This window comes from Bradyrhizobium sp. IAR9 (assembly GCF_013408065.1).
Lineage (GTDB): Bacteria > Pseudomonadota > Alphaproteobacteria > Rhizobiales > Xanthobacteraceae > Bradyrhizobium.
In genome coordinates this window covers 280705-336820 of record NZ_JACBZW010000008.1, presented here as the reverse complement: position 1 = coordinate 336820, position 56116 = coordinate 280705, and the positions used below count along the sequence as shown (strand labels likewise).

Annotated in this window: 56 protein-coding genes (1 of these 56 cut by a window edge); 38 read left to right on the top strand and 18 right to left on the bottom strand. The window is 62.0% G+C overall.

Going from position 1 to position 56116, the window contains the following annotated elements:
• Positions 1-664: 664 nt before the first annotated feature.
• Positions 665-1006, bottom strand: coding sequence for an H-NS family nucleoid-associated regulatory protein (locus GGD67_RS22845; RefSeq protein ID WP_179735990.1), 342 nt, complete (start codon positions 1004-1006; stop codon positions 665-667).
• A 485-nt stretch (positions 1007-1491) separates the two neighbouring features.
• On the opposite strand from GGD67_RS22845, the gene GGD67_RS22840 reads away from it, so the two are divergent.
• The 16 genes from GGD67_RS22840 (at position 1492) to GGD67_RS22765 (ending at position 16551) form a co-directional block, all read left to right on the top strand.
• Positions 1492-2208 carry a hypothetical protein gene (locus tag GGD67_RS22840; RefSeq protein WP_179735988.1) on the top strand — a complete coding sequence of 239 codons (717 nt, stop codon included), beginning with the start codon at positions 1492-1494 and terminating at the stop codon, positions 2206-2208.
• 1453 nt (positions 2209-3661) lie between these two features.
• Positions 3662-3877: a VCBS domain-containing protein gene (locus tag GGD67_RS39100; protein WP_210286585.1), complete on the top strand. Its 216-nt coding sequence runs from the start codon at positions 3662-3664 to the stop codon at positions 3875-3877.
• 296 nt (positions 3878-4173) lie between these two features.
• Positions 4174-4488, top strand: coding sequence for a hypothetical protein (locus GGD67_RS22830; RefSeq protein WP_244550615.1), 315 nt, complete (start codon positions 4174-4176; stop codon positions 4486-4488).
• A 99-nt stretch (positions 4489-4587) separates the two neighbouring features.
• The gene (locus GGD67_RS22825; protein ID WP_179735986.1) at positions 4588-5094 is read left to right on the top strand and encodes a prepilin peptidase; all 507 of its coding nucleotides are present in this window, start codon (positions 4588-4590) and stop codon (positions 5092-5094) included.
• Between the two features lies 1 nt (position 5095).
• Entirely contained in the window at positions 5096-6061 is a 966-nt protein-coding gene (gene cpaB / locus GGD67_RS22820; RefSeq protein ID WP_018318135.1) for a Flp pilus assembly protein CpaB, read from the top strand.
• Complete coding sequence (locus GGD67_RS22815; RefSeq protein WP_179735984.1) at positions 6061-7266, top strand: pilus assembly protein CpaE; 1206 nt, start codon at positions 6061-6063, stop codon at positions 7264-7266. The genes cpaB and GGD67_RS22815 overlap by 1 nt, the downstream gene beginning before the upstream one ends.
• Positions 7263-8681: a CpaF family protein gene (locus tag GGD67_RS22810; RefSeq protein WP_091962875.1), complete on the top strand. Its 1419-nt coding sequence runs from the start codon at positions 7263-7265 to the stop codon at positions 8679-8681. Before GGD67_RS22815 ends, GGD67_RS22810 begins: the two co-directional genes overlap by 4 nt.
• Positions 8678-9610 carry a type II secretion system F family protein gene (locus GGD67_RS22805; protein ID WP_179735982.1) on the top strand — a complete coding sequence of 311 codons (933 nt, stop codon included), beginning with the start codon at positions 8678-8680 and terminating at the stop codon, positions 9608-9610. The genes GGD67_RS22810 and GGD67_RS22805 overlap by 4 nt, the downstream gene beginning before the upstream one ends.
• Positions 9607-10515, top strand: coding sequence for a type II secretion system F family protein (locus GGD67_RS22800; protein WP_179735980.1), 909 nt, complete (start codon positions 9607-9609; stop codon positions 10513-10515). Before GGD67_RS22805 ends, GGD67_RS22800 begins: the two co-directional genes overlap by 4 nt.
• 2 nt (positions 10516-10517) lie before the next feature.
• Positions 10518-11165 carry an isoprenylcysteine carboxylmethyltransferase family protein gene (locus GGD67_RS22795; protein ID WP_179735978.1) on the top strand — a complete coding sequence of 216 codons (648 nt, stop codon included), beginning with the start codon at positions 10518-10520 and terminating at the stop codon, positions 11163-11165.
• Between the two features lie 50 nt (positions 11166-11215).
• Complete coding sequence (locus GGD67_RS22790; protein ID WP_049814884.1) at positions 11216-11647, top strand: hypothetical protein; 432 nt, start codon at positions 11216-11218, stop codon at positions 11645-11647.
• An 8-nt stretch (positions 11648-11655) separates the two neighbouring features.
• Positions 11656-12993 carry a pilus assembly protein TadG-related protein gene (locus GGD67_RS22785; protein WP_179735976.1) on the top strand — a complete coding sequence of 446 codons (1338 nt, stop codon included), beginning with the start codon at positions 11656-11658 and terminating at the stop codon, positions 12991-12993.
• The gene (locus GGD67_RS22780; RefSeq protein WP_018318128.1) at positions 12990-13409 is read left to right on the top strand and encodes a TadE family protein; all 420 of its coding nucleotides are present in this window, start codon (positions 12990-12992) and stop codon (positions 13407-13409) included. Before GGD67_RS22785 ends, GGD67_RS22780 begins: the two co-directional genes overlap by 4 nt.
• A gap of 433 nt (positions 13410-13842) precedes the next feature.
• Positions 13843-15522 (top strand): type II and III secretion system protein family protein, encoded by a 1680-nt coding sequence (locus GGD67_RS22775; RefSeq protein ID WP_018318127.1) that lies wholly within the window; start codon positions 13843-13845, stop codon positions 15520-15522.
• 12 nt (positions 15523-15534) lie between these two features.
• Positions 15535-15933, top strand: a complete 399-nt coding sequence (locus GGD67_RS22770; RefSeq protein ID WP_092253229.1) for a hypothetical protein — start codon at positions 15535-15537, stop codon at positions 15931-15933.
• 168 nt (positions 15934-16101) lie between these two features.
• Positions 16102-16551, top strand: a complete 450-nt coding sequence (locus GGD67_RS22765; protein WP_246919628.1) for a tetratricopeptide repeat protein — start codon at positions 16102-16104, stop codon at positions 16549-16551.
• A gap of 37 nt (positions 16552-16588) precedes the next feature.
• Here GGD67_RS22765 and GGD67_RS22760 read toward each other — a convergent pair whose 3' ends face one another.
• Complete coding sequence (locus GGD67_RS22760; RefSeq protein WP_179735974.1) at positions 16589-17359, bottom strand: hypothetical protein; 771 nt, start codon at positions 17357-17359, stop codon at positions 16589-16591.
• A 480-nt stretch (positions 17360-17839) separates the two neighbouring features.
• On the opposite strand from GGD67_RS22760, the gene GGD67_RS22755 reads away from it, so the two are divergent.
• The 4 genes from GGD67_RS22755 (at position 17840) to GGD67_RS22740 (ending at position 21791) form a co-directional block, all read left to right on the top strand.
• Positions 17840-18484: a response regulator transcription factor gene (locus tag GGD67_RS22755; RefSeq protein ID WP_312009988.1), complete on the top strand. Its 645-nt coding sequence runs from the start codon at positions 17840-17842 to the stop codon at positions 18482-18484.
• 57 nt (positions 18485-18541) lie between these two features.
• Positions 18542-20311: an ATP-binding protein gene (locus GGD67_RS22750; RefSeq protein ID WP_179735972.1), complete on the top strand. Its 1770-nt coding sequence runs from the start codon at positions 18542-18544 to the stop codon at positions 20309-20311.
• Positions 20312-20567: 256 nt separating this feature from the next.
• Entirely contained in the window at positions 20568-20969 is a 402-nt protein-coding gene (locus tag GGD67_RS22745) for a hypothetical protein (protein WP_092253223.1), read from the top strand.
• A 90-nt stretch (positions 20970-21059) separates the two neighbouring features.
• A complete protein-coding gene (locus tag GGD67_RS22740) occupies positions 21060-21791 on the top strand; it encodes a sulfite exporter TauE/SafE family protein (RefSeq protein ID WP_179735970.1) in 732 nt (243 codons plus the stop codon).
• A gap of 215 nt (positions 21792-22006) precedes the next feature.
• Here GGD67_RS22740 and GGD67_RS22735 read toward each other — a convergent pair whose 3' ends face one another.
• The 3 genes from GGD67_RS22735 to GGD67_RS22725 all read right to left on the bottom strand — a co-directional run bounded on the left by GGD67_RS22735 (position 22007) and on the right by GGD67_RS22725 (position 23899).
• Positions 22007-22459 (bottom strand): VOC family protein, encoded by a 453-nt coding sequence (locus GGD67_RS22735; RefSeq protein WP_018318119.1) that lies wholly within the window; start codon positions 22457-22459, stop codon positions 22007-22009.
• A gap of 39 nt (positions 22460-22498) precedes the next feature.
• On the bottom strand, positions 22499-22708 hold the full coding sequence (locus tag GGD67_RS22730) for a hypothetical protein (protein ID WP_179735968.1): 210 nt from the start codon (positions 22706-22708) through the stop codon (positions 22499-22501).
• Between the two features lie 261 nt (positions 22709-22969).
• The gene (locus GGD67_RS22725; protein ID WP_018318117.1) at positions 22970-23899 is read right to left on the bottom strand and encodes a LysR substrate-binding domain-containing protein; all 930 of its coding nucleotides are present in this window, start codon (positions 23897-23899) and stop codon (positions 22970-22972) included.
• Positions 23900-24099: 200 nt separating this feature from the next.
• On the opposite strand from GGD67_RS22725, the gene GGD67_RS22720 reads away from it, so the two are divergent.
• From GGD67_RS22720 to GGD67_RS22695, 6 genes are all read left to right on the top strand, one after another.
• Entirely contained in the window at positions 24100-25800 is a 1701-nt protein-coding gene (locus tag GGD67_RS22720) for an acyl-CoA dehydrogenase family protein (RefSeq protein WP_179735966.1), read from the top strand.
• A gap of 5 nt (positions 25801-25805) precedes the next feature.
• Positions 25806-26591, top strand: coding sequence for a 2-keto-4-pentenoate hydratase (locus GGD67_RS22715; RefSeq protein ID WP_179735964.1), 786 nt, complete (start codon positions 25806-25808; stop codon positions 26589-26591).
• A 275-nt stretch (positions 26592-26866) separates the two neighbouring features.
• A complete protein-coding gene (locus GGD67_RS22710) occupies positions 26867-27706 on the top strand; it encodes a tripartite tricarboxylate transporter substrate binding protein (protein ID WP_246784488.1) in 840 nt (279 codons plus the stop codon).
• Between the two features lie 149 nt (positions 27707-27855).
• Positions 27856-28803 carry a tripartite tricarboxylate transporter substrate binding protein gene (locus GGD67_RS22705; protein ID WP_246784492.1) on the top strand — a complete coding sequence of 316 codons (948 nt, stop codon included), beginning with the start codon at positions 27856-27858 and terminating at the stop codon, positions 28801-28803.
• Positions 28804-28806: 3 nt separating this feature from the next.
• Positions 28807-29292, top strand: a complete 486-nt coding sequence (locus tag GGD67_RS22700; protein ID WP_179735958.1) for a tripartite tricarboxylate transporter TctB family protein — start codon at positions 28807-28809, stop codon at positions 29290-29292.
• Between the two features lie 8 nt (positions 29293-29300).
• A complete protein-coding gene (locus GGD67_RS22695) occupies positions 29301-30809 on the top strand; it encodes a tripartite tricarboxylate transporter permease (RefSeq protein ID WP_179735956.1) in 1509 nt (502 codons plus the stop codon).
• Between the two features lie 26 nt (positions 30810-30835).
• On the opposite strand, the gene GGD67_RS22690 is transcribed toward GGD67_RS22695, so the two are convergent.
• Complete coding sequence (locus GGD67_RS22690) at positions 30836-31426, bottom strand: TetR/AcrR family transcriptional regulator (RefSeq protein ID WP_246784487.1); 591 nt, start codon at positions 31424-31426, stop codon at positions 30836-30838.
• 118 nt (positions 31427-31544) lie between these two features.
• Here GGD67_RS22690 and GGD67_RS22685 point away from each other — a divergent pair, with 118 nt between their 5' ends.
• Positions 31545-32033: a tautomerase enzyme gene (locus GGD67_RS22685; protein WP_179735952.1), complete on the top strand. Its 489-nt coding sequence runs from the start codon at positions 31545-31547 to the stop codon at positions 32031-32033.
• 15 nt (positions 32034-32048) lie between these two features.
• Entirely contained in the window at positions 32049-32828 is a 780-nt protein-coding gene (locus tag GGD67_RS22680) for a crotonase/enoyl-CoA hydratase family protein (protein ID WP_179735950.1), read from the top strand.
• A gap of 144 nt (positions 32829-32972) precedes the next feature.
• Here the strand turns inward: GGD67_RS22680 and GGD67_RS22675 are convergent, their stop codons facing one another.
• The 7 genes from GGD67_RS22675 to GGD67_RS22645 all read right to left on the bottom strand — a co-directional run bounded on the left by GGD67_RS22675 (position 32973) and on the right by GGD67_RS22645 (position 40803).
• Entirely contained in the window at positions 32973-36125 is a 3153-nt protein-coding gene (locus GGD67_RS22675) for an efflux RND transporter permease subunit (protein WP_179735948.1), read from the bottom strand.
• Positions 36122-37369: an efflux RND transporter periplasmic adaptor subunit gene (locus GGD67_RS22670; RefSeq protein WP_179735946.1), complete on the bottom strand. Its 1248-nt coding sequence runs from the start codon at positions 37367-37369 to the stop codon at positions 36122-36124. The genes GGD67_RS22675 and GGD67_RS22670 overlap by 4 nt, the downstream gene beginning before the upstream one ends.
• Positions 37370-37433: 64 nt before the next feature.
• Positions 37434-37679 carry a hypothetical protein gene (locus tag GGD67_RS22665; RefSeq protein WP_179735944.1) on the bottom strand — a complete coding sequence of 82 codons (246 nt, stop codon included), beginning with the start codon at positions 37677-37679 and terminating at the stop codon, positions 37434-37436.
• A gap of 332 nt (positions 37680-38011) precedes the next feature.
• Positions 38012-38569, bottom strand: coding sequence for an HdeD family acid-resistance protein (locus GGD67_RS22660; RefSeq protein WP_018318104.1), 558 nt, complete (start codon positions 38567-38569; stop codon positions 38012-38014).
• Between the two features lie 171 nt (positions 38570-38740).
• Positions 38741-39226: a DUF992 domain-containing protein gene (locus GGD67_RS22655; protein WP_179735942.1), complete on the bottom strand. Its 486-nt coding sequence runs from the start codon at positions 39224-39226 to the stop codon at positions 38741-38743.
• Positions 39227-39814, bottom strand: coding sequence for a hypothetical protein (locus GGD67_RS22650; RefSeq protein WP_179735940.1), 588 nt, complete (start codon positions 39812-39814; stop codon positions 39227-39229).
• Positions 39811-40803, bottom strand: coding sequence for an AI-2E family transporter (locus tag GGD67_RS22645; protein WP_246783260.1), 993 nt, complete (start codon positions 40801-40803; stop codon positions 39811-39813). Before GGD67_RS22645 ends, GGD67_RS22650 begins: the two co-directional genes overlap by 4 nt.
• On the opposite strand from GGD67_RS22645, the gene GGD67_RS39795 reads away from it, so the two are divergent.
• Positions 40786-40914: a hypothetical protein gene (locus GGD67_RS39795; RefSeq protein ID WP_283813662.1), complete on the top strand. Its 129-nt coding sequence runs from the start codon at positions 40786-40788 to the stop codon at positions 40912-40914. The genes GGD67_RS22645 and GGD67_RS39795 overlap by 18 nt on opposite strands.
• A 57-nt stretch (positions 40915-40971) precedes the next feature.
• Here GGD67_RS39795 and GGD67_RS22640 read toward each other — a convergent pair whose 3' ends face one another.
• The 3 genes from GGD67_RS22640 to GGD67_RS40185 form a co-directional block, all read right to left on the bottom strand.
• The gene (locus tag GGD67_RS22640; RefSeq protein WP_179735936.1) at positions 40972-41214 is read right to left on the bottom strand and encodes a hypothetical protein; all 243 of its coding nucleotides are present in this window, start codon (positions 41212-41214) and stop codon (positions 40972-40974) included.
• 31 nt (positions 41215-41245) lie between these two features.
• Positions 41246-42685 carry a basic amino acid/polyamine antiporter gene (locus GGD67_RS22635; RefSeq protein ID WP_179735934.1) on the bottom strand — a complete coding sequence of 480 codons (1440 nt, stop codon included), beginning with the start codon at positions 42683-42685 and terminating at the stop codon, positions 41246-41248.
• Between the two features lie 131 nt (positions 42686-42816).
• Positions 42817-43020, bottom strand: a complete 204-nt coding sequence (locus GGD67_RS40185) for a DUF6894 family protein (protein WP_409411131.1) — start codon at positions 43018-43020, stop codon at positions 42817-42819.
• Positions 43021-43261: 241 nt separating this feature from the next.
• Here GGD67_RS40185 and GGD67_RS22625 point away from each other — a divergent pair, with 241 nt between their 5' ends.
• Positions 43262-43972, top strand: coding sequence for a Bax inhibitor-1/YccA family protein (locus GGD67_RS22625; RefSeq protein ID WP_018318097.1), 711 nt, complete (start codon positions 43262-43264; stop codon positions 43970-43972).
• A gap of 22 nt (positions 43973-43994) precedes the next feature.
• Here the strand turns inward: GGD67_RS22625 and GGD67_RS22620 are convergent, their stop codons facing one another.
• Both GGD67_RS22620 and GGD67_RS22615 read right to left on the bottom strand, forming a co-directional pair.
• Positions 43995-44498 carry a DUF1269 domain-containing protein gene (locus GGD67_RS22620; RefSeq protein ID WP_018318096.1) on the bottom strand — a complete coding sequence of 168 codons (504 nt, stop codon included), beginning with the start codon at positions 44496-44498 and terminating at the stop codon, positions 43995-43997.
• Positions 44499-44708: 210 nt separating this feature from the next.
• Entirely contained in the window at positions 44709-44909 is a 201-nt protein-coding gene (locus GGD67_RS22615) for a DUF3551 domain-containing protein (RefSeq protein WP_018318095.1), read from the bottom strand.
• A gap of 273 nt (positions 44910-45182) precedes the next feature.
• On the opposite strand from GGD67_RS22615, the gene GGD67_RS22610 reads away from it, so the two are divergent.
• From GGD67_RS22610 to GGD67_RS22575, 8 genes are all read left to right on the top strand, one after another.
• Positions 45183-46289: an efflux RND transporter periplasmic adaptor subunit gene (locus tag GGD67_RS22610; protein WP_179735930.1), complete on the top strand. Its 1107-nt coding sequence runs from the start codon at positions 45183-45185 to the stop codon at positions 46287-46289.
• On the top strand, positions 46286-49351 hold the full coding sequence (locus tag GGD67_RS22605; protein ID WP_179735928.1) for an efflux RND transporter permease subunit: 3066 nt from the start codon (positions 46286-46288) through the stop codon (positions 49349-49351). The genes GGD67_RS22610 and GGD67_RS22605 overlap by 4 nt, the downstream gene beginning before the upstream one ends.
• A gap of 143 nt (positions 49352-49494) precedes the next feature.
• Positions 49495-50928: a basic amino acid/polyamine antiporter gene (locus GGD67_RS22600; protein ID WP_179735926.1), complete on the top strand. Its 1434-nt coding sequence runs from the start codon at positions 49495-49497 to the stop codon at positions 50926-50928.
• Positions 50929-50954: 26 nt separating this feature from the next.
• Positions 50955-52217, top strand: a complete 1263-nt coding sequence (gene arcA / locus GGD67_RS22595) for an arginine deiminase (protein ID WP_179735924.1) — start codon at positions 50955-50957, stop codon at positions 52215-52217.
• 145 nt (positions 52218-52362) lie between these two features.
• Complete coding sequence (locus GGD67_RS22590; RefSeq protein ID WP_179735922.1) at positions 52363-53184, top strand: outer membrane beta-barrel protein; 822 nt, start codon at positions 52363-52365, stop codon at positions 53182-53184.
• 593 nt (positions 53185-53777) lie between these two features.
• Positions 53778-54986 carry an ATP-binding protein gene (locus GGD67_RS22585; RefSeq protein ID WP_018318088.1) on the top strand — a complete coding sequence of 403 codons (1209 nt, stop codon included), beginning with the start codon at positions 53778-53780 and terminating at the stop codon, positions 54984-54986.
• Positions 54987-55046: 60 nt separating this feature from the next.
• Entirely contained in the window at positions 55047-55670 is a 624-nt protein-coding gene (locus GGD67_RS22580; RefSeq protein ID WP_018318087.1) for a response regulator transcription factor, read from the top strand.
• A 168-nt stretch (positions 55671-55838) separates the two neighbouring features.
• Positions 55839-56116 carry the beginning of a response regulator transcription factor gene (locus GGD67_RS22575; protein WP_026201965.1) on the top strand. It continues 358 nt past the right edge of the window, so the window shows 278 of its 636 coding nt (coding positions 1-278); its start codon is at positions 55839-55841; the stop codon falls past the right edge of the window.

Sequence of the window (56116 nt, the reverse complement as noted above, 5' to 3'; positions counted from 1 at the left end):
GCGATCCTGCAGGCTCGCGAAGCGCTCAGGGCCCAACGGCCTCGGGGGATGCCAAATTGTGCCGGCTGCGCTGAAGCGGCTCCGTCCGCGAACGCAGTGTTGCCGGCTGCGTGCCGGGTATGAGGTAGGATTAAGCTCGACAGATTTTAGATCAACGATGGTCGTCTCGTGCGTACTTTCCTTCTCATTGTGGGAATATGGCTCCTGGCGAACGTTCTGTTCGTTGTAGCTGTCCTGCCCTCCCGCAGACCGGCACCTACTCGGCGAGCAGGAACTCCATCTCCGGTGACGATCAACACGACGGCCGGTCGCTCGGACGATCACGACCTACCACTCCTGCAGCGCGGGATGACGCCGGTTTCAATCAGAGTTCTTTTCCTCGTCCTCCTCCTTCCAATCCTTCGAGCGTGGAATGCGGTTAGGCGGCACTTCAGAGGGCACCACGACTAGACGTGGGCCATCGCGCGCTTGAGATTCTCGTCGATGTCTTCACTGCGCCGCGGGCCCCCGAGCGATTCAGCGAGAACCATCAGCCAGATCGCAAATGCGCTCGCTACGGCCATGCCTCCAAGCATGGTTATGACCCGCGTTGAAACGATGATGTGAAAAGCTCAGAGCCCCAGGGTGCGCCGGCATTCCCATCCCGAAATGCCGCAATCGGCGCTCAATTTGTCTGCCGCTTTTGAGCTGAAGCCTGATCGATCAGAAAATCGTCCAGAGCTCGGCCGCTTCGAAGCTGCGGACGCAGCCATCGCGGCTGCCTGCCGCGACCCGACCATGTCTCCGCTGGGTTCTTCGGATTGCGATATTTGGGACGAACGGGCGGGTATGCACGGCGGCGCTTACGATTGAGCCGCGTGACCTCGTTGGCCAGTGCAATCCTGTGGAGCCTTTCCTCCAAATGCGCTTTTTGCACCAACATTTTCTGAGTGAGTTTGGCGGCGACCTCTTGATGAATCATCCAGAGCTCGTCAACGGAGAGCGAATTAAAATGCGCGGTGTTCATGGCTCCATCCGAATCTTGGGCAGAAGGCCCAGGCAGACAAGTCGGGAATCCGGGAGCAGACAAGCCGTCAGTTAAATATTGATCGTGAAATCCACATTTAAATCGAGAGGTAGCAGGGAGAAAGGCGCGACAGTGGTAATATCGTGGCGCATTATTTAATTCGCCCCGAGGGGGTAGCCACGTCTCGTGACATCCACAAACTCACCCCTCGGCGAGTTGCGCTTTCGTGGTCGACGAGCGCAACGTTGGCGATCGAGCGGGCGCCGCGGCGCGGATCGTGGGCGGGAGCGAGGCTCGGCGCAACTCAGATGGATCGATGAATCGATCGCGCCGCCTCGTGTTGCACCCCTGGAGTGCCGGGCCGGCATATTAAATTAGGTGGCCAAGAGAACAATTAATTCATCGCGTCGCCCGATTTAAGCCGCATGGGGGCCGTTGTCGCCGCTGAGGCTCAAGCGGGGGTGGGGCGCACCCGGGAGTTTTCGATGTCCGGTCAATTGCGATTGTACTTCGCCAGTTTGGTCCTTGTCGGAGGTTTTTCGGCGGCGCCCGCGTCTTCCAATCCTCTAGCCGACTACTTCAATACTGCTACGTCCCAACCCACGGTAACCTCTCCGTCGCAAGCCGAATGCGTGCCGCGTCCCGGTACCGCGACCAGTGGTGGACAGCATTGGGTCTATCGAACGGACGGTCGCCGCAAATGCTGGTTCCTGGCCGAGGGCATCGCGAGGGTGAAGAAGCCCATTCGGGCTCGCGCGGCCAAAGACCGCAGCGCCAGTTTGGATGAAAACGGGACCACGCAGACCAGGCGGAGCGCGGTCGTTGATGCGCGCGCGGAGTTGCTGCGCTCCGCACCGCCCGAGCGATCTCAGACGCCTGTACCCGAAATGCACGTAGCAGATGCCGCTTCCGATCCTGGCACGGGCCCCACCCTGATGTCGGCGACCCCCATCGTGAATCTTGCCAGCAACCAGCTTACGCCCGAACACTCCGTGCCGGGCCAAGTCGACGCTGGGCAGCTTCTCGCCGCCGCGCCCGCCGACCCACCTCAAGATATGCCGCTGGGCGCGCGCACTGCAGAGGCGCACGGCGAAGCGCGCAGCTGGACGGCCTGGTTCGGTGTGCTGCTGATGACGCTTGGTGGTCTCTCGCTTTTAAGCTCGAACCGCACGCTTCGGCACGCAGTGAGATTACGCCACTGAGGTAGTACAAGGTACTGCCGGCCGCGCGACCGAGGGATTGAACGAGCAGGTATAGCCGAACTGCCACACGTACCAAGGTTCCGTGTGTCGTCACTTAGTTTTACACTGTCCTAGACGGACATTCGAGTATGATGACGGTCGCCTTTTGGATCGGACTGCATCATGCGGTACAAGGTGTTCGTGGTGGACGGCAGCCGGCAAGTAATCTGCACAGCAAAGCTCGACTGCATTGACGAGCAGGCGGCGAGACGCCGAGCCGAGCAAATGCATGACGAGCACGACGTTGAGCTTTGGGAAGGCGATCGACTCGTTGCGGTGTTCCGAAGTGCAACATCGCATGAAAGTCGGAGCTAACGCGCGATCCTGAATAGGTTGGCCGATCTCGCCGCCGAGTTAGTTAAAGCGTTGTGAGGCACCCCGCCTGGCTGGTTGGCGACATGTCGCAGCGACGTCATAGCCGAGGCTCGCTACTGCCGGGATGAAGGCGCCCAGTCTCTTTCAAGATAGTGGCAGATGCCAGGAACGCGGGCAACCCGTGCATCGAATCGCGCGAGTGAGCCAACGCGGGTCAACCTTCGGACCCGGCGGGGGTCTCTAACCGGCTCTTGCTCTGCCGCTCGCTTTGATACGCCGTCTTCTGCCGATTGTTTTTGCTTCTACATGTCGGAGCTTACTTCGAAGCTTCTCCACCTCTCTAAGCTCCGCCAGAAGCGCCTGATGCCGTTCGCTCAGAACAGCACTCGAAAAAAATCGACGCGTACTCGACATCACATGCCTCAGAAAATGACTTGAAGTAAGAAGTCGACGAAAAGCGAAGGACAAAGAACGCTCGACCGAAGCTCAATGAGCTAAAGCCGCAGCCGCCAGATGCTCCCAGTACTCTGCCTCTGCAAGCAGTTTCCAGCTTCTCTCAGGTTGGAGTGCGGCAGTCTGTCGGCAAAGCAACGCCATTGCGCGAAAGCGGCGGGCAGCTTCCATTCCAACCTCCCATGTTTTCTTTTCCCCAACATATTTTTCAATTTTGCGATGGAGTCATCATGATTATATACGATAATCAAATATATCATTTAATGGCAGGTCGATTTGACCGACTTCCCGAGTCAAGCGGGAACTGGTTTCGGTTTAAGCTTCACATGGATTTCGAATGCGCCTTGCCGCGCCCTTTTGCGCGTTAAAGCGAACGAGAAAGCGTGCGCGGGGCAGCACCAGATGATGCGAAGCTTCGTGCGCGAGCATCGCAATGTCAGAAATCCCAACCGAGGACTCTTCACGCCGCACCCAGGGCACGTGCGCCGGCTACCGAGCCATGACCCAGTCATTGGATGCGGTCTGGCGACGCGCCTCGCTCTTAACGCACAATGCCGCCAACGGCTCGGTGAATGGCCTTACGTTCTGAATAACGGGGCCGCCCAGTACCTCGCTGCGGACCAGACGATCACCGAGAGCTTCCCGGTTGACGATCAATGGCGGCCACGGCCCGACAGATAGCCAGACGGTGACTGTCACGATCACAGGCACAAACGATGCGGCCACGGTCGCTTTCGAGGCGAAGTCCGTCACCGAGGGCAATGCCGCGGCGGCGCTCAATACCACCGGGCAGCTCAGCATCACTGACCCGGATGCGGGCGAAGCCCATGTCGTGGCGCAGAGCAATGCGCACGGCAGCTAAGGCGACTTCAGCATCGACGCCACTGACAGGCTGATGCAGCGCCATAGCTCATCGCCATCACATAATTCTCGAAGCTCAGAATAATAAAATTATACCCTTGGTCACCCGTACTATTCCGGTGAATCTTTGCCGACCCTTGGCCGGCGCCGTCCTCGGGGTTCGATTGCGGAGTCTGACATCATCTTCATATTTCGACGTTTTTTGCCGGTTTATGGATCCTCACGGCGGCTTGTTTCGCGCGCGATTAACTCAGAAAGGTCATTAATATATTAAATGTTGACGATAATAAACATTTAATGGATAGTTTTATCGCTGGCGGGGCCGGACATAAATCCGCGGCCGCTGGAAGTTGCCGAGGTGTCTGCAAATTCATCTTGAAAGAAGGGATTCTTCCTATGTTGCATCATTTCATCGAGACCAAGGAAGCGTTGAAGCGTCTGCGGACGGACCAGGACGGCGTGGTGTCATTCGAGTACATCATCGTCGCGGTTTGCATCGTTGGCGCAGTGGGTGCGGTGTTCGGCGGTGGAGCCGGCGGGCAGATTGGGGCGGCGCTGACCACCGGGATCACCGCAATCACCACCGCTTTCGCTACCGCGATCGCTGGCTGATACAGCCATTTTGGCGCCAGAGGGGGGCAATCCAGCTGCCCCCCTCCCGCAGGAGTGCTCCCGCCAGTTTGCCTTCCACTTTTTTGAAACGTGCATTTCATGAGTTGGATTGCTCCCACAGCCTCGATCCTGGAAATCCTTTTGTTGCTCTATGTCGCAACGATGGACGTTGCGACCCGCTTGATCCGAAACGAATTTTGTCTTGCGCTGGCGCTCCTCGGAATCGCCGGTCAATTGCCCAGCCCGATTCAAGTCGCTGTGTCGCTGATCACAGCCGCGATCCTGTTTCTGCTGCTTTTTGTCCTATACGCGCGCGGAGGAATTGGTGGCGGCGATGTCAAGCTGCTGGTTGCCCTGGCGGTTGGTCTCCCGCCGAGCGGCGTGATGCAGTTGCTGACCGTCACCGTGCTGGCCGGCGGCGTTCTTGCCTTGGTGCATCTGATGATGCGTCACTTGCCATATCCCAGACTGGCACCCGCCGGATCGTCGCTCGCGCGCCGGATCTACGCGATCGAGCGTTGGCGCCATTTGCGACACGCCCCGCTGCCTTACGGAGCCGCTATCGCCTGCGGCGGTATCTGGACCATTTTGAGCAAAGGATCATGAAATGTCATCCGCGCTGCGTCTGTCGATCATCGTGGTGCTTTTGCTTGCAACCACAGCGTTCGGACTGATCGCCTATAGCATGAACCTGCCGAAGGCGCAGACTCCGGTCCCAGTACAGGTGACAGCGGCGCCCCTCGCGCCGGCGGCGCCGGCGACCGCCGGTTACTTTGTCGCGGCACGACCATTGCCGAGGGGGACGTTGGCCCGCGAAGAGGATTTCGCCGTCCGCTCGGTGCCACCGGAGCGCGTTCCCCAAGGGGCTATCCTTGAAAACCCCGAGTCCAAGGCCGGACTCCCCGGTTCACTCATCCGCAACTTCGTCGAAGCGGGCAGTCCCGTTACGTTGCAGGATATCCTGCGTCCGCGGGATCGGGGTTTCCTCGCCAGTGTCCTGGCGCCAGACAGCCGCGCCATCAGCATCAAGGTTGACGAGGAGGCCGGTGTCTCCGGCCTCATCAGGCCAGGCGATCACGTCGACGTCGTGTTGACCCAGGTCTTCGAGAAAGTCGATACCGCGCGCCGCGCCCTCAGCGAAACCGTTCTGCGTAATGTTCGAGTCATCGCGATTGATCAGGAGATCGTGCAGGGTGCGCGACCCATCAGCGGGATGGCAGGTAAGCAAACGCAGACCGTGTCACTGGAGCTTACGCAGGTGCAGGTCAAGAAAGTCACTGTCGCAAAGCAGCTCGGGACGCTCTCCTTGGCCGTGCGCGCAGCAGTCGATCAGTGGGACAAGGCAGACACCGGCGCGATGTCGAGCTGTGATGTGTCGCCTGAACTTGCCCGCCAGTATGCAATTTCCGCACAGAGAACGGCTGTGGTCGTTCATTCAGGCGGCGAGGTCAAGCAATACACGGTCAGGAAGCAAGAGGAAGACGCGCTCGTCAGCTGCGACGGTGCATCGGAAACCGTACGCCCGACTGCGACGGCGGCGGGTTACGATAACAGGTTGTCGGAGAAACGGTGATGAACATTGCCATAGCCACCCCGCCTGAAGAATCGACGTCGATCGTCACGCGTAACCGCATCGTCGGCTTCGTAAATGACGAACTCAGCGCCGCGGCGTTGCGCAAGGGGCTCGAGGGCGCCAATCTCTCGATCAGGCGCGGCACGATCCGCAATGCCATACGGATGCTCGAAACCGACACGGATCTGTTCGCGCTGGTGGTAGACATCAGTGGCATCGATGATCCCTTTACTGAACTGGAAAGACTGGCCGGCGTCTGTCCGCCCGATGTCCGCGTAGCCGTGATCGGCGACAACCGGGAGATCACCTTCTACCGTGAGCTCCTGGAGCTCGGCTTGACCGAGTATCTGCCGCGGCCGCTCACGCGCGATCTGGTGCTGGACAAGCTGCGCCCCAAGCTTCTCGGCGACGTCGCAGCCAACCAGATCGATCGTGGCGGGCACGTGGTCTCGATCTGCGGGGCGCAGGGCGGCGCCGGTGCCACGAGCATCGCGATCAATCTGGCGCTGCAGCTTGCCGAGACAACCAAGGCGAAGGTGGCCCTGCTTGATCTTCATCTGCAGGGCGGCGAAGCCGCCGTGATGCTGGGTGTTCGTCCCGGGCCGGGGCTGCGTATCGCTCTGGAAAATCCGACGCGGGCGGACACACTCTTCCTCGAGCGCGCGGCAATCGAGGTCAACGAAAGGGTTTGCCTGGTCTCGGCCGACGAGGACCTCGATGCGCAGCTCGAAATTACGGAAGCTGGCATACGACACGTGCTGGGTCTGCTGCGTCAACGGTTCAACTACATCGTCGTCGACGTACCCGTCCCATTTCCGCCGTCGATCTATCCCGTGATTGCGCTTTCCCGTCATGTGATGGTGCTGCTCGAATCCGAGGTGACCGGACTTCGCAATGCCCATGCGCTACGCACCGCCGTGATCAACATCGCGGGCAAGGACCGGGTCTTTACCTTGCTCAACCGGGCCGGTCGTCCCGGGGGCCTTCCGAGGGCGGCGGTTGTCAAGGCGTTGGGTGCAGAGCCCGACATCGTCGTTCCCGATCTCGGCAAGGGCATGACCGAGGCGCTCAATCTCGGAATTCCAGCTCTGAAGCACGTCAGGAAATTGCGGCGTCACCTGGCACCGATCGTACGGGAGATCAGCGGTGTCGCTGCCGAGCGGGTTAGCTGGTGGAGGAGGGTGCTCACAGCACATCTGCGATGAAGAAGTTTGGTAGGCGCGAAGACGACGCACCAGCTCACGTATTGGCGGCAGGCGTCCCTGCATCTGCGATAGGCTTGCCGTTGCCGTCGGCCGGCGCGACTGCAGCCGCACCGAACGTGCCGTCACCTGCGCCAAGGCGTGACGAACCTGCGATCCACCAACCCATCATTCCACCTTCGCTGCGTGAACGGGTGATTGAGCAGATCGAACCCGCGGTGGCCGCAACCGTCTCGCGGGAGGTTCTCCGGCGGCAGATTGAAGAGATCATCCATCACATTGCCAACCAGGAACGGCTCGAGCTGTCGGGCCGCGAGCAGCTGCAGCTCGCGGACGAAATTGCCGACGACATGACGGGCTACGGGCCGCTCCGTCCGCTGCTGCTGGACCAGTCGATCAGCGATATCATGGTGAACGGCCCAAGCAATATCTACGTGGAGCGAAGCGGCAGGCTGGAACGAGTTGCGGTGCGTTTCCGCGACAATGATCACATCGCCTCCGTCGCTCAGAAGATTGCCGCGCAGGTCGGTCGGCGCGTCGACGAATCCAGTCCGATGGTGGATTGTCGCCTGCTGGATGGCAGCCGGGTCAACATCATCCTCCCGCCGCTGGCGATCCATAGTCCGTGCATTTCCATCCGGAAATTTCCAAGCCGTCGTTTGGACATCGCCGGATTGATTGAAAACGGCTCGATGACCCCGGCCATCGGACAATTGCTGGAGATCGCGGCCCGCTCGCGGCTCAATGTTCTGGTCTCCGGCGGCACCGGATCCGGCAAGACGACGCTCCTGAACGCGATGAGCCAGTTCATCGATCACACCGAACGTATCGTCACGATCGAGGACGCGGCGGAGCTGCAGCTTCAGCAGCCGCACGTGATCAGCCTGGAGACCCGGCCTCCCAGCCTCGAGGGCACAGGGCAGGTGACACAACGCGATCTGCTGGTGAATGCCCTGCGCATGCGTCCCGACCGGATCGTGGTTGGCGAGGTGCGCAGTTCCGAAGCATTCGACATGCTGCAGGCGATGAACACCGGCCATGATGGTTCGATCTCCACGGTACACGCGAATAGTACCCGGGATGCCCTGACCCGCATCGAAAACATGGTGCAGATGGGACAGGTCAATCTACCGTCGCGCGCCATTCGAAGTCAGATCGTCGCTGCGCTGGATCTCATTGTGCAGGTCGAACGCATGCGGGACGGGCAGCGCCGTATCGTTCAGATCAGCGAGGTGATCGGCCTTGAAGGGGAGGTGATCACCACCAATGACATCGCAGCCTTCGAGTATCAGGAGGAGGATGTGAACGGGCGGATATCGGGCAGCTATAAGTCCAACCTTGCAACTCCGAAGTTCAAGAGCCGGCTTGTCTATTTCGGGCTAGATGGTGCGTGGGCCGAGGCCATGAGGCAAATATGACGCTGGAGTCCGTGATCGTCACTGTTCTGGCGCTCGCGATGTGCGCAGCAGCCATTTCGTTGTGGCTCGACGCTCGGGAAAGACGCATCAATCGCCGGTTGGCGGTTGCTCTGCCAACGTCGCATCCGGCCAACTTGCCATCCATTCGCCGCTTGGAGAGCGGGTCACAGGACCAGTTTCTCAATCGGCTGTCCAACTACAATCCCGATATACCTTACGTGATGCATCCGGCCTATGTGCTGCTCGCAGGTGCATTCGGAGCAGCCGTGATCCTTTATGCGAACAGCCAGCTGGGATATTCCATTGTCTACGTGTCCATTGTCGCCGCAATCGCGGCCCTCATTGTGATACGAGGCCTGTTCGGATGGCAGCAGCGTCGCTTCGCTCTTCAGCTTTTTCGACAGCTGCCTGATGCGATCCAGCTGGTGACGAGTACCGTGCGTTCGGGTCTGCCTGTGCACGAGGCATTTCGTGCCCTCGCGCGCGATATGCCGCAGCCAACGGCCGGGCAGTTTGCCATCGTATGCAGCGAAGTGAATTTGGGAAGACCCCCCGAGGAAGCTATCCAAGCTGTCTATCGGCGAACGCAGGTGGCGGAGTATGCGATCTTTGCGGTGACACTTGCCGTGCAGTTGAAGTCCGGTGGCAGCCTGGCCGAGACGTTGCAGAACCTGGGAGACACTGTCAGGCAACGTGTTGCGCTGGCCGCTCGCGCCAAGGCGCTGGCAGGAGAGGTGATCTTTTCCTCACGAGCGCTGACAGTCTCGCCCTTGATTGCAGGCGGGGTCCTGTACGCAGCCAATCCGCAAACGGTTGATCTGTTGTTCACCGATCCGGTTGGAAACAAGCTGCTGGCTTACGCAGTCCTTTCGGTGCTTGTCGGAGCCCTGGTGATAAGTTGGATGGTCAGAAGGGAAACAGAACTATGACCTCTGGTCTCAGTCTGGTGGCCCTCGCAGTCGTGGCTGCAACCGCGTCCTGCATGTTGATTATCCGCGAAATACACATTCGTACATTGGACGCCCGGGTATCAAACGCCGTGATGGGCGTTGCTGGCCGGTCTGCACCCTTCCAGGATTTGACCGGTTGGTTTTCGTCACTCGGCATGCGGTATCGTCGCTTCTACGCTGAGGAAAATCTGGATCAGCTACGAACCATCCTTCAATCGTCAGGTTTCAATCATCATCGAGCCTTGCCGACCTGGATCGGTGTCAAAGCCGTCAGCATGGCGCTATGCCCGATCATCGCCGGGTGTGTCGCTCAGCTTTTCGGGAAGGCACTGCTGGATGTGATGGTCTTCACACTTATCGGCTTGGCGATCGGGATTCTAGCGCCGCGATTGATACTGGCGGTACTGAAGCGGCGGTTTGATGCCGCCATTCGACTGGGCACGCCGGACATGATCGATTTGCTGGTTGTGTGCAGCGAAGCGGGAATGGGCCTGGAAAGCGGGCTGGCACGCGTCGCGCAAGAAATGCAAGAGACCAATCCCGCTATAGCCCGGGTCATGAGCGGCCTTCTTGATGATCTCCGGATCCTGCCAAGCCGCAGCGACGCATTCGAGAAACTGGGATCTACATCGGATGGGCTTCGCCGATTCGGAATCATGGTCGGCCAAAGCCTGCAATACGGAACGCCGGTGGGGCAGGCTCTGCGGAGTATCGCCGTCGACCTCCGGCGCGAACGTATTACCAAGCTTGAAGAAAGAGCACACAAGTTGGGCGCCAAGCTGACCATTCCGATGGTGTTGTTCCTGCTTCCAGCCATGTTCGTCATTTTGGGTGGAAGTCCCATTCTGCACCTCGTGCGTTCGTTCGCCAGCTTCGGTAAGTAGCCATGAGCACGATCGCCCTTCCGAAAACGTCCTCTTACGACCGGACCATGCAGCTGTTCGGCGGCATGTGGTTCATGTTGCTGGCGCTTGGCGTGGCGATCAAGATCGGATCATCGGCTCATGATCCTTGGCCGTCGCTCCTGTCGAGTGTTTGCCTCGCTGTCTTTTACGTGCTCCTGGCGCTGTTGGTCATGACGCGGCCGCCGGCGAAGGCGCAAGCGAACGGCCGTCTCCCAAGGATTGCGGCGTTCGTCGGCACCTATATGCCCTGGACGATCGCCTTCTTCGGCGAAACCGACAAGGCGTTGCCAAACCTGGCGTCCACCGTGTGCGTGTTGATCGGCATGATCATGATGCTGGTCACCATCCGACATCTTGGCAGGTCGTTCAGTCTGGTGCCACAGGCGCGCAACGTGGTGCAAACGGGTCCGTATCGATGGATCAAGCACCCGCTCTACCTTGCGGAAGAAATCGCCGTGTTGGGTGTGGTGCTGAGAAGCCCGACACCGCTGACAGCGGTCCTGCTCGTCTTGCATATCGGCGTTCAGGTTTGCCGGATTTATTACGAAGAGGACCTGCTACGTCGCAACTGCCCGGAATATTCTGGTTACGAAGCATCGCGCTGGAGAGTGATCCCTTACGTTTGGTGAGTTCTGTTCCGGTCGACGACCGGAAGGTGAGTATCGGTCGAGGTCAACTCATGAGCCACAAGAGGTCGTTCGTCGTGGATCAGCGCGGCGCCGTCGCATTTGAGACATTGATCGTCTACCCGGTTTTGGTGGCGTTCCTGCTCATGCCGCTCGCCGACCTGGCTGCTGCGGGCTTCCAGTTTATCTCCGCATGGAGCGCATTGCGCTCCTTCGGGCAGTATGTGCAGTACGCTAATCCGCTCGCCCCTGACGGCACGGTGAGCTGGAAGACAGGGCTACAGACCACAGTCGCTGGTCATGCGATCAGCAACCTTCAGGTCTTGTGCGGAGACGCAGGGGCCACCTGTTCGCCAGGCAATCTGGCTTCTCCCAAGTACATTACATTCTCGACAACCATCACTTTGGCTCCAATTGTGTGGAGAGGGGTGCTGTGTCCCACCACTTGTACCTACACGCTGCCTTACTCAGAACGCTTCCAGTAGGGGCTTCCATGCGTAGTCTGCTCCGTTCCCAACGAGGCTCTGTCGCATTCGCAACGGTCATCGCTCTCGTGCCGCTCATCGGAGTAGTCGCACTCGGGGCTGAGGCCGGATCGTGGTACGTCACCCGTCAGCACGCGCAGAACGCCGCCGACTCGGCCGCCTATTCGGGCGCATTGCGGCTTTCATGTATCATGGTGGGTGCGGCCTGCGACACGTACTCAGTGGATTATCGCGGCAAGGAATTCGCGGCACAGAATGGGTTTTGCAACTCAAGTCCCAACGACGCTACCGGCTATCCGGGCAGAACTTGTCCGACAAGCCTACCGACCAGAATCTCGCGGGCCGTGCAGATCGATATCGGCGATTACAATGGGACCACGTTCACAACGCCACCTGCAGGCACCGGCAATGCCGTTCGCGCCAGGGTCAGCCAGCAACAACCGGCGTACTTGGCGGCAGTGCTGGGTTTGACCACCGTCGACATCCCCGCCCAAGCCATTGCAGTGGTTCAGCAGCCGACCAAGGCCTGCGTCCTGGCGCTTGGACCTGACTCAGGCGCACTCAAGCTTGCTGGTAACCTCAGCAACAACGGAACTGGCTGCGCTCTGATGTCGGATACCAGTGTTCAACTTGCCAGCACTCCAACGTTCACCGGCTCGGGATGGGCAGTTTATGGTGTAAATGGCTGCACCCCCTCAAGCAGCTGCAGCAATGTTGGCGTACCGTACAACTATTTCATGACGTACGCTAACAATCCGCTCAGCAAACTGAACACCGCATCGTTCAATAGCAGGACTGGCAATGCAAGTATGCCATGCACCCTTCAGGCGGATGGGTGGAAGCATTGCGCGCCGAATAGCGCCGGGACTGGAGCTTACGGCAGTTTCACGGTGCAGAACGGCGACAAGTACGTTTTGGACCCGGGAACATATTTCTTCTACAAGGCAAACATTAAGGTCACCGGCGGGCAACTGAAAGGCGCAGGCGTAACCCTCGTCTTGCTCGGAGACTCGCAGCTTACCATCAACGGGGGTACGGTTGATCTCTCCGCACCCGCCACTAACACGTTCTCCTCTGATCTCAATGGCGTCCTGATTGATGATCAGGCTCCGAGCAAGACCAGCAACAAGGTCACCATAAACGGTGGCGGTCTGGTGAGCCTGGGCGGGGCTATCTACTTCCCCAACGTCGACGTTAGCTGGGCCGGTACGACTGCCAGTACGAACACGACCTGTTCGCAAGTGATCGCGAAAACGCTCGACATGAGCGGTGGCGGCTACCTCAGCACGCAAGGCTGTGATCCGGCCACAATCGTATACACCCAGGTTGTCGCTTTGGTGCAATGATGAGAAAGCTCGACAATCGCGGTATGGCGCCGTTTGAATTTATCATGGTGTCCGTGGCGCTTTTCACATTGATGTTCGCCATCTTCGATCTCGGGCGCTATGCCATCACGATGCAATCCTTGCGGACGCTTGCGAGTGCTGGCGCCCGTGCGGTCATGATCAGCTGCTATACGCCTGCCTTGCTTCAAAGCCCGCCGCAGTCGCCGGCCGGCTGCACCGGGGATCCCCTGTCCACCGCTGCCAAGCAGAACGCGGCCCCCTTCCTGTTTTTCGGTGGTCTGACGCCAACGCTGACCGTGGGGGCCAACAGCAACAGCTTGAGCGTTACAGCTTCCCAGGCAAACTTCACGATGCTGATGCCCATATGGGGCGCAGCGCTCAATGCGCCGAGCGCCTCCAACCAGATTCCCTTCTAGTACAAATATGGCAGCACGCCTGACATGTTTCGCTCGACAGCTTTTCGTGGACGCGGCGTGCGGACCAAACGCGCGGGGGCGGAATTACTCGGCCAGGCGAATCGCCAAGCGTGCCACCGACTGTCCTTCGATCGCAAAGCCACGACGGGAGCGCGCGCCAAGAGCGGTTGTGCTGCGGGATAGTTCCCCACAACCAGTGAGAATGATGCGCGCTGGCAACATCGAAGGGTTTTCTTTCTGCTTGCGGCGGTGCGGTAAGTATCTCGTCTTGCAAGCTGCCTGCATGAGGGAGGATGATCTTGGAAACACGAAGTAACGAATTGTAGTGGGACAGATTGTAAGCTCTGCGACGTGGTGCGCAGAGGGGAAATGTTGAGGACGTCGGGCACGTAGATTTGCGGGAATCTCCGTGGATCGCAGTGGGGGGACTCGGATGAGTGGCGATCGCATTTGGGGTAACGGGGCCGGGAGGCTTCTCGCCTTCGGCGTGATGGGTCTGGGCGCGGCGCTCGCCTCCTCTGGGTTCGCTGACCGCGCGGCGGCTGCAGACCGGCGGGGCTCCTCCGGCGGCGTCATCGTCAGCGAGATGAATGACGTCCAGCGGGTCAAGCTCGTCGTCAACAAGTCACGTACCTTCAAGGTCGACACGGCCTTTGCGACGATCGTGGCGGGCTCGTCTGACATCGTCGACGTGAAGTCGCTGAGCGATCATCTCATCTACGTGCAGGGCAAGCAGACCGGCACCACCAATGTCATCCTGTTCGACAGCTCGATGAAGCAGATCGGGATCCTCGACGTCGAGGTCGTGATCGATACCGGCAATCTACAGCAGAACATCCGGACCAGCACCGGCGGGCAAGGTATCCGCGTGTCGGCTTCCGAGGGCCAGGTGGTGCTCAGCGGGGTCGCCGCCGACGCAGTGACGGCCGAGCGGGCCATGGCGATCGCCACCAGCACGGTCGCGAAAGGGGGCGTCGTCGTTAACGCGATGAGCGTCGCGGCGCCGCAACAGGTGATGCTCGAGGTGCGCTTTCTAGAGGTGAGCCGGGAGGCTGGACGCAACCTGGGCGTCAATCTGTACGCGGCGAATGCCAATGGTACCAACGTCGGCAATACCGGTCTTGGTTCAACCACGGCCGTCGGGCGGGCACCCATCGGTGGCGTCAATAGTCTCACTAGGGTACCCACCACCGGCGGCACCAGCAACCTTAGTGCCAGCAGCACTCCTGTTGGCGCCAATCCTGCTGGCAGCCTTCCGATACTCGGAACTCTCGGGACGCTCGCCGGTACTGCAGGAGGCATTGCGCCGGCGCCGTTCGGAAGCTTGTTGACCAGCATTATCAGGACCAGCAGCGGGGGCTCGGTGGACCTGTTGATCTCGGCGTTGGAAACCAAAGGATTGGCACGCCGGCTGGCGGAGCCAAATCTGACCACGCTGTCCGGCGATGCCGCCCGCTTTCTCGCCGGCGGCGAGTTTCCAGTGCCGATACCGACCCAGACGCAGAACGGCTTTCCCACCATCACAATTGACTACAAGAAGTTCGGTGTTGAGCTCGCCTTCGTCCCCACTGTGCTCTCGCGCGGTGTGATCAATCTTCGCGTCGAGCCGTCGGTCAGCGAACTTGATTTCGCCAACGCTGTGACGATCCAGGGGACGACCGTTCCTGCGCTGACCCGCCGCGACGCGCGAACCACGGTTGAGTTGCGCGATGGCCAGAGCTTTGCCATCGCCGGCCTGTTGCAGACCCGCAATCGCCAGGACGTCTCGCAGTTGCCTTGGATCGGCTCGGTGCCGGTGATTGGAAGCCTGTTCAGCAGCAAATCGTATCAGCAGGAGGAAACCGATCTGGTGATCATCGTGACGCCGCGCCTGGTCGCGCCGGCGGCACCCGGTCAGCAACTGGCATCGCCACTCGACTCCCGCCTGCCGGCCAACGACGTCGATTTCTTCCTCAATGGTCAGATGGAAGTCCGCAAGCGGTACAATGACTACGTCAATTCCGGAGGCGAGGTGAAGGGGCCGTATGGCCATATCATCGCGCCTGAAGTCCGGACCCCCGTCGTCGTCCCGGCCGCGAGTGCCGATCAGACGGTCGTCAAAACTCTAAACTAGAGGACGCGCGAGATGACGATCAGGTATCTGGCTCTGTTTGCGCCCTTCCTCCTCGGGGGATGTTACGGCGTCGCCGGTCATGACGAGGTGGACCGCTACTTTCAGCGTTCCGACAGCATCACGATGACCGCCGGCGATGCCAAGCAGGTCAACGCCGTGACCCATACAATTCATCCATGGCCGCGATACGTCGGTGATCGCCGGATCGCATACGACGCTCGACGTGTGGGCTCGGCCGTGACGCGTTACGGCAACCAGCAACAGCCGGTGGATCAGCTTCCCGACATGGGCGATCCGACGAAACTCATGGGCCAGCGGCCTCCGGTCACGCAGAATGTCAACGTAACTGGATTGGGTGCGGGAGCATCGGCGGGAGTATCGGTGCCAGTCGGCGGGGCAGCGGGCAGGTAGCGGCTTCTGGTAAATGAGTTGAGCGACGGGACAGTTGAGTGCAGTGCAGTGCGTCCGCTGGGCCGGGCGGGGGACAAAATTATGCGACGTGCCATTCTACTGCTGACCTGTTGCTGGCTGGCGCCAGGCCTTGCGGCATGTGACTATACCACGAGAGAGGCTGCCATCGTGGCTCCCGTCGAGCCACCGGGTGGGGACCCGGTGCAGGAGCCGACGGACGTCAAGTACTACCCGTCGGACGAGCCTGTGCGGCTGGGCCTGGAGCATTACAATCGCGGCAGTTACGGGCTCTCACAGCGCTATTTCAAGGACGCCGTCGAGAAATCACCCAAGGACGTCACGGCCTGGATTGGTCTCGCAGCGAGCTACGACAAGCTGCGTCGCTTCGACCTGGCCGATCAGGCCTATGCCCAAGCGATCCGGCTGGGAGGCGAAACCGTTCAGATCCTGAATGACCAGGGGTACTCGTACATGCTGCGCGGCAATCTGAGTGCGGCGCGACGGAAGTTCGAGAAGGCTTATTCGCTCGATCCAGGTAATCCGGTCATCGCCAATAACCTCGAGCTCCTCAATGGCAGCCGGCGGTTCATTGAAAGACCACCAAACAACCAGCCTTAAGTGGTCGATCGGCTACTGCGATCGCGGCCAGTTCTCGTCAGTTTGGCCCAATCACAGCATCAGCGTAACGGCTGCCGCTCCGGATGATGACAACGACGCCATTGCGAACGGTAAATCGCGCGCCGAGCAGTTTCCGCACCTTCTCCGTGATCGGAGAGGGAAAGGGAACGGTTTCTCCCACGACGGGTTCGCCGACCTTTATCGTCTCAGTCGCGGGGCCAGCAACTGGTGCAGGCTTGATATAGTCTCGGATAAGCTGAATCTCTTCACGTGACAGGATGAGCGGAGCCTGGTCAGGTTGGGTCTCCGACAGCGGCTTGGGTGTTCCGCTGCTTGCCTTTTCACGTATCTCATTGGTGCTTGCGATCTGATCGAGCCTGGCTACGCGTAGCTTGAGCGCGATGATGTCACGTTGCAGTGTTGCGATCTCCAATTTGCGCGCGTTGACCTGCATGAAGACGATGATCGCGCAAACGCAGCTCACGATGAAGCCGACACTCAGCAGTGCGATCAGCCAACGCTCGAAGTTTCCCATCGACCCTCCGGTCGTCGGGGGGAGTTGATCGCGCTGGAGATGGCGCCGCCAGATGCGGCGTCCTCGGTCGATCCAATCGGTAGAGCCCGTTACGCCGGTCGCCGCCTGGCCCGACCCAAAATGCGCAGGCGACGAGGTGGCTTCCTCGCGGGCCGGATCGACGAACGACATCGTGTCGACTTGCTCAAGCTCTGGATTCTCGGGAACGCGATCCGCCGTCGTCAGATGGGCGGCAGGATGGAAGGGATCCATCTGCTTATCGAGCCGGCCCATCTCCGCTCTCCATGCAGCCATCTATCAACTTCAGCAGTTCCGCCGACGCGGCTAGAATAGGGTACCCGAGGATTCGATCAATCGGAACGGAAAAGGCTCTAAGCCGCGGAGCCGCTCGAAGGGTAGCTTCAAGAGATAGGGTGCCAACTCGAAGCCAGGGTTCACCCGCGCGGATGCTCCGACCACGCAGAACTCGGCAACCACCCTCGCATAGTAAGCACAACCATAAGTAGTAGAATGCCCGCTCTTGAAAAGCCGGAATGCGGGCGTCGGCCGCCAGAAGAGATTCAAATCCGACGGAGAATCGCACAGGATCAACGTCCACTTGCCGCCAGCGGCGCGACACGGCTATGGGGCAGGGCCACCGAAAATTGCCTAGGTGACCACGTCCGGCAAGTGGATTGGTGGAATGACAATCCTTGATTGAAGTTGATTGATACCCTAATACCGTTGCTTTACAGGCAACACAGGTGCGGACCGGTGCGGACGATCATTGCTGACGATCACGCGATCATGCGGGAAGGTCTGAAGCAGCTCCTGTCGACCGTCGACGATCTTATTGTCAGCGGAGAGGCGGCGGACGCAGAGGCTGTTCATCGTCTGCTGAACGAAAACTCCGCCGATCTTCTCATCCTTGATCTCGGCATGCCGGGTGTGAGCGGCTTTCAATTCATAGCTCACCTGAGAACCGTTTGGCCGGCGCTGCGGGTTCTTGTCCTCACCGCCAATGTCGAGCCGCGTTCCGTTCGAGCAGCTTTTTCCGCGGGCGCGAGCGGCTATTTGACCAAGAGCGGCGATCCGTCCGAACTCGTTGCTGCGATCGATGCCATCAGAAAAGGCAACCTCTATGTTGCGGAGGAGGTTCGCTTCGCAGTGGACCACGGCCCGAACGTAATCCCGGAGCCGATCGCCGCGATCGTATCTCCGGTTGCGCTGACAAGGCGTGAGCGGCAAATCCTGGCGATGATCCCTCACGGCGCCACCAACCGCGATATCGCCAGCCGTCTCGGCATCAGCCCGCTCACCGCCCGGAAACATCGCGAAAATCTCATGCGGAAGCTTGACCTGCACAATGGCGCTGAGTTGACCGCCTACGCGGTTCGTCTCGGCCTTCCAGCGGGGTAGCGCAACGGCAACTCGCAACCGAAGCCGCCGCACCTGCCGGCGCGCGGAGAGGTCTCGATGCAAGAGGACAAGATACGCGAGGCGCTCGTAGAGCTCCTGTATCGCAATTCCTATGGAGTGGTGGCTTCCAACGTCGTCATCTCCCTAGCGGCAGCGTCCGTGCTAAGGAGCGCTGTACCGGCGAGCTGGTTGATCGGATGGCTCGGCGCGGTGTATCTGCTCACCGCCATACGCGTCCTGGCGGCGCGCCGGTTCTTCAAGCGGGTTAGAGAGCCGACCTCAGTGTTGCGATGGGCTTGGCTTGCGGCTGCGTTTTCCTGCGTGTCGGGCCTGCTGTGGGGAATGCTCGGTTGGGTTGGCTTCCGTCCCGAGGAGCCCATTCTTTTTTCATTCACTGCTGTTGTCTTGACCGGTCTGATCTGCGGCACGGTTCCGTCGCTCTCGGCCTTTCCGCCTGCTTTGGTCGGCTCGATCGTCGCAACGATGCTGCCCTTCACGGTACGCTCGATCGCCAATGGAGGCGATATCTCCGGTGCGTATCTCGCCCTGCTCGGCGGGCTTTTGACCATCAATCTCTATTACTGCCGTACGACGTACCGCATGCTGCATGAGAGCATCAGGTTGCGTTTGGAAAATGTCGAGCTCGTTAGCCACCTCCAGGAAGAACGCGACCGCGCACAAGCCGCGGACCGCGCGAAAACGCGTTTCCTCGCGGCCGCCAGTCATGACCTGCGCCAGCCGATCCATGCCTTGAGTCTTCTGATTGCCACGCTGGCGGCGCTGGGCCACCGCGGCGTTGTCCAGTCCGGCGATGCACGCGATCTGGCAGGCAAGGCAAAATCCATCGTCGGAAACCTCAGTGCCCTTCTGAACGGACTGCTCGATATCTCGCGGCTTGACGCCGGCGTCGTCACTGTTGCGAGGGAGGCGGTGAATCTGTCCCAGCTTTTCAACCAGTTCAGCAATGAATTCGCTCCCGAAGCGAAGGATCGCGGCCTGGATTGGCGTGTCGTTGAAAGCCGTCTCCAGGTGGACAGCGATCCCATGATGCTGAAACGGGTCCTGGGCAATCTGCTGTCGAACGCCTTTCGATACACGAGGTCCGGTGGCGTTCTGCTCGGTTGCCGCAGGCGCGGTGCCTCGGTGGAAATCCAGATATGGGATACCGGCCCCGGCATTCCCGCAGATCAGCAAGCGATGATCTTCGAGGAGTTCGTGCAGTTGCAGAACCCGGCGAGGGATCGCACCCAAGGCCTTGGCCTTGGCCTCGCCATCGTTCGCCGCACTGCCGCACTGCTGCAACATCCGCTGAAGCTGGTTTCCGTCGTCGATCGCGGTTCGATGTTTTCCGTTACGGTTCCGCAAGCCAGTGCAGTGGCGCCTCCCTTGCCCGATCACAGCGCGCCACCTGCAGATATCGCCATCAGCATCATGGTCGTGGAAGACGAGGGGGATGTTCTCGACGTCATGGTGCGGCTGCTCACGCTGCAGGGCCATCGGGTCTATGCCGGCCGGTCTGCAGCCGAGGTGCAACAAATTCACGCGGAGGCAATGGCGACCGGCGATGCGCCGGTCGATCTGATCGTCACCGACTACCGCCTCGGAGGTGGTGCTACTGGCCAGGACGCAATCGAGGCTCTTTGCGCCTATATCGGCCGCTCCCTGCCTGCCATCATCGTGACCGGCGATACCTCGCCGGCGCGCATCAAGGAAGCCAGCGCCAGCGGTCATCGTATTCTCCACAAGCCGATCGCCGGCGAGCAATTGAATGAAGCAATTGTTGCCGCCTATGTAGATCGCAAGCAATCAATCAATAGCGGCTGCTAAAAGCACGCGTAGCTTGCTACCAAAATTGGCGATCAACCGGCCACGGTTGAGGTTGCATCTCCGCGCGGACGCCCACCGCGCCACCACCTGTGGCGACAAAGGTCTTTCGGCTTTCCCTTCCAGCCGGGTACGAAATACGACATCTGCCGTATCGCTCGCGGATTGCCCCAGTGATATCCCTGTGGATGTCATTGCCGCCGTCGCTGGGTACGGTGCTATTTCGCCCAGCAGCGATAATCAATTTCGAGTTTAAAGCATGACGCTCGAATATGAGAAGCAGACGATGTGTCATCAATCGCGCGATTTAGCTCCCTCAATATCTATTTTCGACAGCAAGGTGCGAAGCGTCCTCAAAGATATTCTCGTCTCCCTTCACGTATCGCGGCGCCTTGGAGCGAAACGCGTAATCGGAGAGTACCGGCATTTGCTTGCGAAGGACTGTGCTTCGTTGAATTTTCGGACGCGCACAATGCGTAATCTGGACAGGGGAGTTGCCGATAACCCCCGCGCCCGGCGAGCAGCGCCACCTCTCAAGGCGTGGACAATGGCTGTCCTGGTTGGCTTCGGCATTTTGCACGTCGTCGGAGAACGCACGCTGCATCAGGCGCCGAGTATTCGACCGATCGAGCCGGCAACGGCAGCGATCCAAGGCGACTAGATGGATTGGTTGTTTGTCGTTTGAGTGAGCTCGAACGACCCGACGCTGTCCCGCCATCCACGACGACCAGCATCTTTAGGAAGCGGTGTCATGTCCGACATAGCGGTTTATCTTGTGCTAAGCGGGGCGGTGTTTGCAGGCGCGTTCGTGTCTGGCCTTTCCGGGTTTGCGTTCTCGGCGGTCGCTGGCGCTATCCTGCTACACGTGTTTCCGCCTATCGAAGCTGTGCCGTTGATGATGGCCTGCAGCATCACCGTGCAAGCCGCCAATCTGTATGCGCTCCGCAAGAGCATGCAATGGAGAACCAGCCTGGTTTTCATCGCTGGTGGATTATTAGGCGTTCCGATTGCGATCTATCTCCTGCAGAACGTGGATACAGGTATTTTCAGATTGGGATTTGGAGTGCTCGTGTCGCTTTACGCGGCATACGCCCTGGTGCGGCCGACGGCTGCCTACTTGCGTCAGATGGAGAGCCAGAGCAGGAACGCGCTGGTGGGGTTTGGCGGCGGCCTTGTCGGCGGGTTGACAGCGATGCCTGGCGCACTTCCTGCGATCTGGTGCGATATCCATGGTCTTCCGAAAACGCAGCAGCGCGGCCTGGTTCAACCCTACATCGGGGTCATGCAACTTTTTGCCCTCGCTCTCATGCTTTCGCACCACAGCCTCTCGTTGAAAGTCTTGATCGATTTTGGCATTTCTCTGCCCGCCTTAGCTGCGGGAACGGCTGCAGGTATCGTCTTGTTCGGTCGAATCAACGAAGCAGCCTTCAAACGTATCATCCTTGGCTTGCTGCTGTTTTCGGGACTTTGCCTTGTGATTTAGCAGGACCTCGTGGGAAGGCATGCGTGCTTCTGCGTGCGCGCCGGTCCGGGCCGGCTGCTCATCTGCGCGAGCACGGAATTGAAGTTGTCGCCGACCTAGCGGGTGTGGGCGAAAAGACCGTCAGCCGTCACCTCCACGAAATGTCAGGGCAGTGGCTGGAGTTTCCGCAGCATGGTCGGCGACGGTATCGAGCGGAGGAGCGGTGTCCACGGGCCTCATCCCCCGAAGCCATAATAGTCACGCACCACGGTCTCGCGGAGCTTGCCGGGCTCGAAGATCTCGATCACGACCCCGTCGGGTGCGCCGAGCATGAAATAGCCGCCGCCTCCGCCGAGGCGACGAATCGGATTGGGAACATGAAGGCCCGCAGCGGTCATGCGTTCGTAAAGCTCGTCGATGCCGACGACCTGCATGCCGAGATGATGGACGGCATTCTTGCCCTCGCCGCGTGGCAACTGGTCATAGAGATGCAGGGCGCCGATGCCGACCTTGATGAAGACGTTGCGGGCACCGGCAACGTCGCCATCCCACTTCACCTCGGCATCGAACCACTTTTTGTAGAAGGCGATTGTCGCATCGACGTTGGATGCGAACAGATGTACGTGCTGGAGGTGATAGCGCTGCTTGGTGCCGTAGGGATACTGCCACTCGTTCTCGGGTGTCGTCATGCTGTCCTCGGATGTTGGAGTTGGATGTTTGATGTCGCGTCAGCGCTTCAGGAGCAGGCAGGCGCTTTCGGTCAGCGGAATGGTCACCTCCTGGGCCGGGATCGTGCGGAGGATCTTGTAGAGGTCCCACTCTCCCTTGGAGTCCTTGGGGGCCTTGACTTGGGCGAGGTACATGTCGCGGACGACGCGGCCGTCCTTGCGGATCGTGGCGCCATGCGTGAAGGCGCTCTCGATCCGCGTTGCGCGCATTCTTGCGACGACTTGATTTGCGTCGTCCGACCGGTCGCCTCCACGGCCTGTAGATAGTGACGCACCGCCTCGTAAACGCCGATCTGCATGAAGGTCGGCCGCTGTCCCTTGCGGCCGGGCAATCGGAGCAAGCGCGCGCGACGAGCATCCCGAATACAGCCTCATCCGGCGTTCCCCCATCATTGCTGTGGAGGGTCTGTGTCAGAGCTGGTTCAGGCTGGCAAACGAGGTTTTCGCGGTGTCCCTTGAGTGAAACTCAACTCAATCGTTTGCACGCTTTCGCGAGGATGTCCTGGCCGCCGCCTTGTTGGCGCCCTGTTGCTTGCAGGCGTTGCAGAGCCACGTGGCAAAGGCCGCGACTGCCGGATCGTCCGCCATGCGTTGCTCATATTCGAGCACAAAGTGGCGCCGCGTCGGCCGGACCACGGGATGCGCTCTGACGAGATTGAGTTGTGCAAGATCCGGAGCGAGCAGGCTCTCGATGGCGATGGCGGCGCCGAGCCCGGCCGCAGCGGCCTCGATCGCGAGCCCCAGATTTTCAAAGCTGCTTCCGCCGCGGATCGGCACCTTGGTGAGCTGCGCGTGGTCGAGCCAGCGTCGCCAATCGTCTGGCCGCGGCCTGTTGTGCAGCAGCGGAACTGACGCGAAATCCAGCACGCCATCCTTCAACAGAGCTGGCGAGCAGACCGGCACGGTGGCGATCGGCAGCAGAGGCCGGGTGACGAGGCCGGCTCTCGGCTCGCCGTCCGAGACGGCAATGACGGCATCGTAGCGGCTGGCAAGAAGATCAACCGGGTTGGCGCTGGTGTGCAGATCGATCTCCAGCTCGGGATGTGCCGCCTTGAGCCCCGGCCATATCGGCAGGAGAAAACGCGACAGGAAGAATCCGTAGACGCCGACGGATAGCCGTCTGAACTGCCGCAGGTGCAGGCCTTCAGCGGCATCCGCAATGCGATCGAGGGCCTCGCGGGTGGAATCGGCGAACGCCTTGCCGGCCGAGGTCAGGACGAGGCCGCGCGACCCCCGCAGGAACAGCGCGGTGCCCATGCGCACCTCGAGTGCGCGGACGTGCCTGCTGACTGCGCCGACCGTCACGTTCAACTCGTCGGCGGCTCGCGTGATCGACAGGTGTCGTGCGGCCGCTTCGAATGCCCGCACGGCATGGAGTGGAGGAAGTCGTCGTGAAGCCATGATGGTGCGCCCCGCGGGATGACCGGGCCTTGAGTTTCGCTCAAGGCGCCCGCCCAAGAAGTCGTTTGCGTGGAGCGCTGTCAAGTCATACCCGAACACTGGCCCGGGGTCCGCCCCGCCCAAGATACGTCCGTCCGGAGAGGAAGCTCATGACCGTTCATGCCGGTTTGGCCCGTCGCGAAGCGTCGTCCCGACGCTCGATGGCGTTAGCGCCCACCTGCCGTGGGCTGAACTACTTTGCGATCGACCGGAGCATGCGGGATCTGCTTCCCCTGTACATGGAAGCGCCGCTGCTGGCGCATCTCGGGCCGCATCTCGCCGAGCTCGGCGCGCTTGCCGGAAGTAAGCTCTACGATCTGTCCGATCAGGCCGAGCGCCATCAGCCGGTGCTGCATCCGCGCGACGGCTATGGCCGCGACGAGGAGTGGGTCGAATACCACCCGGCTTACCGGGAGATGGAGCGGATCGCATTCGGACAATTCGGTATGCACGCGATGTGCAATCGAGGTGGCGTGCTGGGCTGGCCCTCGGTGATGCCGCCGATCGCAAAATACGTGTTTCACTACCTGTTTTCGCAAGCCGAGTTCGGCCTGCTGTGCCCGGTGAATCTGACCGACAGCTCGTCCGAGCTGGTGCGACGTTTCGGCAGCGACGAGCTTCAAAAGCGCTATCTGCAACGCATGTGGAGCCAGGATCCGGCCACGCTGTTCAAATGCGCGCAGTTCATGACCGAGAAGGCGGGCGGCTCCGATGTCGGTGCGGCCGAACTGACCGCCGTGCGCGATGGCGCGCATTGGAGGCTCTATGGTGAAAAATGGTTCTGCTCCAACGCCGATGCGGAGCTTGCCGTGTTGCTGGCACGGCCGGAGGGCGCAGTCGGCGGCGGGCGCGGCCTTGGCCTGTTCCTGATGCCGAAGACGCTGCCGGACGGCAGCCGCAACGCCTATCGCATCGTGAGGCTCAAGGACAAGCTCGGCAGCCGCACCATGGCCAGCGGCGAGATCGTGTTCGATGGTGCCGTCGCCTATCAGCTCGGTGAGCTCGATCAGGGCTTGAAGCATATGCTGGTGATGGTGAATTCCAGCCGTGTCTCGCATCTGGCGCGCGCCGCCGGCATGATGCGCCGCTGCCTCAACGAGGCGCTGCAGGCCTCCCGTCACCGCAACGCCTTCGGCCGCGCAGTGGTCGATCATCCCCTGATGCGCCGGCAGCTCGTCAAGCTGATGGTGCCGACCGAGCAGGCGCTGTCCGCGCTGCTCTATTCGGCAACCGCACCGGAGAAGGTGCTGCGGCTGCTGACGCCGATCGTCAAATACCGAGCCTGCCGCGACAATGTCACGGTGGCGACCGGTGCGATGGAGGCGCGCGGCGGCAACGGCTACATCGAGGACTGGCCGAACGCGCGGCTGGTGCGCGATGCCCATCTCGGCCTGATCTGGGAGGGCACCAGCAACATCAACGCGCTGGATGCCGTGCAGCGCGCCGTTGGAAAGGTCGGCGCGCACGCCGCCCTGCGCGACGATCTCCTCACCCGGCTCGCGGATACACAGGGCATTCCCGGACAGTTTCGCACGCGGCTCGATGGCGCAGTCAATGGCGCGCTGCGCTTTGCGGAAGAGGTCGCGTCCCGCAAGGAGAATGAGCGCTTCTGCCGGGCCGCGGCGGGCAAGCTCTATCACGCTGTCACCGCCGCGCTGTTCATTCAGGAGGGCTTGCGTCTGGGTGCATCCGGCGGCGACGCCCGCCGCCTGCTGCTCGCGCGCTTCGTGCTGGAGCACCGCTTGCAAGAGCCGAACACGCTGAACCTGGAGAGCCAGCGCTGGGAGGACGAGGCCATCGACCTGCTGCTGGATGAGGCGCCAGTGCCGTTGTCGCGCGCGGCCGCGCTGCTGGTGAGGTAATCGCGATGGATCAGTCGGCCCAACGCGAACTCGCTCGCCTGCTTGCTACCCTGCGCCGCGAAGGACGCCAGCAGAGCGGCCTCGACCAGCGCCTCGTGCCGCCGGACAAGCCGACCGCCTATCGCGTCGCGCGCATGGTCGAGGAGGAGCTCGGCTGGACCGTCGCGGGCTGGAAGATCGCAGCGATGAAGGAAGTGCTGCAGCGCGAGTTGCGTACGGATTCGCCGATCTATGGCCGGGTCTACGCGCCGCTCATCAAGGCGTCGCCAGTTACGGTCGAGTATGCACGTCAGTGCAGTCCGATTCCCGAAGTCGAGTACCAGGCGCTGCTCGGCGCCGATCTTCCGCCGCGTGAAGCTCCCTACAGCATCGAAGAAGTCAAGCAGGCCGTCGTTTCGCTGCATCCGGGCGTGGAGCTGGCCGAGTGTCGTTTCGTCCACGACGCCGCGTTTCCTCCTTTGCCCGCTATCCTTGCGGACGGAGCCGGCAGCGGGACGATTGCATACGGTCCGCCGATCGAGAATTGGCGGCAGCGCGACATTGCCGGCCAGGAGATCGTGCTGACCTGCAATGGGACCCTGAGGCGGAAGGGCAATGCGGCGATCGCGCTGGACCATCCGATCGTGCCGGTGACATGGCTCGCCAACGAGCTCTCCCGGACCGGCATCGGTCTGAAAGCGGGGCAGATGATCAGCACCGGCACCGTGACGGGAATGTTGAGACCGAAGGCCGGAGAGACTTTCGTCGCGGATTTCGGACCTTTCGGCAGCGTGACGGTGACGTACGCGTGATCTGATCGAACTGACAATCTTCCAAGAACAACAGTCGGACGTGGGGGCGCGATGATGTCGTGGTCACACACCCAACCGGCGAGGAGTTGGAAACGGCATGGCGCCAGCCTTGCCTCGAGGGAGGGGAGAAGCCTATGGGATTGATCAGTCTTTGCCGCAAATTACTTCTCGTGTCAGCCGTTGCGTTATCCATGCCTGCGATGGCGAGGGCGGAATTTCCCGAGCGACCGATCAAATTCGTGGTGCCTTTTGCCGCAGGTGGACCGACGGACGCATTGGCGAGATCTCTGGCTGAGGGGGTCCGAGCCAAGCTCGGCCAGCCCGTCATTGTCGAAAACCGCGCCGGCGCCGGCGCCAACGTCGGAGCAGACTTCGTCGCTAACGCACCGGCCGATGGCTACACCCTCTTGTTTGGCACATCTGGACCGCTTGCCATCAACGTAAGCCTCTACGCAAAGCTCAGCTACGATCCAATCAAGAGCTTTGATCCGATCATCATGATCGGCAAGATGCCGAACGTTCTCTCGGTGCATCCCTCCGTGCCGGCGCAGAATGTGCAGGAGCTGATCGCGTATGCGAAAGCCAATCCGGGAAAATTGAGCTTTTCCTCGTCCGGCAACGGCGCATCGACGCATCTCGCTGGCGTCATGTTCAATGCCATCGCCGGCACCGACATCCTGCATGTCCCTTACCGCGGCGGCGCACCCGCCATCAACGATCTCATCGGCGGCCAGGTTCAGATGAGCTTTGCCGACATCTTCGTCTCCGCACCTCACATCAAGGCCGGACTCCTTCGCGCGCTCGGCGTGACGACGATCGAGCGGACGCCGGTTCTGCCCGATGTGCCGACCTTCGACGAGCAGGGCCTGAAAGGTTTCGATGTCAGCGTGTCCTTCGGCGTCGTCGCACCGAAGGGCGTGCCTGAGCCGATCATCGCGAAGCTCAATGCGGCTTTCGTCGCCGCCATGAACGACAACTCGATCAAACCGATTCTCGATGCGCAGGGAATCATCCCGGCGCTGTCGAGCAGTCCCGCCTATCTGGGGACGTTCATGGCGCAGGAAATTCCAAAATGGCGGGACGTCATCAACTCCATCGCACTGCGAATTGATTGAGGCGGGAGAAGCCATCGGCAGTCGTGGTTCGCCAGGGGGCGGTAATTCACGGTGCCGATGACGAGCCGCCGGCAGGACACATGAAGACACGAGCTTGGCCCCGAGCGAACCACTGGAGAGAGGATCTTATGTTTCAACGCAGCAGTTTGATGATTGCGATCGCGGCGCTCGCCATGCTCGTGCCCGTCTACGCCGGCGCACAGGAATACCCGACCAAGCCGATCACGCTGATCATTCCCTGGCCGGCCGGCGGATCGACCGACCTCACCATGCGCGCGATCGCCGAGAAGGCCTCCAAGGTACTGGGACAGCCGATTGCGATCGACAACAAGGCCGGGGGCAGTGGCACGGTCGGCCCGGCTACCATGGCTGCATCCGCAAAACCTGACGGCTACACCATCGCTCAGCTTCCAATGGGGGTGTTCCGCCTTCCTCTGATGCAGGAAACCCCCTGGGATCCGTCGAAGGATTTTACCTATATCATCCACCTCTCGGGCTACACCTTCGGCGTGACGACCAGTGCGGAAGGTCCGTTCAAGACATGGCAGGACGTGGTTGACTACGCCAAGGCCAATCCGGGCAAGGTCACCTATGCGACGCCTGGCGTCGGGACTTCGCCGCATGTCGGGATGGAACAGATCGCCATGCTCGCGGGCATCAAGCTCACGGCTGTCCCGTTCAAGGGCGGCGCGGAGACGAATGCCGCGGTGCTCGGTCAGCATACGATGCTGCAGGCCGACGCCACCGGCTGGCGTCCGCTGGTCGATGCCGGCAAGCTGCGCCTGCTGATGGTGTGGACCGCGAGCCGCTCGCCGAACTTTCCCGACGCGCCGACGCTGAAGGAGCTCGGCTATCCCGTGGTCTACGACTCGCCGTTCGGCATAGCCGGCCCGAAGGGAATGGATCCCAAGATCGTCGCCAAGCTGCACGACGCCTTCAAGAAGGCGCTGGATGATCCGGCCGTGGTCGCGACGCTGTCCAAATACGACATGGTGCCGAACTACAAGAACAGCGAGGACTACAAGAAGTTCGTCGTCGAGGTCACGGACTCCGAACGCAAGGTGATCGATGCACTCGGGCTCGGCAAGAAGAACTGAGCCATGAGTGACAACAGCAACGTCAAGTTCCATCCCAACAACACCGAACTCTGGGGCGGGCTGATCGGTCTCGGGCTCGGCATCTTCGTGATCCGGTCCGGCCTGAAGCTCAAGCTCGGCACGATCCACGATCCCGGCTCGGGTTTCGTGCTGTTCTACGCCGGCATCCTGATGTGCGCGTTCGCTGCAACGATCATCGTTGCCGCGATCACCGAAGGCGGGCCGACCTTCGGCTCGCGCTGGAAAGATGCGCGCTGGGCCAAGCCGGTCATCGTCATCGCATGCCTCACCGGGTTCGCCATCGCGCTCGATCCACTCGGCTTCCTGCTCGCCGCCATTCCGCTGACACTGCTGCTGATGCGCCTGATTGACCCGGTGCGCTGGTCGCTGGCGATTCCAATTTCCATCCTCGTTCCCGTCGGCATGTGGTGGCTGCTCAAGCAAGCGCTTGGCATTCAGCTCCCGTCCGGCATGTTCGGTATCGGCTGAGCACGGTCATGGATACTCTCGTCAATGTCGCGCATGGCTTCGGGGTCGCACTGGCGCCGATCAACCTGCTTTACTGTTTCATCGGCGTCTTCATTGGCACGCTGGTCGGCGTGTTGCCGGGCATCGGGCCGATCTCGGCGATGTCGTTGCTGCTGCCCGTGACGCTCTCGGGCACGCCGGAATCCGGCATCATCATGATGGCCGGCATCTATTACGGCTCGATGTATGGCGGCTCCACCACCTCGATCCTGGTCAATATCCCCGGCGAGGCGGCATCCGTCGTCACTTGCATCGACGGCCACCAGATGGCGAAGCAGGGCCGCGCGGGTCCCGCGCTCGGCATCGCCGCCTTCGGCTCCTTCATCGCCGGCACCTTTTCGCTGGTCGCCTTGATGCTGGTCGCGCCGAAGCTCGCCAGCGTCGCCATCGTTTTTGGTCCCGCCGAGTATTTCAGCCTGATGGCGCTCGGGCTCGTGGTGCTCACCTTCCTCACCCAGGGCTCGATGGCGAAGGCGCTGTTGATGGCCTGTATCGGCGTCGTGCTCGGCCTGATCGGGCTCGACAGCATTACGGCGCAGCCGCGCCTGACCTTCGGTCGCATGGAACTGATGGACGGCATCGGACTCGTGCCGGGCGTGATGGGGCTGTTCGGCGTCGCCGAGGTGTTGCTCAACACCGAGCAGGCCATCAAGCGCGACATCATCAATGCCAAGATCACCCGGCTCTTCCCGAACAAGGAGGATTGGAAGGCGAGCGCCGGCCCGGTCGGCCGCGGCACCATTCTCGGTTTCTTCCTCGGCATCCTGCCGGGCGGCGGCGCCGTCGTAGCGTCCTTTGCCTCCTACGCGCTGGAGAAGCGGCTGTCGAAGACGCCGGAGCGTTTTGGCCATGGCGCCATCGAAGGCGTCGCAGGGCCGGAAGCCGCCAACAACGCCGCGGCGGGCGGCGCCTTCATTCCGCTGATGACGCTCGGCATTCCGCCGAATGTGGTGATGGCGCTGCTGCTCGGCGCCTTCGTGGTTCACGGGCTGCAACCGGGACCGCTGATGATCACGCAGAACCCCGGGCTGTTCTGGGGCATCGTCGCCAGCATGTATATCGGCAACCTCATGCTGCTGGTGCTCAATTTGCCGATGATCGGTATGTGGGTGCAGCTCCTGAAGCTGCCCTACAACATCCTGTTCCCCCTCATCATCCTCTTCACCATCATCGGCGTCTATTGCAGCGGCAATAACGTGTTCGACGTCTACGTCATGATCGCGTTCGGAATCATCGGCTATTTCATGCGCAAACTCGGCTACGAGCCGGCACCGCTGGTGCTGGCCTTCGTGCTGGGACCGATGCTGGAGAACAATCTGCGCAAGTCGCTGATCCTCTCGCAGGGCGATCTCGGCACCTTCGTGACGCGGCCGATCTCGGCGGTGTGCCTCGCGCTTGCTCTGGTGCTGCTGATCGGACCGCTGTTGCCGGCGCTGCGCAAGAAGCGCGAGCTGGTGGCGCTGGATGAGGGAGCCTGACGTTGACCTGTGCGGCTCTCGCTACGCTATGGCTTGTCGATTGCGCTCTTCAGCAGGAGCTCGAGCTCGTGGCTGACCTCCTCCAGGGGTTGGGCGCTACGCGCAGCCCTGCACATGGCGACCGTACCTTCGACCGATGCGACGATCAGCGTGGCAAGCCGCCGCGCGCGCGACGCGGTGAGGCCTTCCTGCTTCAGCGCATTGGACAGGATCTGCTGCCAGTCCGCAAAGATGCCCTGAGCGAGATCAAGCAGATGGCGCTGGACCGCCTGTCCGCCGGCGGTTTCCTGATCGGAGGGATCGCTGACATATTCCTCGACGGCAACTGCCAGGATCGGACATCCGGCCTGATAATTCGTCTGCTCCAGCGTCCTCTTCCAAAGCGTGATGAAGGCGCGCAGGCCGGCCATGGCCCCCCGTTCGCTGGTGAGATGTCGCAGGGGACCGCTGACCTGGGTGCCCGCAAAGACAATGGCATCTTCGATGAGCTGCCGTTTGCCCCCGGGAAAATGATGGCTGATCGATCCGCGCGGCGTGCCGGTGTGGCGCACGACCTCCCGTACGCTCGTCGCATTCACGCCGCGGCGGCTCATCAGATTGGCGGCCCCGGCCACCATTTTCGCTCTCGTATCGGACGTCATCGGGCACCTCGTCGTCCGACGCTACAATATGACAGTTGACATAGCCAGCGCCGGGTGTATGTCACGTGACATAGTCAGCCCCGGAGAGCTCGAGATGACCTTTATCCACGTGATGACCCCGCAAGGCCGATTGACCGGTCAGCAGCGCCGGCTGCTTGCCAAGACGCTGACGGATGCCGTGCTGGTGCCGGAGGTCGGCCGGCTGGTTCCCCAGGCACGGCAAGGTTACCAGGTGCATTTCCTCGAGCGCCCGCTCGACATGATCGCGCACGGCGGAGAGCTGCTCTCGGACCAGCCGAGCGACGTCATGGTGGTGGACGTCGTCGTGATGGACTGCTGCTGGACCCGCGAGGATCGAGCCGCCGTCATTCGCAATGTGCTGAGGGCGCTCGCCGATGCTTGCGAGATGAAGGAGCCCTCTCCGAGCTGGTGGGTCAATTTCCGCATCATCGAAGAGGGCAATTGGGGCTCCCGCGGTGGCGTGCTGTCCTTCCTCGACATTCTCCAGGAGGGCGCAGCGGCGTTCCCGCCGGAGCGGGCAGCAGCCATTCGAACCGCACTCGCCATCAAGAACGACAGGTAGACAGGAGACGCTCGCATGACCACCGAAGGCACGATCCGCACCGAGGCGCATGATCACATCCTGAAGATCATCATCGACAATCCCGCGAAGAAGAACTCCTTCTCCCCACAGATGATGGATCTGCTGTCGGACGCGTTGACCGAGTTGCACGACAACGACGGCTACTGGGTCGGCGTGATTTGCGCGGAAGGCAAGGACTTCACCGCGGGCCTCGACATGCCGAAATTCTTCGGCCCGAACGCCGAGAAGCGGACTGTCAAGGAAGGCAATGTCGACGTTTTCGGCCTCACCAAGCGCTGCAAGAAGCCAATCGTCACCGCGACGCAAGGCATCGTCTACACCGTCGGCATCGAGCTGATGCTGGCCGGCGACATCGTGGTGGCCGCCGACGACAGCCGGTTCTGCCAGATGGAGGCCAAGCGCGGCATCGCGCCCCTGGGCGGAGCTCACTTCCGCTATCTGTCCCGCGCAGGCTGGGGTAACGCCATGTACCACCTCTTCCTCTGCGATGAATTCACGGCGCAACGTGCCCGGGAGATCGGTCTCGTCCAAGAGGTCGTTCCGGCCGGCCAGCAGATCGGCCGTGCCATGGAGATCGCGGCGATCATCGCCCGCAACGCACCGCTTGGGATTCAGGTGACCAAGGAAGCGGCCGCGAAATACACCGAGCAGGGTGAGGCGGCTGCGATCGCCTGCATCCCGGCGATCCGGGACCGTGTGCTCAAGAGCGCCGACGCGCGCGAGGGCATCCAGTCGTTTATTGAGCGGCGGCCAGCAGTCTTCCAGGGACGGTGAGCCAATGCCACAAGCACCTTCGCGACGGGCGACCGGCGGATGAAGGTGGCTGATAACCAGATCTTTGGACAGTCATCAGCCCCTTGGGGCCTTCTTCGCTGAACGACGCAGCGTTGCGGGATGCAAGGCACCCCCAAAGCCTGTCTAGATCGCATTGCGGTCGAGCGAATTCGGCTGATGGCTTGACTTGAAGGCCGCCTTAGCCCGCTCACGCAGGCGCTGGAAAACCACGTAGAGCATCGGCACGATGAATATTCCGATCGAGCTTGCGGCCAGCATGCCGGCGAAGACCGCCGTGCCGACGGCGCGCCGGCTGAGCGCGGCGGCGCCGGTCGCGATCACGAGCGGCAAGAGGCCCAGGATGAAGGCCGCCGAGGTCATCATGACGGTGCGAAAGCGCATATGTGCGCCCTGGATCGCGGCCTCGTCGAGCGGCACGCCGGCCTCGCGTTGCTCCTTGGCGAACTCGACGATCAGGATGCCGTTTTTGGCGGCAAGCGCGATCAGGACGACGAGGCCGATCTGACCGTAGAGGTCGAGATTGAGCCCGGCGATCTTGATGCCGAGATAGGATCCGAGCACGCCGACGACGACCGAGAGCAGCACGGGAATCGGAATCACGGTGCTTTCATAGAGCGCGACCAGGAACAGATAAGCGAAGAGGACGGCGAGCATAAGCACGATGCCGGTCTGGCCGGCCGCCTGCTGTTCCTGGTAGGCGGTGCCAGTCCACGCGAAACCGTACCCCGGCGGCAGAACATCCTCCGAGATCTGCGCCATGGCGGCGATCGCGGTCCCGGAGGAGATGCCCGATGCCGGGCTGCCGTTGACGGTCACCGAACGATAGTTGTTGTAGCGGGTGATGACCTGTGGCCCGGTCACGATCTTGAGGCCGGCGAGGGATCGTAACGGCACCATCTCGCCCGAGCTGTTACGCACATGGATGCGCCAGACATCGGACGTATCGGCGCGATCGAATGCTTCACCTTGCAGATTGACCTGCCAGGTGCGACCGAACAGGTTGAAGTTGTTGACGTAGATGCCGCCAAGCGTGGCCTGGAGGGCAGTGAAGATGTCGTTGACGGTGACGCCCAGCGCCTGGGCCTTGCGGCGGTCAATATCGAGATAGAGCGATGGATTGGTCGCCGTGAATGTCGAGAATACGCGCGCGAGCTGCGGATCGGCATTGGCTGCGCCGATCAATGCGTTCGTGACGCTGGAGATCGCGGCCGGGGCCTGACCTTCCAGGGCCTGCAATTGATATTCGAAGCCACCGCCGGTGGAGAGTCCGATGATCGGCGGCAGGTTGAACGGTAGCACATTGGCTTGCCGGATCTGCGCGCCGGCGGCGAAGGTCTTGGCGATCAACGCCTGGGCGGAATCCGTTGCCGTCTTGCGGTCGGCGAACGGCTTCAGTCGCGCCACCACGAGTGCGCTGTTCGGCTCGGAGGCTCCGTCGAGCAGGGAAAAGCCGATCACCGCGAGGACGTGGTCGACGGCCGGCATCTGTTTCAAGATGTCCTCGATCTGCCGGGTGGTCTCGCTGGTCCGCGCGACCGATGCGCCGTCCGGCAACTGAACCGAGGTGAAGAAGGCACCCTGGTCCTCCTCGGGCAGGAAGCCCGTCGGGGTCACCAGCGACAGGCCGAAGATTCCTCCGGCAAGGGCTGCCACCAGCAGGAGCGACAAGGCTGCCATGCGCACCAGCCGGCGGACCGCGCCGCTGTAGCGATCGCGCACCCAGTCGATGCCGGTGAGCATGCGGCCGATGATGCCGCGGCGCTGTCCTGTATGACGCAGCAGCAGCGCACAAAGGGCTGGCGACAGCGTCAGGGCATTCAATGCCGAGATCATCATGGCGGCGCTGATCGTCACCGCGAATTGGCGGAACAGCGTGCCCGAGATACCGGGAATGAAAGCGATAGGCACGAACACCGAGAGCAGTACCAGCGTGATCGCGACGATCGGCGCGGTGATCTGGCTCATGGCTTTCTTGCTGGCCTCGGCCGGAGACAGGGCAGGCTCCTCCGCCATGACACGTTCGACATTCTCGACCACGACGATGGCGTCGTCCACCACGATGCCGATCGCGAGCACCATTGCGAGCAGGGATACGGTGTTGGCGGAATAACCGAGCGCGAGCAGGACAGCGAAGGTGCCCACGAGGCTTACCGGGACCGCGACGGCCGGAATCGCGGTGGCACGCATGTTTCCGAGGAACAGATAGACCACGATCACAACCAGGACGAAGGCCTCGCCCAACGTCCACAGCACCTCCGTGATCGTGTCGCGTACGAACGTGGTGGAGTCGTATTGCACGAGATAACCGAGCCCTGCCGGAAACCGGCCGGACAGCCGCTGCATCGTGTCCGCGACCGCACGCGCGGTGGTCACCGCGTTGGCGCCGGGGGCGAGGTAGATCGCAATCGGAACGGCAGCTCGCCCGTCGATCCGGGCTTCGCTGTCGAGATTTTGCGCGCCCAACTCGACGCGGGCGACGTCCTTGACCAGCAGCGAGGATCCGTCCGGCTCGGCGCGCAGCACGATGTTGGCGAATTGATTGACAGTGGCGAGGCGGCCCATTGTCTGCACGTTGAACTGGAACTGCTGATCGTCGCTGATCGGCCGCGCGCCAATGCGGCCGATGGGAGCCTGGACGCTCTGTGCGCGAATGGCGGCGACCACGTCCGAGGGGGTCAGGTTGAGGCTTGTGAGGCGCTGCGTATCGAACCAGATCCGCATCGAATAGTTCATCCTGGCGAACAGATTGGCCTGGCCGACACCCGGCGTGCTCGCAATCGCGTCCAGCACGTTGATGATGGCGTAATTGGTGATGAAGAGCGGGTCCTGCTGACCATCTGCACTGTAGAGCACCAGGAACTGCAGGATCGAAGAGGATCGTTTCTGGACGGTCACGCCCTGCTGTTGCACTTCCGTGGGCAATTGCGACAATGCGCTCTGGACGCGATTATTGACGTTGACCGTGTTGATGTCGGGATTGGTGCCGAGCGCGAACGAAACTGTCAGCGTATAGCTGCCGTCGTTGCCGCTGGTCGATTTCATATAGAGCACGCGGTCGACGCCGACCACCTGCGCCTCCAACGGCTGTGCGACGCTGCTCTCCACGACCTCGGCGGAGGCGCCGGGAAAGTTCGCGGCTACGGTGACCTGCGGCGGCACGATATCGGGAAACTGCGCCACCGGGATCTGCGTGAGCGCCAGCGCGCCGGCGATGGTGATGACAAAGGCGATCACCATCGAAAGACGTGGCCGGTCGACGAAGACGCTCGATATCATTGGCTGCCGCCCTTGCCGGTTCGGGGCGGCGGGGCGCGCCCGCCTTGCGGAGTCGCCTCGCCAGTTGAGTCTTTCATGCTCGACAAGATCAGCGGACTTGCCGGCTCTGGAGAGACGGTTTGGCCGGCGCGAACCCGCTGCAGCCCTTCCGCGATCACCTTGTCACCGGCCGTCAATCCGCTGATGACGGCGGCGATCGTGGGAGTCGATTGCCCGAGCTGAATGCGCCGCTGCTCTGCCTTATCGTTTGCCCCGACGACAAGAACGTAGTCGCCGCGCTGGTCGGACAGCACCGCCGAGCGCGGAATCGCCAGCACCTCGACAGGCTGGACTCCTTCGAGGACGACGGTGACGAATTCGCCGTTGGTGAGCTCGTGGACGGTGACGCCAGCGGCCGAGGGAGCGCGCAGGATCGGGTTGGCGATCTCTCCGCGCACCATGATCGTGTCGGTGTTCTGGGCGATGGTGTTGTCGACGAAATTCAGCTTGCCGGATTGCCCATACATGCGCCCGTCGGGCAGCCGCAACCGGATCGTCACCGCCTCGAGGCCGCCTTGGGGGCCGTAGCGTTCGCGCAGCTCGAGCCCCTGGCGCAGCGGCACCGGGAACGTGACATACATTGGATCCTGGCTGACGATCGTGGTCAGCACGCCCGAACTCGGACTGACGATGTTGCCTTCCGTCACGGCCGTGCGCCCGATCTTGCCGTCGATCGGCGCGCTGATGATGGTGTAGTCGAGGTTGATCTGTGAGGCCTGGACCTGCGCCTGCGCAGCCTTGACCTGGGCCTCGAGGCTGCGCTGGCTCGCGAGCGCGGCATCGTAGGTCGATTGCTGCCCGGCCGGTCCGCCAAGCAGGGTGCGGGCGCGCTCGGTGGTCAATCTGGCATTCTCGAGCGTCGCTTCGAGCTGTGCCACCTGCGCCTGCTTGGCGGCGACATCGGCCTCGAACGGGCCGCGTTCGAGCTTATAGAGCTGCTCGCCTTTCCTGATTTCGGCGCCCTCGGTGAACAGCCGCTGCTCCAGAAATGCGGTGATGCGAGCGGCAATGTTGACCTGGTTGATGGCCTCGATCCGGCCGAGAAACTCACTGCTCTCGGTGATCGGCCGCCGCGCCGCTTCGACGACGCCGACGGCGGGCGCAGGCGGGGCCGGCTGCGGCCGCGCGGGTTCGCCGGCCAACAATGTCAACAATGTCACGAGGCTCGCCGCCAGCAGTCCGAGCCGGACGTCAGCAAGGTTCATCGTCCGCTCCCTGCACCAGGCTCGGAACTGCCGGCGTCAGGCCTCCGCGATTCGACCAGCTGAGCTAGTCCCGCGCGGTTCGGTTGCTGCGCGCCGGCTCGTCGTAGCCCTTGCGATGGCTATAGAACATCAGCGCGATCAGGCCGCAGCCGAGCACCAGAACAAGGATGGCGGCCGCCGCCAGCACGATGTTTCCGTAAAGCGGCATCGAGGGTATCGCCGTCCAGACTGACAGGCAGAACCAGCTCGCGCCGAGGAAAAGCACTGCAAGCACGGCGACGAGGATCCATTGGTTCTTGTTGCGTACCATTTCCTCATCCTCTTCGGACTACCAGCGCCATCCGCAATGACGGCGCCCACGATGCCACCAGCAAACCCAGCGGCGGCGCCGGCGCGGTCGCGGGCCCCAGCCAGGATGAGAAGGGCCCCAGCCGGGCCGCGGCGGAGGTCCCCATTGCACCGGGATGGCGCGATCCCCCGGTGCCCGGCCGGCCCGAGAGAGACCGGGATCGACCGGCATTGCGTCCGCAACACCGATGAACTGAGCGCCGGACGCTCCGATCGCGGCGGCGGCAATGGTGTTCATCGCAAGGCTGAGGAAGACGCGGCGACTGGGAGCATCCATGGTTGTTCTCTCCTCTGTTATCCGGTCGTTCGCACCGATTGCAGCGCGTAGAGCAGCCATGCCAGGCCATGAGCAATCAGGTCGACGCCCAACAGGAAGCCGAGAGCCCAAGCGCTGATGGTGGGGAAGCCGAACAGGACCAGCACGCCGGCGATCACCGCGAAGACGCCCGAGATCAGCATCATCCATCCGTTCTGCCGCCAATAGGCAAAGCTCAGCACGCATCGAATGACACCCGAAGCGAACAGCACCGCGCCGAGGAAATAGGTCAGGATAAGCGCGCCCGAGACCGGCTGGGTGAGCAGCACGACACCGAAGGCGAGGTAGAGTGCGCCGAGCACGACTTGCCAAAGGAACCCGCCCCACCCCTTGGTCCAGAAGGCGTGGGCAATCTCGAATGCGCCGGCGGCGATCGCGGTGAGCCCGATGAGCTTGACACTGACGACGGTGGCGAAGGCAAGGTCGCCGAGCGCGAACAGGCCGGCGGCGATCAGGACGACGCCGAGGAGCGCACAAACCCACAGCGGCGGAGCAACCACGGCATCGAGACTTCCGCGACTGTCATACACTGTCATGCGATCCTCCTGGGCGGCTACGGCCCGAACGAGCATGCATCGGATCCTAGCTTCGAACACCCGACGCCGACATCGGACGAAACCCTGAGCGGCGGGGCGGGAATGTTCTCATCCTCTCCCTGCGCGAACCGCATCAGGAGCGGACCGAACCGCGGGACCGAGACGATGGGATCAGAGCCCGCCTCGCGGTCCCAGTGTCAGATGAGTTACGCCAGCCGCGAGATTGAGCCCGATCGAGCGTTCGACCGAGATCGGCTGCAGCATCACGCTCCTGCGCGAGCCGCCGACCAGGACGTTGGCGCCGAGGCCGGGACCGAATGCAAGATTGCCGCTCGCGCCGACGTAACTGCCGCGCAACGTGCCGGGGCCTATCCGCGAGTTCCTGGCGAGGACGGCCCACGATAGCGCGCCGGCGCTGGTCACGCCGATATCAACGCCGACGCGCCGTATCCGCCCCTCGTAGACGTACTGCCGGGGCGGGCGCAGCGCGTTGAATACGCAACGCAGCGCCTGCGTCGATCCAAGCACCAGTCCGATGCGTGGCTCCGAGAAGCACAGGAGCCTGCCCACCCTGAATCTCTCGGCTTGCGCGGGCGAGGTGACGGCGCAAAGAACGAGTGATGCGCCGATGGCGGCAAGATATCGCAACGTTCGCATTCAATCCTCCCGGCGGTTCGTGATGTCCCTGGCGCTCTGCGAGGGGCCGCCGTCCTGACGCCACCAGAACGAGATGGCGAGGCCAATCAGCAGCACCGCCCCGAGCAGGAAGAAGAAGATGGATTGCTTCAGCCAGGAAATCGCCGGAACGGCGGCGCCCATCGCAAGGCCAAGGAAGGCGATCTGCAACGACAGCAGGCTCAGGCCCGCAAGGAACGTGCCGAGCGCGAGCAACGTCAGCAGGACGAGTCCCGTTGCAGGGGTCGGAAGCAGTTGCTGCACGCCGGAGATCAGCATGATGTTCATCGTGATCAGGACCGCGATCCAGTGCAGAGCCTGCGTCCAGATCAGCCGGATCTGGCCCTCCTTGCCCTCGATCTCCGGCCACTTGGTGACAACGCAGACGACGCCGATGGCGAGCGCCAGGAATTCCCAATAGCCGGTCAACGGCTGGTGCGAGACGTTGGTATAGGCAACGCCGACGATGGCGAGCAGCAGCGCGACGACGTAGGGGAGTTGCTGCCACAGGAAACGCGCCGTCGTCGAACGCGCAGGGGCATCACTCGGCTGCGCTTCGAATTCGCTCATGGCTGCTCGCTCGCAATTAATGGCGGCTTGGGATCGCCGCCCAGATAGTCCTCGACATAGAACCTGACGATCGCAACCCGACCGATCGCAACCAGCGGCATCGCGACCGCGACGCCCATGACGCCGAATTGAGCGCCGAGAAGGACGATCGCAACCAGTGTCCACGCCGGCGGGGTCTCGACTGCCTGGCGCTGGATCAGTGGGCCGATCACGTAGCCTTCGATCGACTGGATGATGGTGTATACGGCGACCGCCCAGATCAGGGGCGATGCGCCGAGCGGCATCGCGACGAGCGCGATCGGGATCGCGGCAACGATCGGCCCGAGATAGGGAATGAAGTTCGACAGACCGGCCTGAAGTCCAAGCACGAAGGGACCGGGCAGCCCGATAAGATAGAGCGCGAGCCACACGCACAACGTCATCAGCATGATGCGGATCAATTGTCCGACGAACCACAGCCGCATGACGTTGCCCATCTCGTCCATCACGGCGCGCGCACGGGCGCGATGGGAATGCCTGACCAGCGCGATCACGCTTTCGCGGTGGCCGGTGGGATCGAAAGCGAAGAGAATGCCGAGGAACAGGATCACCAGCACGGCGGTCAGAACGCTCGATGCTCCGCCGAGCAGAAATTGAGCGTGGCTGAAGAACCGGCCCTGATCGGCGAATAGCCATTGTGCGAAGTCGCGGCCCCATTCCGGGCCGAGCAGGTCGACGCCATACGACAGCAGGTGCTCCTGGAGCAGGTCGACCTGCGCATCCATCACTTTCAGAAGCAGACGCGTCTGTTCCGGCAGCTTGCGCGCGCCCCAGGCGAGGCCAAAGCAGGAGAGCGCGGACAGAAGCAAGACAACGAGCGTCAACCGCCAGGCTCGTTTGAGTGGAAGGACCGGCGCCAAGGTTCGCGCCAAGGCGTCCAGAAAGGCGGCGAACAGCACCCCGGCGAAGACAATCAGGAGACTGGAGACCGTTTGCCAGATCAGGAACAAAGCGATGCCGGCGGCGAGCAGGGTGAGACCGACGGCCAGCAGACTTGGCCGTCCGGCCTCTCCGGTCTCGTCGACAGCGGTCTCGTGCCGAGGGAGTTCTCGGTAGTTTAGGGAGCGCATCCCCGAAACGCTGTCAGGTTGATCCATTGGAGGGGCCACTACGATGTCTCAGGGGCGAAGGCGGCGGCTGCCGTAGTGCGGGTGTCTGCCGCCGCGATGACGCCAGTACCGGTGCTTTGTCGGATTGGTGTTGGTGTTCGGAGGCGCCTGCTTTTTGGATGCGGCGGTGCCGGTCTCCTTTGCCATCGCCGCGCTGTTGTCCTTCGATTGCGCGCGCGTGACGGTGGATAGCGCCGTGACGGCCAGGAACCCGGCGAGGAGCAAGCTGCAACGCGTGATCGTCATGTTCATGTTCGCCTCCCTACAATTCAAAGACGCCGGGTCAGATCGAAATGGCACCGACGGCAAGCCCATAGACGCCGCCGCCCGCGGCGATTGCGACCGCTGCAAACAGGATGGCTTCGGTTCTCGTGAAGGTGCTTTCCTTGCGCTCGCGTTTGGCCATCAGGAACAGCAAGGTTCCGGGCGCGTAGAGGATCGAGGACAGCAGGAGAAACTTCGGGCCGCCGGCGTAGATCATCGCGGCGGCGTAGAGCGTCGCAACGGCGGCGCGGATCCAATCGGTCGTGCGGGCGCGCTCGCCGGCGTCATAGGTCTCGCCGGTCGATGCGAGCTTGAGGCCATAGGCCGCGACGAGGACGTACGGGATCAGCGTCATCGCACTCGTCATCTTCAGTGCGTGCGTGAAGGCATATTCGGCGAACCAGCTGACGAGCAGAAACGCCTGGATCACGCAGTTGGTCAGCCAGAGCGCACCGACAGGAACCTTGTTCGCATTCTCACGCGCGAGAAAGGACGGCATCGTGTGGTGTATCGCCGCCGAATGCAGGATCTCCGCGGCGAGCAGCGACCAGGACAGATAGTTGCCGAGGATCGAGATCAACAGCGCCACGCTGATGAACACGTTGCCCCAGCGCCCGACCATTGATTCCATAACGCCTGCCATCGACGGCGTCGAAAGATCCGCCAGCTCGTTCCGCGGCAAAACGCCGTAGGAGAGCAGCGTCACCAGGACGAGCAGGCAGAGAACGCTCAGAAAGCCCACCACCGTCGCAATGCCGATGTCGGCGCGATTCCTGGCGTAGCGCGAATAGACGCTCGCGCCTTCGACGCCGACGAAGACGAATACGGTAAGCAGCATCGTAGAGCGTACCTGGCTCAGCACCTGTCCGAGACTCGGCGGCTCCGTTCCCCAGAAATTCTGCACCAACAGGTCGCGATCGAGAACGAACGCGGCCACGACGATGAACAGGAGTATCGGAACGATCTTTGCGAAGGTTGCAATCGTGTTGAGCCTGGCCGCGCCCCTGATGCCCCGCAGCACAAGAAAGTGCACACTCCACAGAAGCAGCGTCGCCGATGCAATGGCCGTCAGTGTCGTGCCGTCGCCAAAGATCGGAAAGAACTGCCCGAGTGTGGCCTTGATCAGAATGAGACAGGCGACGTCGGCAAGACAGCAGCCAATCCAGTAGCCGGCTGCCGAGGCGAATCCGATGTAGTCGCCGAATCCGGCCTTGGCGTAGGCATAAATGCCGGCATCCAGTTCCGGTTTGCGCTGCGACAGCGACTGGAAAACGAGCGCCAGCATAAGCATGCCCGTCCCTGCGATGATCCATGCGATGATCGCACCGAAGGCGCCGGTGGCACGTCCGAATGCAGCCGGCAGGGCGAAGATACCGGATCCCACCATCGATCCGATCACAAGCGCAATCAACGCGTTGCGGGAAAGCTCTTGATCGGCCTCGTTCGACGAAGACGCCATGACGGAAGGTGACCTCCCAATCCGGAGCGTGGCGGTGGTCACATCTGCCGACCGCCCCCCGCGGACGACCTTAGAAGTGTCTGCCGCATGCGCACATCAGGGATTCTCTGTAGGAGGTGAGGGCAGAAAAATCAGCCGCCGCCCGGGGCTCCGCAAGCCGTCTGCGGCGGGCTGGCCACAAGCACGACGCCGCCGCGGCAGAATTCACCGGCCTTGGCGAGCTCGGCGGCGAGGCGTCTGGCGTGCAGGATGGCTGCATCCTGATCTCGGCAGTCCTGTCCGATCCCGTCGGGAAAGAGGCCGTATCTGTCGGCGATGTGAAAGAAGAAGCGCATGGCATTGGGTTAGATCGCGACCCACCCGGCTTCCAAGTGACAAAGCTGTAAGGAGCGTACGCCAAAAGGCTTAGACATCGTTCCAAGCTCTCGCATCGGTCATGTGCGGCATCGCTGCGATGCCGCAGTTGCGACAGAGAAGGGTAATTTCCACGGGCGGCATTCGGGTGATTGTCCGATGCCGCTCCGGAAGCCCGAGGATTAGTGTCGCCTCCCTCGGCAAAGTCCTGAGGAGGCGGATGTGTCAAATTTCGATCAAGACCTGACTGCGGCAGAGACGACTGGCAGTGCGTTTGCGGTGGACGCCGGCCTGCACGAATACATGCTCCGCATCTACGCTCACATGGCCGCGGGCGTCGGCTTGACCGCCGTTGTGGCCTGGCTGGCCTATCAGGTCACAGGCCCGGCACTGCTGCAGAGTCCATTGATGTGGGTCTTCATTCTGGCGCCGTTGGGGCTGGTGTTCTTCATCGGCTCGCGCATCAACACGCTGTCCGTGTCGACGGCACGGCTGCTGTTCTTCCTCTACGCAGCCTTGGTCGGCGTATCGCTCTCGACATTGTTCCACATCTACACGGACTCGTCGATTGCCCGGGTCTTCTTCATCGCCGCCGCGAGTTTCGGAGCGCTCAGTGCGTTCGGGTATACGACGCGACGCGATCTCTCCGGGTTAGGCACGTTCCTGTTCATGGGGTTGATCGGCGTCATCATCGCAAGCCTGATCAACATCTTTCTGTCCTCGAGCGCGCTCGACTGGCTGATCTCGATCGTTGGCGTCGGCGTATTTGCCGGGCTTACGGCCTACGACACGCAGCGGATCAAGGCGATGTACGACAGCGCGGATGACCATACCGCTGCGGGTCGCAAGTCGGTCATCGCGGCGCTGTCGCTCTATCTGAATTTCATCAACCTCTTCATGATGCTGCTGCGGCTTGCGGGCGGCCGGCGCTGAGACAGGGAGGAACGCCCCGGCTTCAGGCCGCGGGCCGCTCCACCGCACTCGTCAGCGCATCGCGGAGGAGCTTTTCCTTCGTCTCGTCCAGTGACGTCTTGAGCACGACGCCGCCGGCGCTCTTGATCTCGTTGATTACCTTGTCCGCCGTCATGTGCTTGATCAGGACGAACAGGGCCGCGTTGCCGGGCTGGAGGCTGGTCGACAGGCTCTTCATGAAGGCGTCGTCGATGCCGAAATCCGAGAGCGCGCCGCCGAGCGCGCCGGACGCGGCGCCTACCGCGACTCCGAGGATCGGGTTCAGGAACAGGACGCCGATGAGAAGGCCCCAGAAGCTTCCCGTCATTGCGCCCATGGCAGTGGTATTGACGAGTTGATTGAGCTTGATGCCGCCCGCGTCCGTCTTAACGGCAATCACGGCGTCGCTGATTGTGATCAGATATTCCTTCTGCAGCCTGAACAGCTGTTGGCGCACTTCTTCTGCCTTTGCTTCCGACGGATACACGATCGCGACAAGATCGGACATTGACACCTCCCGTTGATCCAAATGCGAACCGGAGCAGTCGATGCTACCGTGCAAGGAGACCCGGCGCGATTGGAGGAAACCCCGGACGTTGGCGGAGGAATGTCCCGATGGGGCAGGCACAGTTGGCATTCATGCCGAATCCGGGTGGCGTACGACAACCAACAGCACGTCATTTACGCCGCCCGGTCGATATCGGACTGAGCGCTGCCGTCAGCGGCGGCGATTTTGCACGCAGGTGCCCTGCCGCCCGCTCACCGATGCGCGGCATTGGGAGCGGGTCTCATACATGCAGTTGAGCATTCCCTTGATCTTCGAGCACCATGCCAGATCCTGCGCCTGTACGGGCGTCGTCGAACCCATCGCGCTGAGCGCAATGAAGATGGCCGCGGACAGCAAAGCCAGCTTTCTCATGTCGATCCTCCTGTCGTCTTGTGAATCATTCGGAGCCTGAGCGGCCGGTTCCCTTGCCACCTGCTGCTTTGGCGAACGCGCCGCGGCGGGAGCAGGTGCAGCCTTAATGCACCGCTTGCTGCGTTTCCGGTATCGGGTGATTGCCTGACGTTGCCCTGGGAATCTTCTGACTGCTGCCGGAAGGTTCTCCGGACCACGATTGCATCTGTGATCGCTCAGTAGATTTACCGATGGAAGGGAGATGATCTATCGACAAGATCGGCAGCGGAGCAGTTGACCGATGATCATGTCATGCCGATGCGGCCGCTGAACATCGCGCTTGTCGCAGCGGTCACCACGCTGCTGGTTGCCGCCTGTGAAAGAGACCCGGTGGAGGATACGCCCCCGGCGCCACGTCCGGTTCGCACGACCACGGTCGAGAAGCGCGAGCAGTTAACGCCGTTCACGTTTACGGGGCGTATCGAGGCGGAGGACGAGGTAAGCATCGCATTTCGAATCGGCGGGCGGCTGCTTTCGAACAACACCCGGCTTGGTGATCGCGTCCAGGCCGGCCAGCTTCTGGCGCAACTGGAACCGCAGAACGAAGCGAACGCGCTACGCCAGGCGCAGGCGGCACTTGCTGCTGCGCAAGGCCAGCTCACTCAGGCCCGCAATCATTTCGAGCGTCAGCAGACGCTGCTGGCGCAGGGTTGGACCACCCGCGCCAACTTCGAAGCCGCGACGCAGGCGCAGCAGACCGCCCAATCGCAGCTCGATATGGCCGAAGCCCAGTTGAGCGCCGCCCACGATCAGGTCGGCTTTACCGAGCTGCGCGCCGATGCACCGGGCAAGGTCACCGAAACCGGCCCCGCCGCCGGCGAGGTCGTTCAGGCCGGGCAAACGATTGCGAGGATCGCTCGCCAGGACGGTCGCGATGCGGTTTTCGATGTGCCCGCCCAACTGGTGAGAGCGGCGCCTGCCAATCTGCAGGTAACGGTCGCGCTCACGGACGATCCGGCAGTGACGGCACAGGGGCGCGTCCGGCAGGTCGCCGCCCAGGCCAACCCGGTCACGCGGACCTTCGAGGTCAAGGTGGGCCTTACCGATCCGCCGGCTGCGATGCGGCTCGGGGCGACCGTGGTCGGGCGCGCCGAGGCGAGCTCCGGCCCGATGATCGGCATTCCCGCAACCGCGCTGACGAGGATGAATCAACAGCCGGCCGTCTGGGTCTTCGATCCCTCGGCCAATACGGTCTCAGTGCGGAACGTCGACGTGCTGCGGTTCGACCAGGCGCAGGTGATCGTCGCGCAAGGGCTTGATAGCGGCGAGATCGTCGTGACCGCAGGCGTTCAGGCACTTCATCCAGGCCAGAAGGTGCGCGTGCTCGGGTCGGGGCGATGAGTGGATTCAACCTTTCGGAATGGGCACTGGGGCGACGCTCGCTGGTCGTCTACCTCATGCTGATAGCGGTGGCCGCCGGCGTCCTGTCATATTTCCGGCTGGGCCGGAACGAGGATCCCGCCTTCACGATCCGGACCATGGTCGTTCATGCCGTCTGGCCAGGGGCGAGGGCCGACGAGACGATGAAGCAGCTGACGGAGCGCCTCGAGCGCCAATTGCAGGAGACCCCGCATCTGGATTTCCTGCGCAGCTTCACCCGGCCAGGCCTCACGACCATCTTCGTGAACCTCAAGGGAAGCACCAATGCGCGGGATGTCTCCGATACCTGGTACCACGTGCGGAAGACGATTGGCGACATTCGCCATACGCTGCCTGCCGGTGTCGTCGGGCCGTTCTTCGACGACGATTTCGGCGACACCTTTGGCATCGTCTATGGCTTTACCAGCGACGGCTTCGCGCAACGCGAGCTGCGTGACCGGGTCGAGGCGATCCGTTCGCAGCTCCTGGCTGTGCCGGATGTCGCGAAGATCGAGCTGCTGGGCGCACGGGAGGAGGTGATCTTCGTCGAGTTCTCCAAGCAGGAGCTTGCAAATCTCGGTGTTGATCGCACGGCTCTGATCGCGGCGTTGCGGGCGCAGAATATCGTGATGCCGGCTGGAACGATTCAGACCGGCACCGAGCGGATATCGCTGCAGGTGTCGGGCAGCTTCCTGTCCGAGCAGGACATCGCCGATATCAACTTCGCCGCCGGCGATCGCATGCTGCGCCTGAGCGACCTTGCGAGAGTGCGGCGGGGCTATGCCGATCCACCCCAGCCGCTGTTCCGGATCAATGGCCGCCCGGCGATCGGGCTTGCCATCGCCATGCGCGACGGCGGCGACATCCTCGCGCTCGGCAGGAACGTCAAGGCGGCGATGGCGCGGATCACCGCTGATCTGCCGATCGGGATCGAGCCCAGCCTGGTGGCCGACCAGGCCGTCGTCGTGGGCAAGGCGGTCGGCGAGTTCATGACCTCGTTGTTGCAGGCGATCGCCATCATTCTGGCCGTGAGCTTCATCAGCCTTGGGGTTCGTCCGGGCCTGATCATCGCGCTGGCGATCCCGCTCACGCTCGCGGTCGTGTTTCCGGTCATGGCGGTGCTTCAGATCGACATGCAGCGGATATCGCTCGGGGCCCTGATCATTGCGCTTGCCCTGCTGGTCGATGACGCCATGACGACGACGGATGCCACGCTCATTCGCCTGGCGTTGGGCGACAGCAAGGTCGAGGCCGCCAGCTACGCCTTTCGGACACACGCGCTGGCCATGCTTGCGGGGACGCTCGTGACGATCGCGGGCTTCATTCCGGTCGGCTTTGCCGCCAGCGCCGCGAGCGAATACACGTTCTCGCTGTTCGCTGTGGTCGCGATCGCGCTGCTGGCGTCCTGGTTCGTCGCGGTGATCTTCGCGCCACTGCTCGGCGTTGCCATCCTTGTCTCGCCCAAGCAGAAGGGCGCTGCGGCTCCCGGACGGGTATTCCGGCTGTATCGACGCTTGCTGATATCGGCGATCCGCGCCAAATGGCTGACCCTCGGTGGGACCGCCGCGCTGTTCGTCGCCTCCGTGCTCGCGCTGCCGCTCATTCCGCAACAGTTCTTTCCGTCCTCCGATCGGCCGGAACTGCTGGTCGATCTCAGCCTGCCGCAGAACTCGTCGATTTTTGCCAGCGAAACCGCGGCAAAGCGTCTGGACAAGATGCTGACGGGCGATCCCGATGTCGCGCATTGGAGCACCTATGTCGGGCGCGGTGCGATCCGGTTCTATCTGCCGCTCAGCGTCGAATTGCCGAACGACTTCTTCACGCAGGCCGTCGTCGTCGCCAGAGATATTGGGGCGCGTGAGCGCCTGCATGGCAAGCTGGAACGATTCCTCGCCGATGAGTTTCCGAACGCGATCTCGTCGGTGTCTCCGCTCGGCCTCGGTCCCCCGGTCGGATGGCCGCTGCAGTATCGCGTCAGCGGCCCCGACGTCGAGCGGGTGCGCGACATCGCGCTCGAGGTCGCACGGATCGTCGGGGCCGATCCGGCCGCCAAGAGCGTGAATTTCGACTGGATGGAGCCCGATCGCCAGGTGCGCATTCGCGTCAACCAGGACGAGGCCCGACTTCTTGGCCTCAGTTCGCAGGCGATTTCCACCGTTCTGAACACCGTGATATCCGGCACGCCGGTCACGCAGGTGCGGGACGATATCTACCTGGTCGATGTGGTGGTCCGCGCAACCGATGAACAGCGCGTCTCGCCGGCGAGCTTGCGCACGTTGCAGATGCCGATCGCGGGTGGCCGGACCGTTCCATTGAGCCAGTTTGCATCGTTCGAATATGATCAGGAGTTTCCGCTGATCTGGCGACGAGATCGCGTGCCCACGCTCACGGTTCGGGCGGCCATTGCCGACCGTGCGCTGCCGGAGACGGTCGTCAACAGGCAGGCCGCGGCCATGGCAAAGCTGAAGGCGGCGCTGCCGGCTTCATACCGCGTCGTGGTCGGTGGCACGGTGGAGGAAAGCCGGAATTCTCAGGCGTCCGTCATGGCGGTGGTGCCCGTGATGCTGTTCGTCATGTTCACGGTCCTGATGGCCCAGTTGCAGAGCTTTCCGCGATTGTTGATGGTCGTCAGTGTTGCGCCGCTCGGTCTGATCGGCGTCGTCGCAGCGCTGCTGTTGTCGGGGCGGCCGTTGGGCTTCGTCGCCATTCTCGGTGTGCTTGCTCTGCTCGGCATGATCAGCAAGAACGCGGTCATCCTGATCGGCCAGATCGAGGCGGAGCGTTCACTGGGGAAGGGACCCTGGCAGGCCGCGGTGGATGCCAGCAGTTCCCGCTTTCGTCCAATCATGCTGACGGCCGTCTCCACCGTTCTCGGCATGATCCCGATTGCTCCGACGGTGTTCTGGGGGCCGATGGCCTTTGCGATCATGGGCGGCCTGCTGGTTGCGACAGGTCTGACCCTGGTCTTCCTGCCGACACTGTATGTGGCATGGTTCGGCGGAAAGGAGCCGGCCGAAGCTTCCGGTTCTTCGTTCGCGGCCTGAGGGCGTGTGGGCGGTGAGGGTAATCCCGGACCTCGACTAGGTAATCACCTGATTGGCCATGCGCGCTCCACGGCGCATCGTCCGGCTCGCAGCGAGCGACGCGGCCGCTGCGCCGACCATCGTTCGCGGTCCGAGGCCTTCACATGAGCGCGACGCCGTCGATCCAGAAGCTTTCGCTGTTTGCTCTGACGGCCATGGTGGTCGGCTCCATGGTCGGTTCCGGCATCTTCTCACTGCCGCGCACTTTCGGCATCGCAACCGGTCCATTCGGCGCCATCTTCGCCTGGTGCATCGCCGGCGGTGGGATGTACACGCTGGCGCGCGTGTTTCAGTCGTTGGCGGAGCGAAAGCCTGAACTCGACGCCGGTGTCTACGCCTATGCGAAAGCAGGTTTCGGCGATTATCCCGGCTTCCTCTCGGCGCTTGGCTACTGGATGGGAAGTTGCATTGGCAACGTGTCGTATTGGGTCTTGATCAAGTCGACCTTGGGCGCGTTCTTTCCCGTGTTCGGTGACGGGAATACCGTCACCGCCATCATCGTCGCCTCGATCGGGATCTGGCTCTTCCATTTCATGATCCTGCGTGGCGTGCAACAGGCCGCCGCGATCAACACCATCGTGACGATCGCCAAGATCGTGCCGATCCTGGTCTTTATCGTCATCCTGATCTTCGCCTTCAAGGCCGACCAGTTCAGCGACAATTTCTGGGGCGGCGAGGGCATGCCGGACAAGGGGCTTTTCGAGCAGATCCGCGCGACCATGCTGGTCACGGTGTTCGTGTTCCTCGGGATCGAGGGGGCCAGCGTCTATTCCCGCTATGCCAAGGAACGATCCCATGTCGGCGCGGCGACGATCATCGGCTTTGTGATGGTGACCAGCCTGATGGTGCTCGTCACCATGCTGCCCTACGCCGTGCTGCCGCGCGCCGACATCGCCGAGATGCGACAGCCGTCCATGGCGGCGGTGCTGGAGGCCTTGGTCGGGCATTGGGGCGCGGTCTTCGTCAGCATCGGACTTCTGGTTTCGGTGCTCGGGGCTTATCTCGCCTGGAGCTTGATCTGCACCGAAGTTCTTTCGGCCGCGGGCCGCACCAGGGATATGCCGGCCCTGTTCGGCACCGAGAACGAGAACAAGGTCCCGGCTGCGGCGCTGTGGCTGACCAACATCGTCGTCCAGCTCTTCGTCATCAGCACCTACTGGTCGCGGGACGCCTTCTCGCTGATGCTCAATCTGACGAGCGTCATGAATTTGATCCCGTTTTTCCTGGTCGCCGCCTACGGGCTCTTGCTGGTCAAGCGGGGCGAGACCTATGAGAAGCGCCCGGACGCGCGTCGAAGCGGGCTGATCTTTACCGGCATTGCGCTGATCTACACGCTCTTCCTGATCTATGCGGCCGGAATGAAATATCTGCTGCTGTCGGCCATCCTCTACGCGCCCGGCACGGCACTGTATTTGTGGGCGCGCCTCGAGCAGAAGGCGAGAGTCTTCACCTTCGTCGAGTGGATCATCTTCATTGTCGTTGCGATCGGCGCGGTCGTCGGCGTTCATGGCCTGGCCACCGGCTACATCACGATCTGAGCGGAGCAGTTCCGGAGATAGGCCTCATGACAAAGCAGACATCGGATGCAGGGATTCCCTTCGGTGTTCATTCGGAAGTCGGCCAGCTGCGCAAGGTGCTGGTCTGTTCGCCGGGGCGGGCTCATCAACGTCTGACGCCGACGAACTGCGACACCTTGCTGTTTGACGACGTCCTATGGGTCGACAACGCCAAGCGCGATCATTTCGATTTCGTGCAGAAGATGCGCGACCGCGGAATCGAAGTCGTCGAGATGCACAATCTCCTCGCCGACACGGTCGCGATTCCGGAGGCGAGGACGTGGATCCTCGACAACCAGGTGATCCCCAATCAGGTTGGCCTCGGCCTGATCGACGAGCTGCGCGCCTATCTGGAAAGCCTCAAGCCGCGCGAGTTGGCGGAGACGCTGATCGGCGGATTGTCGACCCAGGACTTTCCAGAAGCCCGCGGCGGCGAGACGCTCAGGCTCATCCGGGAAGCGGCCGGCATGACCGAGTATCTTCTGCCGCCCCTTCCCAACACCCTGTACACGCGCGATACGACCTGCTGGATCTACGGGGGCGTTACGCTGAATTCGCTGTTCTGGCCGGCGCGCCACGAAGAGCCTATCCTCGCCGCCGCGATCTATAAGTTCCATCCGGATTTCGCCGGCAAGGTCAATGTCTGGTGGGGCGATCCGACACAGGATCACGGCCTTGCGACGCTCGAGGGCGGCGACGTGATGCCGATCGGAAAAGGCAACGTGTTGATCGGATTGAGCGAGCGTACTTCGCGGCAGGCCATCAGCCAGCTCGCTGCCGCCCTGTTCAAGAAGAAGGCGGCCGAGCGCGTGATCGTGGCTGCCATGCCCAAGCTTCGAGCGGCGATGCACCTGGATACGGTCTTCACATTCGCCGATCGCGATTGCGTGCTGCTTTATCCGGACATCGTCAACAATATCGCGGCATTTTCCTACCGTCCGGCCGACAACTCCGCAGGCATCGAGCTGCGCAAGGACGAAAAGCCCTTCGTCGAGGTCGTCGCAGAGGCGCTTGGGCTGAAGAAGCTGCGCGTGGTGGAGACGGGCGGAAATGCCTATATGCGCGAGCGCACCCAGTGGGATAGCGGCGCCAATCTCGTCTGCGCATCCCCTGGCGTCGTGTTCGCCTATGACCGCAACACCTACACTAACACGCTGCTGCGCAAGGAAGGCATCGAGGTCGTCACCATCGTGGGTGCGGAACTCGGACGTGGTCGCGGCGGCGGTCATTGCATGACCTGTCCGATCACCAGGGACGCGGTCGACTATTAGGCCCGCATCAGCGGTCACTGCGGCCTGTTACGAAACCATGATCGATCTGATCAACCCGTGATTTAGTCCGAGAACATTAACACGCCACAATCGTGTCACAGCCTGACGCGAATCCCGATGCACGCGACAGCCATCGAGGGACGCCATGCGAAGATCCAGAATTCTTCTGCCGATCTTTGGTCTGCTCGGCGCGAGCACGGCAGGTGCAGCCGACCTTGATGTCACCGAGTTCAAGACGATCGCGACCCCTGTGCCGTACACCTCAGTACCATCCTGGAGCGTCGTCGGTTCCATCGCGCCCACCTTCACCGACAACGCCCTGTTTACCCGCGACAACCGCAAGTCGGACGTTTACTACGTGCCCGACGTGAGCGTCCGGCTGGACGGGAACCTCAGCAATGACCTGTCGTACCGCCTCTATGCACGCGCGCAATATGAAGCGTTTTCGCGGGAGAAGGACGGCAACTTTGCCGTCGCGCGGATGGGCGGGCGCCTGACCCAAAATTGGGACGGCTGGCGCTTCTCCGCCATTTACGAGCATCGCTACGATTTTGACGGAATCTACCGCGACCTCGCCTTCACCTCGAACGATGTGATGGGCTCGGTTGCGCGCGACTTCCACTTCAACAACGCGACGTTTTCGCCATTGCTGCTCCTGACCTATCGATTTTCCGACCTGGCGGAGGCGCGCCGCTGGCGCTTTGACGCCGTGCTCGGTATCGAGGTCAAGCTCGATTCCAAATGGTCGATTGTGAGCACGCCGTTGTTCGAAGCTTACTGGTTCACCGATGGACTCAATAGCGGGCGGCGCGATCAGCTCTATTCGGCGGACGTCGGTCTGAAGTATAATTTTGCGAGCAATGTGTCGCTCACGACGACCGTGCTGTACGAGGCGCGAACGTCGAACGTGCCGCTACGGCGATATAGGGACGTTCGCATCGGCCCTCGTCTGGACTTCGCATTCTGAGAGGTATCCGATCAATGCACGCAAGAAGCTTGTCGCTGTTGATCGGCATTGTTGTGGGCATCGCGGCGGCATCCGTTGCCGCTGCCGATCCGCGTGACGCCGTCGATCGAAGCCAGCGTCTTGATACCGATGCGCTTCGGGACGATGCTGCGACAAACCGTCTGACGCCGCCATCGCATCCCCTGCAGATTGCACCGCCTCCGACGACTCCGAAAGCAAGGACGGAACGCAGGAGGAAGTCCGGCGCAAATGGTGGCAGCAGCCGCTAGCGTCATCGGTACAAAGGTAGGCATGGGCGCCGCGGGAGTTTGTTGTCCCGGAACTCCGCTGCTCGGAACTCCGCATTTTTAATCTCTGTTGCGCCAAATTCGAACGCTCAGAACCGCTTTGTCGCTCAGCGCAGACGGCGCGTCGCGGATTCAAGATTTTAATCCCATGGAAATGCTACCTCTTGTTGTGTGTCGGTTCCAGGGTGTATAGTCGGATCGGCTCCAAGGCGCGTCCGCGAGCCGGCGAGGGGAGATGTCCCCGAACAGGCGAGCGGACACAGGCGATGCTGTTGTCAGCGTCGCGATGTCGCCGGAGAAGAGTGAGTGCGTATCGTGAAGGTACATGTCTCCCCCGCCAGCGAGTCGCATCGAACCGGCCTCGGGAACTGGCTGCGGACAGGTTCGGAACAATCAATCGAAGCCCTCTATTGGACGTTTTCGGCTGATCTCCTCTTCGTCGTGCGTCCGTCTCCTGAAGGGCGCTTCGTCTATGAGGCGATCAATCCGGAGTTTGGGTCCCGGCTCGGTCTCTCGCCGGGAGACGTCTACGACATGGATGTGTTCGATTGCATGAACGCGGACGACGCTAGAATCGTCTGCCAGGCGCTGGGGGCGTGCGTTGCGGAAGGAGCGGAAATCAGGATCCGGCAGCGTCTCGCGTTCGGCGGCTCGCCCCGGAACGTCGAAACGGTAGTAACTCCGGTCGTTCAATCTTCGTGTGGTGGTGCGGTTCGCTTGATCGGCAGCCACCGCGCCCTGCGCAGCCGCGCGTTCGAGAGCGGGGTCGGACAGGGCAACGGGCTCGACGTGAATCTCGGCCTGGTATCGATCCAGGAAGGCATCCAGCAACGGATAGCGTCCGATCTCCATGATTCGACCTGTCAGCACCTGATTGCCGCGAGTCTCGGTCTCATGCGGATCCGAAGCAGCATCGGCGAACCGGACTTGGCCGAGCGGCTCTGCGACGAGATCGATGCATCGATCGATGAAGCCCTCCGGGAAATCCGCGCTTTTGCCTATCTGCTGCATCCCCGGAACCTCGCCGGTGAGGGCCTGAAGGCTGCGATCGAGCGGTACGCGGAGGGATTTGCGGCGCGCACGTCGTTGCGCGCGAGTGTCGACATCGTGCCGGATGTGGATCGGTTGCCTTACGAGACGAAACGAACGTTGCTGCGGGTCGTCCAGGAAGCGCTGACGAACGTCTTCCGTCATGCGAACGCGACCGAGGTGGCCATCGTCATCGATACCGCGGACGGCCGGTTTCACCTGACGCTCAGCGACAATGGAATTGGGCTCCCGCCGGGTTTCGGCAGGAGCGCGGTGTCTGTTGGTGTCGGAATTCCGGCGATGCAAGCGCGGCTGCACGAGATCGGAGGTACGCTCGACATCCAATCCAGTCGCGCGCCGCGGCATGCCGGCACGGTGCTGTGTGCAGTATTTCCCTATGCTCCCCCGGCGAACAGGGCCAATCGCCGCGGGGCCACGACAAATGCAAGGGCCCGCGCAGGCGCACAATCAGCGAAAAAACACTAACCGCGGGGCGGCGGGCCGGGGTCACGGCCCATCGCCGATGCGGATTCGGAGTGCTCTGCCATGAAGCGAATTCTCATCGCGGATGATCATGAGGCGGTACGGTCGGGCTTGCGGGCGGTGCTCGAGCAACGCGTGGATTGGGAGGTGGTCGCCGAGGTGAATGACGGCGGCATGGCGGTAGCAGCCGCGATCGAAAGCCGGCCCCATGTCGCCATCGTCGACTTCTCGATGCCCCGCATGACCGGCGTCGAGGTGGCGCGGCGGATCAGAGAGTATCCGCTGCAGACCGAGGTGCTGATCTTCACGGTGCACAATTCGGGCCTGCTTGCCCAGCAAGCATTCGAGGCGGGGGCGCGTGCATTCCTGGTGAAGTCCGACGCCAACAAGCTGCTTGTCGCAGCTGTCGAAGCCTTGTTGCTGCACCGGCCATTCTGGCCCCGGAAGACCGAACTCGACCATGCGCCGCGGACCAACGGCGAGCGGCATCACGAACTCACGGCCCGCGAGCAACTGGTCGTCAAGCTGGTCGCGGAGGGATACAGCAACAAGGGCATCAGTGCGATCCTCGATCTCAGCGTCAAGACCACCGAGGCCCATCGGGCAGCCGCGATGCGCAAGCTGGAGGTGAACTCGACGGCGGGGCTGGTCCGGTACGCCGTTCGGACCGGGCTGGTCGAGGCTTGAAACGGCGATATTGGCGAGCAATAGGGGCGTCGGTACCTTCGCCCGGAGATATCAGGGTTTTGTGGGATAACGATTCCAGCCACGCTTCCTATGATCGTTCGACTGTGCTGCCGGTTTGCTGCCGGTATCGGCCCGGAAGCGCAAGGGTCGGCCAACGGGAACGACACGGTGAAACGCATCTTGATTGCGGATGATCATGAAGTTGTGCGTTCCGGGCTGCGTGCAATCATCGAAGCGCATTCCAGCTGGATCGTGAGCGGCGTGGCGACCGATGGCGAGCAGGCGGTCGCGCTGGCGCTCGAGACCAGGCCGGACATCGTGATCGTCGATTATTCCATGCCGGTCATGAACGGGTTGGAGGTCAGTCGCCGCCTCAAGGCGCTCCACCTTGGCGCGCAGGTCCTGATCCTGACGATGCACGAGAGCGAAGAGCTTCTGACTGAAGC

Bases quoted from the DNA above. Each gene is read 5' to 3' on its own strand.
- GGD67_RS22680 (WP_179735950.1), top strand. From the start codon at position 32,049: ATGACCACCGAAGGCACGATCCGCACCGAGGCGCATGATCACATCCTG.
- GGD67_RS22695 (WP_179735956.1), top strand. From the start codon at position 29,301: ATGGATACTCTCGTCAATGTCGCGCATGGCTTCGGGGTCGCACTGGCG.
- GGD67_RS22715 (WP_179735964.1), top strand. From the start codon at position 25,806: ATGGATCAGTCGGCCCAACGCGAACTCGCTCGCCTGCTTGCTACCCTG.
- GGD67_RS22660 (WP_018318104.1), bottom strand. From the start codon at position 38,569: ATGACAGTGTATGACAGTCGCGGAAGTCTCGATGCCGTGGTTGCTCCG.
- GGD67_RS22805 (WP_179735982.1), top strand. From the start codon at position 8,678: ATGACGCTGGAGTCCGTGATCGTCACTGTTCTGGCGCTCGCGATGTGC.
- GGD67_RS22830 (WP_244550615.1), top strand. From the start codon at position 4,174: ATGGATAGTTTTATCGCTGGCGGGGCCGGACATAAATCCGCGGCCGCT.
- GGD67_RS22745 (WP_092253223.1), top strand. From the start codon at position 20,568: ATGACGCTCGAATATGAGAAGCAGACGATGTGTCATCAATCGCGCGAT.
- GGD67_RS22605 (WP_179735928.1), top strand. From the start codon at position 46,286: ATGAGTGGATTCAACCTTTCGGAATGGGCACTGGGGCGACGCTCGCTG.
- GGD67_RS22750 (WP_179735972.1), top strand. From the start codon at position 18,542: ATGCAAGAGGACAAGATACGCGAGGCGCTCGTAGAGCTCCTGTATCGC.
- GGD67_RS22840 (WP_179735988.1), top strand. From the start codon at position 1,492: ATGTCCGGTCAATTGCGATTGTACTTCGCCAGTTTGGTCCTTGTCGGA.
- GGD67_RS22685 (WP_179735952.1), top strand. From the start codon at position 31,545: ATGACCTTTATCCACGTGATGACCCCGCAAGGCCGATTGACCGGTCAG.
- GGD67_RS22615 (WP_018318095.1), bottom strand. From the start codon at position 44,909: ATGAGAAAGCTGGCTTTGCTGTCCGCGGCCATCTTCATTGCGCTCAGC.
- GGD67_RS22640 (WP_179735936.1), bottom strand. From the start codon at position 41,214: ATGAACATGACGATCACGCGTTGCAGCTTGCTCCTCGCCGGGTTCCTG.
- GGD67_RS22810 (WP_091962875.1), top strand. From the start codon at position 7,263: ATGAAGAAGTTTGGTAGGCGCGAAGACGACGCACCAGCTCACGTATTG.
- GGD67_RS22620 (WP_018318096.1), bottom strand. From the start codon at position 44,498: ATGTCCGATCTTGTCGCGATCGTGTATCCGTCGGAAGCAAAGGCAGAA.
- GGD67_RS22730 (WP_179735968.1), bottom strand. From the start codon at position 22,708: ATGCGCGCAACGCGGATCGAGAGCGCCTTCACGCATGGCGCCACGATC.
- GGD67_RS22825 (WP_179735986.1), top strand. From the start codon at position 4,588: ATGAGTTGGATTGCTCCCACAGCCTCGATCCTGGAAATCCTTTTGTTG.
- GGD67_RS22655 (WP_179735942.1), bottom strand. From the start codon at position 39,226: ATGCGAACGTTGCGATATCTTGCCGCCATCGGCGCATCACTCGTTCTT.
- GGD67_RS22770 (WP_092253229.1), top strand. From the start codon at position 15,535: ATGACGATCAGGTATCTGGCTCTGTTTGCGCCCTTCCTCCTCGGGGGA.
- GGD67_RS22815 (WP_179735984.1), top strand. From the start codon at position 6,061: ATGAACATTGCCATAGCCACCCCGCCTGAAGAATCGACGTCGATCGTC.
- GGD67_RS22740 (WP_179735970.1), top strand. From the start codon at position 21,060: ATGTCCGACATAGCGGTTTATCTTGTGCTAAGCGGGGCGGTGTTTGCA.
- GGD67_RS22845 (WP_179735990.1), bottom strand. From the start codon at position 1,006: ATGAACACCGCGCATTTTAATTCGCTCTCCGTTGACGAGCTCTGGATG.
- GGD67_RS22795 (WP_179735978.1), top strand. From the start codon at position 10,518: ATGAGCACGATCGCCCTTCCGAAAACGTCCTCTTACGACCGGACCATG.
- GGD67_RS22705 (WP_246784492.1), top strand. From the start codon at position 27,856: ATGATTGCGATCGCGGCGCTCGCCATGCTCGTGCCCGTCTACGCCGGC.
- GGD67_RS22635 (WP_179735934.1), bottom strand. From the start codon at position 42,685: ATGGCGTCTTCGTCGAACGAGGCCGATCAAGAGCTTTCCCGCAACGCG.
- GGD67_RS22720 (WP_179735966.1), top strand. From the start codon at position 24,100: ATGGCGTTAGCGCCCACCTGCCGTGGGCTGAACTACTTTGCGATCGAC.
- GGD67_RS22580 (WP_018318087.1), top strand. From the start codon at position 55,047: ATGAAGCGAATTCTCATCGCGGATGATCATGAGGCGGTACGGTCGGGC.
- GGD67_RS22775 (WP_018318127.1), top strand. From the start codon at position 13,843: ATGAGTGGCGATCGCATTTGGGGTAACGGGGCCGGGAGGCTTCTCGCC.
- GGD67_RS22760 (WP_179735974.1), bottom strand. From the start codon at position 17,359: ATGGGCCGGCTCGATAAGCAGATGGATCCCTTCCATCCTGCCGCCCAT.
- GGD67_RS40185 (WP_409411131.1), bottom strand. From the start codon at position 43,020: ATGCGCTTCTTCTTTCACATCGCCGACAGATACGGCCTCTTTCCCGAC.
- GGD67_RS22600 (WP_179735926.1), top strand. From the start codon at position 49,495: ATGAGCGCGACGCCGTCGATCCAGAAGCTTTCGCTGTTTGCTCTGACG.
- GGD67_RS22690 (WP_246784487.1), bottom strand. From the start codon at position 31,426: ATGGTGGCCGGGGCCGCCAATCTGATGAGCCGCCGCGGCGTGAATGCG.
- GGD67_RS22780 (WP_018318128.1), top strand. From the start codon at position 12,990: ATGATGAGAAAGCTCGACAATCGCGGTATGGCGCCGTTTGAATTTATC.
- GGD67_RS22675 (WP_179735948.1), bottom strand. From the start codon at position 36,125: ATGATATCGAGCGTCTTCGTCGACCGGCCACGTCTTTCGATGGTGATC.
- GGD67_RS22725 (WP_018318117.1), bottom strand. From the start codon at position 23,899: ATGGCTTCACGACGACTTCCTCCACTCCATGCCGTGCGGGCATTCGAA.
- cpaB (WP_018318135.1), top strand. From the start codon at position 5,096: ATGTCATCCGCGCTGCGTCTGTCGATCATCGTGGTGCTTTTGCTTGCA.
- GGD67_RS22785 (WP_179735976.1), top strand. From the start codon at position 11,656: ATGCGTAGTCTGCTCCGTTCCCAACGAGGCTCTGTCGCATTCGCAACG.
- arcA (WP_179735924.1), top strand. From the start codon at position 50,955: ATGACAAAGCAGACATCGGATGCAGGGATTCCCTTCGGTGTTCATTCG.
- GGD67_RS22735 (WP_018318119.1), bottom strand. From the start codon at position 22,459: ATGACGACACCCGAGAACGAGTGGCAGTATCCCTACGGCACCAAGCAG.
- GGD67_RS22650 (WP_179735940.1), bottom strand. From the start codon at position 39,814: ATGAGCGAATTCGAAGCGCAGCCGAGTGATGCCCCTGCGCGTTCGACG.
- GGD67_RS22790 (WP_049814884.1), top strand. From the start codon at position 11,216: ATGAGCCACAAGAGGTCGTTCGTCGTGGATCAGCGCGGCGCCGTCGCA.
- GGD67_RS22700 (WP_179735958.1), top strand. From the start codon at position 28,807: ATGAGTGACAACAGCAACGTCAAGTTCCATCCCAACAACACCGAACTC.
- GGD67_RS22670 (WP_179735946.1), bottom strand. From the start codon at position 37,369: ATGAACCTTGCTGACGTCCGGCTCGGACTGCTGGCGGCGAGCCTCGTG.
- GGD67_RS22800 (WP_179735980.1), top strand. From the start codon at position 9,607: ATGACCTCTGGTCTCAGTCTGGTGGCCCTCGCAGTCGTGGCTGCAACC.
- GGD67_RS22590 (WP_179735922.1), top strand. From the start codon at position 52,363: ATGCGAAGATCCAGAATTCTTCTGCCGATCTTTGGTCTGCTCGGCGCG.
- GGD67_RS22665 (WP_179735944.1), bottom strand. From the start codon at position 37,679: ATGGTACGCAACAAGAACCAATGGATCCTCGTCGCCGTGCTTGCAGTG.